Source organism: Niallia sp. FSL W8-0954 (genome assembly GCF_038005605.1).
Lineage (GTDB): Bacteria > Bacillota > Bacilli > Bacillales > Cytobacillaceae > Niallia > Niallia circulans_A.
The window spans coordinates 1,664,862-1,722,532 of the sequence record NZ_JBBOTN010000001.1; the positions used below are offsets into that span (position 1 = coordinate 1,664,862).

57 protein-coding genes and 2 riboswitches (2 of these 59 cut by a window edge) are annotated in these 57,671 nt (G+C 35.5%); of the genes, 50 read left to right on the top strand and 7 right to left on the bottom strand.

The genetic code is table 11. The features are described 5' to 3' along the window. The 5 genes from NX902_RS08145 to NX902_RS08165 all read left to right on the top strand — a co-directional run. Positions 1 to 532: the 3' portion of a GNAT family N-acetyltransferase gene (locus NX902_RS08145; RefSeq protein ID WP_095334048.1), read on the top strand. Its footprint begins 323 nt before the window's first position; only the last 532 of its 855 coding nucleotides appear in the window; the start codon falls outside the window, past its left edge; its stop codon occupies positions 530 to 532. Positions 533 to 569: 37 nt separating this feature from the next. Beyond that, on the top strand, positions 570 to 2,171 hold the full coding sequence (locus NX902_RS08150; protein ID WP_341160681.1) for a PucR family transcriptional regulator: 1,602 nt from the start codon (positions 570 to 572) through the stop codon (positions 2,169 to 2,171). A 120-nt stretch (positions 2,172 to 2,291) separates the two neighbouring features. Beyond that, positions 2,292 to 3,566, top strand: coding sequence for a cytosine permease (locus tag NX902_RS08155; protein WP_095334044.1), 1,275 nt, complete (start codon positions 2,292 to 2,294; stop codon positions 3,564 to 3,566). A gap of 20 nt (positions 3,567 to 3,586) precedes the next feature. Continuing rightward, positions 3,587 to 4,675, top strand: a complete 1,089-nt coding sequence (locus tag NX902_RS08160; protein ID WP_095334042.1) for a DUF917 domain-containing protein — start codon at positions 3,587 to 3,589, stop codon at positions 4,673 to 4,675. 3 nt (positions 4,676 to 4,678) lie between these two features. Beyond that, a complete protein-coding gene (locus NX902_RS08165) occupies positions 4,679 to 6,229 on the top strand; it encodes a hydantoinase/oxoprolinase N-terminal domain-containing protein (protein ID WP_095334040.1) in 1,551 nt (516 codons plus the stop codon). Between the two features lie 52 nt (positions 6,230 to 6,281). Here NX902_RS08165 and NX902_RS08170 read toward each other — a convergent pair whose 3' ends face one another. Then, positions 6,282 to 6,494 carry a helix-turn-helix transcriptional regulator gene (locus NX902_RS08170; protein ID WP_095334038.1) on the bottom strand — a complete coding sequence of 71 codons (213 nt, stop codon included), beginning with the start codon at positions 6,492 to 6,494 and terminating at the stop codon, positions 6,282 to 6,284. A 240-nt stretch (positions 6,495 to 6,734) separates the two neighbouring features. On the opposite strand from NX902_RS08170, the gene NX902_RS08175 reads away from it, so the two are divergent. From NX902_RS08175 to folE, 5 genes are all read left to right on the top strand, one after another. After that, the gene (locus tag NX902_RS08175; protein WP_095334037.1) at positions 6,735 to 7,619 is read left to right on the top strand and encodes a CPBP family intramembrane glutamic endopeptidase; all 885 of its coding nucleotides are present in this window, start codon (positions 6,735 to 6,737) and stop codon (positions 7,617 to 7,619) included. Between the two features lie 108 nt (positions 7,620 to 7,727). Continuing rightward, a riboswitch (PreQ1 riboswitch) is annotated at positions 7,728 to 7,770 on the top strand. A gap of 36 nt (positions 7,771 to 7,806) precedes the next feature. After that, positions 7,807 to 8,484 carry a 7-cyano-7-deazaguanine synthase QueC gene (gene queC, locus NX902_RS08180; RefSeq protein WP_123257358.1) on the top strand — a complete coding sequence of 226 codons (678 nt, stop codon included), beginning with the start codon at positions 7,807 to 7,809 and terminating at the stop codon, positions 8,482 to 8,484. A gap of 4 nt (positions 8,485 to 8,488) precedes the next feature. Further along, positions 8,489 to 8,971, top strand: a complete 483-nt coding sequence (gene queD / locus NX902_RS08185) for a 6-carboxytetrahydropterin synthase QueD (RefSeq protein WP_095334033.1) — start codon at positions 8,489 to 8,491, stop codon at positions 8,969 to 8,971. Beyond that, positions 8,964 to 9,692, top strand: coding sequence for a 7-carboxy-7-deazaguanine synthase QueE (gene queE / locus NX902_RS08190; RefSeq protein WP_095334031.1), 729 nt, complete (start codon positions 8,964 to 8,966; stop codon positions 9,690 to 9,692). The genes queD and queE overlap by 8 nt, the downstream gene beginning before the upstream one ends. A gap of 32 nt (positions 9,693 to 9,724) precedes the next feature. Then, on the top strand, positions 9,725 to 10,288 hold the full coding sequence (gene folE / locus NX902_RS08195) for a GTP cyclohydrolase I FolE (RefSeq protein ID WP_163186655.1): 564 nt from the start codon (positions 9,725 to 9,727) through the stop codon (positions 10,286 to 10,288). Positions 10,289 to 10,333: 45 nt separating this feature from the next. On the opposite strand, the gene NX902_RS08200 is transcribed toward folE, so the two are convergent. Next, positions 10,334 to 11,725, bottom strand: coding sequence for an L-cystine transporter (locus tag NX902_RS08200; protein ID WP_095334028.1), 1,392 nt, complete (start codon positions 11,723 to 11,725; stop codon positions 10,334 to 10,336). A gap of 180 nt (positions 11,726 to 11,905) precedes the next feature. Here NX902_RS08200 and NX902_RS08205 point away from each other — a divergent pair, with 180 nt between their 5' ends. The 3 genes from NX902_RS08205 to NX902_RS08215 all read left to right on the top strand — a co-directional run bounded on the left by NX902_RS08205 (position 11,906) and on the right by NX902_RS08215 (position 13,506). Continuing rightward, on the top strand, positions 11,906 to 12,385 hold the full coding sequence (locus NX902_RS08205) for a methylated-DNA--[protein]-cysteine S-methyltransferase (protein ID WP_163186653.1): 480 nt from the start codon (positions 11,906 to 11,908) through the stop codon (positions 12,383 to 12,385). Between the two features lie 368 nt (positions 12,386 to 12,753). Further along, on the top strand, positions 12,754 to 12,957 hold the full coding sequence (locus NX902_RS08210; protein WP_095334024.1) for a hypothetical protein: 204 nt from the start codon (positions 12,754 to 12,756) through the stop codon (positions 12,955 to 12,957). 303 nt (positions 12,958 to 13,260) lie between these two features. Beyond that, positions 13,261 to 13,506 carry a DUF1450 domain-containing protein gene (locus NX902_RS08215; protein ID WP_047941554.1) on the top strand — a complete coding sequence of 82 codons (246 nt, stop codon included), beginning with the start codon at positions 13,261 to 13,263 and terminating at the stop codon, positions 13,504 to 13,506. Positions 13,507 to 13,598: 92 nt separating this feature from the next. On the opposite strand, the gene NX902_RS08220 is transcribed toward NX902_RS08215, so the two are convergent. Further along, a complete protein-coding gene (locus tag NX902_RS08220) occupies positions 13,599 to 14,258 on the bottom strand; it encodes a helix-turn-helix transcriptional regulator (RefSeq protein ID WP_095334023.1) in 660 nt (219 codons plus the stop codon). A 258-nt stretch (positions 14,259 to 14,516) separates the two neighbouring features. Between NX902_RS08220 and NX902_RS08225 the strand changes: the two genes are divergently transcribed. The 12 genes from NX902_RS08225 to pdxA all read left to right on the top strand — a co-directional run bounded on the left by NX902_RS08225 (position 14,517) and on the right by pdxA (position 28,376). Next, positions 14,517 to 15,134, top strand: coding sequence for a superoxide dismutase (locus NX902_RS08225; RefSeq protein ID WP_095334021.1), 618 nt, complete (start codon positions 14,517 to 14,519; stop codon positions 15,132 to 15,134). 54 nt (positions 15,135 to 15,188) lie between these two features. Beyond that, complete coding sequence (locus tag NX902_RS08230) at positions 15,189 to 15,713, top strand: NADPH-dependent FMN reductase (RefSeq protein ID WP_095334019.1); 525 nt, start codon at positions 15,189 to 15,191, stop codon at positions 15,711 to 15,713. A 643-nt stretch (positions 15,714 to 16,356) separates the two neighbouring features. Next, complete coding sequence (locus tag NX902_RS08235; protein ID WP_095334017.1) at positions 16,357 to 17,691, top strand: ABC transporter substrate-binding protein; 1,335 nt, start codon at positions 16,357 to 16,359, stop codon at positions 17,689 to 17,691. 208 nt (positions 17,692 to 17,899) lie between these two features. Beyond that, a complete protein-coding gene (locus tag NX902_RS08240) occupies positions 17,900 to 18,742 on the top strand; it encodes a carbohydrate ABC transporter permease (RefSeq protein WP_235850359.1) in 843 nt (280 codons plus the stop codon). Positions 18,743 to 18,755: 13 nt separating this feature from the next. Further along, positions 18,756 to 19,592, top strand: a complete 837-nt coding sequence (locus NX902_RS08245; protein ID WP_095334013.1) for a carbohydrate ABC transporter permease — start codon at positions 18,756 to 18,758, stop codon at positions 19,590 to 19,592. Between the two features lie 16 nt (positions 19,593 to 19,608). Further along, on the top strand, positions 19,609 to 20,877 hold the full coding sequence (locus NX902_RS08250) for an arabinan endo-1,5-alpha-L-arabinosidase (protein ID WP_206427983.1): 1,269 nt from the start codon (positions 19,609 to 19,611) through the stop codon (positions 20,875 to 20,877). Between the two features lie 3 nt (positions 20,878 to 20,880). Beyond that, positions 20,881 to 21,504, top strand: a complete 624-nt coding sequence (locus NX902_RS08255) for a YesL family protein (RefSeq protein WP_095334011.1) — start codon at positions 20,881 to 20,883, stop codon at positions 21,502 to 21,504. A gap of 191 nt (positions 21,505 to 21,695) precedes the next feature. After that, positions 21,696 to 22,658, top strand: coding sequence for a glycoside hydrolase family 43 protein (locus NX902_RS08260; protein ID WP_095334009.1), 963 nt, complete (start codon positions 21,696 to 21,698; stop codon positions 22,656 to 22,658). A 570-nt stretch (positions 22,659 to 23,228) separates the two neighbouring features. After that, positions 23,229 to 24,926 (top strand): sigma-54-dependent transcriptional regulator, encoded by a 1,698-nt coding sequence (locus NX902_RS08265; RefSeq protein WP_123257359.1) that lies wholly within the window; start codon positions 23,229 to 23,231, stop codon positions 24,924 to 24,926. A 148-nt stretch (positions 24,927 to 25,074) separates the two neighbouring features. Then, positions 25,075 to 26,058 (top strand): 2-keto-3-deoxygluconate permease, encoded by a 984-nt coding sequence (locus NX902_RS08270; protein WP_095333199.1) that lies wholly within the window; start codon positions 25,075 to 25,077, stop codon positions 26,056 to 26,058. 18 nt (positions 26,059 to 26,076) lie between these two features. Beyond that, positions 26,077 to 27,378 (top strand): four-carbon acid sugar kinase family protein, encoded by a 1,302-nt coding sequence (locus NX902_RS08275; RefSeq protein WP_095333197.1) that lies wholly within the window; start codon positions 26,077 to 26,079, stop codon positions 27,376 to 27,378. Beyond that, on the top strand, positions 27,375 to 28,376 hold the full coding sequence (gene pdxA / locus NX902_RS08280) for a 4-hydroxythreonine-4-phosphate dehydrogenase PdxA (protein ID WP_095333195.1): 1,002 nt from the start codon (positions 27,375 to 27,377) through the stop codon (positions 28,374 to 28,376). The genes NX902_RS08275 and pdxA overlap by 4 nt, the downstream gene beginning before the upstream one ends. A 217-nt stretch (positions 28,377 to 28,593) precedes the next feature. Here pdxA and NX902_RS25820 read toward each other — a convergent pair whose 3' ends face one another. Continuing rightward, the gene (locus NX902_RS25820; RefSeq protein WP_163186740.1) at positions 28,594 to 28,776 is read right to left on the bottom strand and encodes a helix-turn-helix domain-containing protein; all 183 of its coding nucleotides are present in this window, start codon (positions 28,774 to 28,776) and stop codon (positions 28,594 to 28,596) included. Positions 28,777 to 29,006: 230 nt separating this feature from the next. Here NX902_RS25820 and NX902_RS08285 point away from each other — a divergent pair, with 230 nt between their 5' ends. Continuing rightward, positions 29,007 to 29,189, top strand: a complete 183-nt coding sequence (locus NX902_RS08285) for a hypothetical protein (RefSeq protein ID WP_176474249.1) — start codon at positions 29,007 to 29,009, stop codon at positions 29,187 to 29,189. A gap of 109 nt (positions 29,190 to 29,298) precedes the next feature. After that, a complete protein-coding gene (locus NX902_RS08290; protein WP_123257361.1) occupies positions 29,299 to 30,816 on the top strand; it encodes a glycine betaine uptake BCCT transporter in 1,518 nt (505 codons plus the stop codon). A gap of 19 nt (positions 30,817 to 30,835) precedes the next feature. Here the strand turns inward: NX902_RS08290 and NX902_RS08295 are convergent, their stop codons facing one another. Further along, positions 30,836 to 31,222: an SET domain-containing protein gene (locus NX902_RS08295; protein WP_095333189.1), complete on the bottom strand. Its 387-nt coding sequence runs from the start codon at positions 31,220 to 31,222 to the stop codon at positions 30,836 to 30,838. A gap of 303 nt (positions 31,223 to 31,525) precedes the next feature. Between NX902_RS08295 and truA the strand changes: the two genes are divergently transcribed. The 4 genes from truA (at position 31,526) to NX902_RS08315 (ending at position 36,149) form a co-directional block, all read left to right on the top strand. Beyond that, the gene (truA, locus tag NX902_RS08300) at positions 31,526 to 32,263 is read left to right on the top strand and encodes a tRNA pseudouridine(38-40) synthase TruA (RefSeq protein WP_095333187.1); all 738 of its coding nucleotides are present in this window, start codon (positions 31,526 to 31,528) and stop codon (positions 32,261 to 32,263) included. 315 nt (positions 32,264 to 32,578) lie between these two features. Beyond that, complete coding sequence (locus NX902_RS08305; RefSeq protein ID WP_123259673.1) at positions 32,579 to 34,030, top strand: nicotinate phosphoribosyltransferase; 1,452 nt, start codon at positions 32,579 to 32,581, stop codon at positions 34,028 to 34,030. Positions 34,031 to 34,048: 18 nt separating this feature from the next. Continuing rightward, positions 34,049 to 34,666 carry a nicotinate-nucleotide adenylyltransferase gene (gene nadD / locus NX902_RS08310; protein ID WP_217279794.1) on the top strand — a complete coding sequence of 206 codons (618 nt, stop codon included), beginning with the start codon at positions 34,049 to 34,051 and terminating at the stop codon, positions 34,664 to 34,666. A 93-nt stretch (positions 34,667 to 34,759) separates the two neighbouring features. After that, positions 34,760 to 34,839, top strand: a riboswitch (ZMP/ZTP riboswitch). Positions 34,840 to 34,949: 110 nt separating this feature from the next. After that, entirely contained in the window at positions 34,950 to 36,149 is a 1,200-nt protein-coding gene (locus tag NX902_RS08315; RefSeq protein ID WP_095333183.1) for a phosphoglycerate dehydrogenase, read from the top strand. 479 nt (positions 36,150 to 36,628) lie between these two features. Here the strand turns inward: NX902_RS08315 and NX902_RS08320 are convergent, their stop codons facing one another. Further along, on the bottom strand, positions 36,629 to 37,585 hold the full coding sequence (locus NX902_RS08320) for a ribose-phosphate diphosphokinase (protein WP_095333181.1): 957 nt from the start codon (positions 37,583 to 37,585) through the stop codon (positions 36,629 to 36,631). A 354-nt stretch (positions 37,586 to 37,939) separates the two neighbouring features. Here NX902_RS08320 and NX902_RS08325 point away from each other — a divergent pair, with 354 nt between their 5' ends. The 6 genes from NX902_RS08325 (at position 37,940) to NX902_RS08350 (ending at position 43,118) form a co-directional block, all read left to right on the top strand. Further along, positions 37,940 to 39,292: an amino acid permease gene (locus tag NX902_RS08325; protein WP_163186641.1), complete on the top strand. Its 1,353-nt coding sequence runs from the start codon at positions 37,940 to 37,942 to the stop codon at positions 39,290 to 39,292. A 159-nt stretch (positions 39,293 to 39,451) separates the two neighbouring features. Continuing rightward, entirely contained in the window at positions 39,452 to 40,429 is a 978-nt protein-coding gene (locus NX902_RS08330; RefSeq protein WP_171509489.1) for an ABC transporter ATP-binding protein, read from the top strand. Next, positions 40,426 to 41,238, top strand: coding sequence for an ABC transporter permease (locus NX902_RS08335; RefSeq protein WP_217279807.1), 813 nt, complete (start codon positions 40,426 to 40,428; stop codon positions 41,236 to 41,238). Before NX902_RS08330 ends, NX902_RS08335 begins: the two co-directional genes overlap by 4 nt. A gap of 5 nt (positions 41,239 to 41,243) precedes the next feature. Further along, positions 41,244 to 42,026: an ABC transporter permease gene (locus tag NX902_RS08340; RefSeq protein WP_095333177.1), complete on the top strand. Its 783-nt coding sequence runs from the start codon at positions 41,244 to 41,246 to the stop codon at positions 42,024 to 42,026. A gap of 85 nt (positions 42,027 to 42,111) precedes the next feature. Beyond that, positions 42,112 to 42,270, top strand: a complete 159-nt coding sequence (locus tag NX902_RS08345; protein ID WP_095333175.1) for a YozQ family protein — start codon at positions 42,112 to 42,114, stop codon at positions 42,268 to 42,270. A 137-nt stretch (positions 42,271 to 42,407) separates the two neighbouring features. Further along, positions 42,408 to 43,118, top strand: a complete 711-nt coding sequence (locus NX902_RS08350) for a polysaccharide deacetylase family protein (protein WP_123257363.1) — start codon at positions 42,408 to 42,410, stop codon at positions 43,116 to 43,118. Between the two features lie 69 nt (positions 43,119 to 43,187). On the opposite strand, the gene NX902_RS08355 is transcribed toward NX902_RS08350, so the two are convergent. After that, the gene (locus NX902_RS08355; RefSeq protein ID WP_163186639.1) at positions 43,188 to 44,216 is read right to left on the bottom strand and encodes a DUF3231 family protein; all 1,029 of its coding nucleotides are present in this window, start codon (positions 44,214 to 44,216) and stop codon (positions 43,188 to 43,190) included. A 182-nt stretch (positions 44,217 to 44,398) separates the two neighbouring features. Here NX902_RS08355 and NX902_RS08360 point away from each other — a divergent pair, with 182 nt between their 5' ends. The 13 genes from NX902_RS08360 to NX902_RS08420 form a co-directional block, all read left to right on the top strand. Further along, positions 44,399 to 45,082, top strand: a complete 684-nt coding sequence (locus NX902_RS08360) for a response regulator transcription factor (protein WP_171509492.1) — start codon at positions 44,399 to 44,401, stop codon at positions 45,080 to 45,082. A gap of 2 nt (positions 45,083 to 45,084) precedes the next feature. Beyond that, positions 45,085 to 46,089: a sensor histidine kinase gene (locus NX902_RS08365; RefSeq protein WP_123257364.1), complete on the top strand. Its 1,005-nt coding sequence runs from the start codon at positions 45,085 to 45,087 to the stop codon at positions 46,087 to 46,089. 189 nt (positions 46,090 to 46,278) lie between these two features. After that, positions 46,279 to 46,428, top strand: coding sequence for a hypothetical protein (locus NX902_RS08370; RefSeq protein ID WP_204259871.1), 150 nt, complete (start codon positions 46,279 to 46,281; stop codon positions 46,426 to 46,428). Between the two features lie 281 nt (positions 46,429 to 46,709). Continuing rightward, positions 46,710 to 47,393 (top strand): ABC transporter ATP-binding protein, encoded by a 684-nt coding sequence (locus NX902_RS08375; RefSeq protein ID WP_047941584.1) that lies wholly within the window; start codon positions 46,710 to 46,712, stop codon positions 47,391 to 47,393. A 5-nt stretch (positions 47,394 to 47,398) separates the two neighbouring features. Continuing rightward, positions 47,399 to 49,981, top strand: a complete 2,583-nt coding sequence (locus NX902_RS08380; protein WP_341160682.1) for an ABC transporter permease — start codon at positions 47,399 to 47,401, stop codon at positions 49,979 to 49,981. 111 nt (positions 49,982 to 50,092) lie between these two features. After that, positions 50,093 to 50,848 (top strand): methyltransferase domain-containing protein, encoded by a 756-nt coding sequence (locus NX902_RS08385; RefSeq protein ID WP_163186633.1) that lies wholly within the window; start codon positions 50,093 to 50,095, stop codon positions 50,846 to 50,848. 15 nt (positions 50,849 to 50,863) lie between these two features. Continuing rightward, on the top strand, positions 50,864 to 51,001 hold the full coding sequence (locus NX902_RS08390) for a hypothetical protein (RefSeq protein WP_163186631.1): 138 nt from the start codon (positions 50,864 to 50,866) through the stop codon (positions 50,999 to 51,001). A gap of 168 nt (positions 51,002 to 51,169) precedes the next feature. Continuing rightward, positions 51,170 to 52,663, top strand: coding sequence for an aldehyde dehydrogenase family protein (locus NX902_RS08395; protein ID WP_123259667.1), 1,494 nt, complete (start codon positions 51,170 to 51,172; stop codon positions 52,661 to 52,663). 158 nt (positions 52,664 to 52,821) lie between these two features. Continuing rightward, on the top strand, positions 52,822 to 53,340 hold the full coding sequence (locus NX902_RS08400; protein ID WP_163186629.1) for a sigma-70 family RNA polymerase sigma factor: 519 nt from the start codon (positions 52,822 to 52,824) through the stop codon (positions 53,338 to 53,340). Next, a complete protein-coding gene (locus tag NX902_RS08405; protein WP_163186627.1) occupies positions 53,333 to 54,640 on the top strand; it encodes a DUF5643 domain-containing protein in 1,308 nt (435 codons plus the stop codon). The genes NX902_RS08400 and NX902_RS08405 overlap by 8 nt, the downstream gene beginning before the upstream one ends. 89 nt (positions 54,641 to 54,729) lie before the next feature. After that, the gene (locus NX902_RS08410) at positions 54,730 to 55,002 is read left to right on the top strand and encodes a hypothetical protein (RefSeq protein ID WP_163186625.1); all 273 of its coding nucleotides are present in this window, start codon (positions 54,730 to 54,732) and stop codon (positions 55,000 to 55,002) included. A 336-nt stretch (positions 55,003 to 55,338) separates the two neighbouring features. Beyond that, a complete protein-coding gene (locus NX902_RS08415) occupies positions 55,339 to 56,346 on the top strand; it encodes a LacI family DNA-binding transcriptional regulator (protein WP_341122755.1) in 1,008 nt (335 codons plus the stop codon). Positions 56,347 to 56,410: 64 nt separating this feature from the next. Continuing rightward, a protein-coding gene (locus tag NX902_RS08420; RefSeq protein ID WP_095333151.1) for a glycoside hydrolase family 13 protein crosses the window boundary here: on the top strand, positions 56,411 to 57,671 show its 5' portion. Its footprint extends 368 nt past the window's final position; the window shows 1,261 of its 1,629 coding nt (coding positions 1–1,261); its start codon is at positions 56,411 to 56,413; its stop codon lies off the right edge, out of view.

Consider the following 57,671-nt stretch of genomic DNA (forward strand, 5'->3'; position numbering starts at 1 on the left):
GCGAGAAGGAAGACCAGTTTATAAAAAATTGGGATTTAATGATTATAGTCATGTGACGAAACTACTTGGAGAAGGGCAGCAGTGCAGACAATCGCTAAATGGTTATACGATAAGCCCATATCAGTCAAAAGATTTTAAAGAAATGCTCAAATTGGACAAAGAGGCATTTGGCTGTGAGAGAGACCTGTTTCTAAAGAATAGATTTGAGCAGGCAAAAGAAGTAATAGTGATAAAGAAAAGTAATTTGATTGTTGGCTATGCTGCTGCTGTAAAAAAGCCTGCTAATCTAGTGATAGGTCCCGTTGTTGCTCAAAATGATGAACAGGCTATGCTTCTTATACAAACAATCATCTCTAACAATAGGGGGATGATAAGAATGGACCTAGTAGAAGGGAAAAAAGAGATAATAAAAGCACTCGTAGAATTAGATTTTCAAGAAAAGGATCGTCCTCCGGTAATGGTTAAAAATAGCGAAGCGTTTCCTGAGAGAAATGGCAGTCTTTATGTAATTGCAGCCCAGGCTTATGGATAAAGGATTTAGATTTGCCAAATAAGAAAGAGGTTTTTGGATGAGTATAAAGTTAGAAGAATTATTAAAGCTCCCTTCCCTGCGTGAGGCAAAAGTAGTTGCAGGGAAAGAGGGACTAACAAAGCTAGTTTCCTCTATTTCGGTTTTAGAATATACGGATGTAGCTTCTCTGAAGGAAGATTTGTTTAATAATGATGAGTTTTATGGAAGTGAAATTGCTATTTCTGCCTTAATCATGATTAAAGATGATGTTGAGGCACAATGCAGAACAATTGAGCATTTGCATAAAGTAGGGGAAATTGGCTTAATCTTATATTATGTCGGTGTTTTTCTCCCGAAAATTGATGAGAAAGTTATCGAATTAGCAGATACACTCGGTTTTACATTAATTGTTATGCCTGAAAAGCAAATGTCTTTGCGTTATAGTGAAGTTATATATGAAGTCATTGAAGCGATTGTAAAGAATGAGATGGCTTCCCCTAGCTTTGTAAGTGAGATGGTTGAGCAAATATCTGGAGTACCACTTCCACAAAGAAATATGGACACTGTCTTAAAAATACTGGCTGACCGTACTCGTTCTTCTCTTGTATTAGCCAATAAAAATAACCAGGTGATCCATGCAGTCACATGGCCAAGAACAAGTACAATGAATATCTTTGAAACAGTTGAGCAATATAAAGAATTGTCTGTTGACCAAGTTTTGGTGAAAAGAAATGGCGACCATCCTTTATATATATCAAAAAAAGTAATTGCCCAAGAAGGAATCCCTTTTTTAAATTTATATATTTTGAAGGAAAAGGATCCTTTAGTTCTTGATACAGCTGTTCAATTAGCAGAAGTCGTGCAAGTATTTATTAATTTATGGGGAAAACACTACGATGAAATAAGTACAGCAGAGCTAATGAAGGCGATTATGAACGATGAAAGTGTAAAGATGCGACGTCTGGCCAATATATTAAATATTGATGTCACAGCTATCCATATGATGTGGATTGTGGAAACGAACAATATGGAGGAAGAGCAACTGCTGAAGAAAGTAAAAGAATACGTCAGACAGAATTATCATGTTTCATTGGTTGATTTTTATAATGGTTTTCTTATTATCCTAGTAGATGATTCTATTATTCAAGAAGATCCCTTTCAGTCAGCAAATCGATTGTTAGCTTTGTTGGATGAAAAGGAACAGAACTTTACGATAACTATTTGTCAAAATATGAACAATACAACAGAGGTTCAGCAAGCATATACGAACTGTAATGAGTATTTACGGATAGCAAAAATTATTTATCCATATAAAAAAATATTTACCCTGCAAGAAATGAATTTTTCTTTAGAGTGTTTTCAGATTATTAATAGTGGAGAATTGGCAATTGAGAAAATATTGCAGCCTATTTCGCCTATAAGAGAACATGGCAACCAAGCAGAAGAGCTTTTAAGTACACTTACGGTATATTTATTAGAAGGTAATAATCGTTTTCAGGAAACAGCTGATATTCTTTACTTACATAAAAATACGATAAAATATCGAATTCAAAGGATAATCGAAATTCTCAAATATCCTGTTACGAAATCACCAGAAGTTTTTCAGTTATACAAAGCTGTCGCTGTTTATCGAATGTTAGCACAAATAAAAGAGCAATAGAAAAAAGAGCATTTTTGTTCAATTAAACAAAGAATGCTCTTTTTATTTTTCGGTTCAGCTAAATACATATAGTTTCGTTATCGATATAATAAGTTTTAATTAAATAAAGGAGGCGTGAAAATGAGTGACAACAGAGACGGAAATCAGGAGGCACAATCATGGCAGAGTCTAGCTTTTCTATGGACGGGCTCGATGATTTGTATACCTAGTTTATTAATAGGCGGTACACTAGTTAGTGGTATGCCTTTATGGGAAGCTGTCCTAGTCGGGTTATTAGGGTATGGAATTATTGTTGTTTTAATGATCTTTCAAGGAATACAAAGCAGTGATATACACAAGCCGACCGTTAGTGTCGCTTCGCAAGTTTTTGGAGAACAAGGCTCAAAGAAAATAATTTCGATTATATTAGCTGTTGCATGTCTGGGCTGGTTCGGAATACAAGCAAATGTGTGTGGGGCAGCATTTTCCCAATTTTTAAGCGTATATGGGATTAATCTGCCAGTACCGCTTTCTTCCCTCATATGGGGCATCATTATGCTGTTATCAGCCATTTACGGGATAAAAATACTGAATATTCTAAATTACGTTGCAGTTCCTATTTTGCTTGCAGTCTGTGTCTATGCAGTTGCGGTTTCTTTAATGGGTGACGGTGTTGCACAAATAAAAAATTATCTGCCGGCTGGATCCATGTCCTTTTTATCTGGACTTTCTATTACGATTGGTTCATTTGCGTTAGGTGCAGTTATTGCAGGGGATTATTCTCAATATGCGAAATCACGTAAAGATGTTGGCAAAGCTGCATTTATTGGGATATTGCCTTCTGGAGTCTTAATGATCACTGTTGGCGCTATATTGACCCTTACTGCTGGAACTGCTGATATTACAAGTGTATTTACAGAACTAGGACTACCTGTTTTGGGAATTATTGCTCTTATCTTAGCAACCTGGACTACGAATGCAGTAAATGCCTTTTCTGGTGGAATTGCCATTATCAATGTATTTAATATTTCAAAAGAAAAAGAACGGATAGCAGTTGCGATTGCAGGTGGTGTAGGCACACTTCTTGCTGTGGTTGGAATTTTAGATTATTTTATTCCGATTATGTCCGTGCTTTCTGCCATGATTCCTCCTGTCGCAGGGGTAATGATTGCTTCTTATTGGGTTATTCAAAAAGGGGACAAATCAAAATGGGCTAGTAAAGCAGGAATAAATTTCTTAGGAGTAATCTCTTGGCTTGTTGGGGCAGCGATTGCAGGCATTCCTGTTATCTTCTCTTTTTTTCCAAGCTTACCACAGCTACCAAATCAGCCATTGATTGGAATGGTTATTTCCTTTGTATGTTATCTAGTAGCCAGAAATATTATCGTTCAAAAACAAGTATCTATTAATCAATAATCACAACTGGAGGGAATCACATGCGATATTTAGATGAAGAAGCGATTGAAAATATAGCAGTTGGAGCAGCATTTCTAGGTACAGGGGGTGGAGGGGACCCTTACATAGGAAAAATGATGGCTCTTTCAGCGATAAAAGAAAATGGTCCCGTTCAACTTTTGTCACCCGAAGAAGTAGAAAATGATGATTTTTTTATCCCAGCGGCAATGATGGGGGCTCCATCTGTGTTGATAGAGAAATTTCCAAAAGGTGATGAATTCGTACGTGTATTTAAAAAACTAGGTCAATATTTAAATAAAGAAGTAAAGGGAACATTTCCCATGGAAGCAGGGGGAGTCAATTCCATGATTCCTATTGTAGTTGCTGCACAGTTAGGATTGCCGCTCATTGATTGTGATGGAATGGGACGGGCATTTCCAGAACTACAAATGGTAACCTTCCATCTAAATGGCGTTTCTTCTACGCCGATGGCTATAACAGATGAAAAAGGAAATATCGGTATTATGGAAACAATTGATAATAAATGGACAGAACGGATTGCTAGAGTAGCTACCGTTGAAATGGGTGCAAGTTCATTAGTTAGTATTTATCCATGTACAGGGGAGCAGTTAAAAAAATATAGTGTGAAAAATATTATTACCTTATCTGAAACAATTGGACAAATTATCCGCTCCAATACAAAGGATGAATTAACCAAACTACACGAACTCTTAGATACTACTAGTGGATATCATTTGTTTGATGGAAAAATTATAGATGTTGAACGAAATACAATGGGAGGGTTTAATAGGGGCTGTGTAACATTAGATGGATTGGAGCAATTTACCGGAGAAGAAGTACAAGTATTTTTCCAAAATGAAAATTTAGTAGCCCAAAAAAATGGTAAACCATTAGCTATGACTCCTGACCTCATTTGTTTAGTAGATTTAGAAACATTAAATCCAGTTACGACAGAAGCGCTGAAATATGGAAAAAGAGTGAGGCTGCTGGCATTGCCTTCTGATCCCCAGTGGAGAACAGAGAAAGGGATTGAAACAGTAGGACCAAAGTATTTTGGTTACGATATTTCCTATACACCATTAGAGGATCTTGTGAGAAAGGAAGTGTGATAGATGTATAAAGTAGGAATTGATGTTGGGGGAACAAATACAGATGCTGTTATACTTGATGAAGGTTTAAATTTAATCCATCAAGTAAAAATGCCTACAAGTGAAGATATCGAGTCAGGGATTGTCTCTTCTTTAAAAAGAGTATTAGAAGAAGCAGGGATTGATAGAAAAAAAGTAACCCATGCGATGTTAGGAACTACTCAGTGTACAAATGCTATTGTGGAAAGAAAAAAACTAGCTAAAGTAGGTGTGATTCGACTGGGATATCCTGCAACGGCCTCTGTCCTTCCTTATACTGCTTGGCCAAAGGAAATGGTTTCTGTCTTAACGGGAGAGTATCGCTTAGCCGGAGGCGGGTATGAGTATGATGGACAAGTACTGTCTAGCTTTTCAGAGGAAGAAATCCGCTCCATTTTAAAGGAATGGAAAGGAAAAGTAGAAGCAATAGCAGTTGTTGGTGTTTTTTCTTCCTTGAAAAACGATCAAGAACTTCGAGTAGCCGATTTAGTGGCAGAAGTGATGGGAGAAGAAACCCCAGTATCTTGTTCTTCCTTAATTGGTTCTGTTGGATTAATTGAAAGGGAAAATGCAACGATATTAAATAGTGCTTTATTTAAGGTTATTGCAGCAACAAGCAATGGCTTTGAAAATGCATTAAGAGAAGAAGGAATAACAGATGCCCAAGTATTTCTCTGCCAAAATGATGGAACATTGATGTCGATAGAGTATGCTCGGAAATTTCCCATTTTAACGATTGCATGTGGACCAACTAATAGCATTCGTGGGGCATCTTATTTAGCTGGGATTAAAGATGCGATGGTATTAGATGTAGGTGGAACGACATCGGATATTGGTGTCTTAACAGCCGGATTTCCGCGTGAGTCTTCGCTTGCAGTAGATGTAGGCGGAGTCCGAACAAATTTCCGTATGCCGGATATTGTATCCATTGGATTAGGCGGAGGAAGTATTGTCCGAAACGTGAATAATGAAGTAACGATTGGACCAGACAGCGTAGGTTACCGAATTACTGAAGAAGCGCTTGTCTTCGGGGGGGAAACACTCACAACAACGGACATTGCAGTACGGTTAGGAGTTGCAGAGATAGGAAATCCAGAATTAGTGAAACATATTGATGAAGAATTCGCTCAACAAGCATACGCGAAAATAGCCGCAATGACGGAAGAAGCAATTGATAAAATGAAAACAAGTAATAATGATGCCACGGTTGTTTTAGTAGGAGGCGGGAGCATCATTATCCCAAGACAGTTAAAAGGGGTAAAAGAAATCATTCATAATGAGAATGGTGCGGTTGCCAATGCAATAGGCGCATCCATTTCGCAAATCAGCGGACAATATGAGCAAATATATATCTATTCACAAACTCCTCGTGATGAGGCGCGAAAAGATGCGGAAGAAAGAGCGAAACAGCAAGCAATATTAGCTGGTGCAAAAGTGGAAACAATTGAACTTGTAGAAATAGAAGAAATTCCGTTAGCATATCATCCAGGAAATGCGACAAGACTAAGAGTAAAGGTAGTAGGAGAACTAACGTAATGTTAGCTGATTAAAACAAATGGACTGCAAGAAGAAAGAGAAAATGAGTGCCTCATTTTCTCTTTCTCTTTATATGTGCCATGATATCAGATTTTAAATAGATTCTTTCTTTATTGCCAACATTGAGCGGTTCTAGAATCCCCTTTTTTACACAGTCATGGATATATTGCCGTGTACATCCTAATAATTCGGTAACCTGTGAGGTAGAAACTAATTCTTCTTCTAAAAACTTTCTAAATTCCATATCACTTTTAAATTGAATCATAAAAATCGTCCCAATCTTTATAGTATATTATTATGTAACTATTCAATACCCAAAATTTTAACTAACTAATCATTTCTATTAAATGAAGATATCTTAACGAACCATAAAGTCAGTCTGCTTTCTTTTTCGAGACCCACTTTCTATTTATCTAACGGATAAAAGCATATATTTTCCAAAAAAAAATAGATATAATGAGAGGGAGAAATTTCGAATTAAGTATGCCAAGAAGTGGAGGGTAATATGTTCAAAAATAAGTTGGGCAAGGTAAGATCTGGATGGATTATTGTGCTAGCCTTAGCAACAACAACAATTATTCAATCTTTATTAATGATTCCAGGGACGGTTCTCACTGTAGTGTTGCAAATGGTGACGGATCCAAATAGTTTGAATGAAAATGTGGAAGATGTGATAGAATCATCTCCTTGGTTTATTCTTTTTACTCAAGGGATTGGCTTAATTGGCGGTATAGGAATGCTGTTTTTATTGTGGAAATTTGTGAATAAGAAAAAGATCAAAGAGATGGGGTTTGGGCATTTTACTTCCGATTTCTTTATTGGGTTAATTCTTGGTGCGGTTTCTATTATTTTTATCTTTTTACTGTTACTAGTTACTAAGAATATAGAGCTGACAAATTCAATTAGTTCACCGAACTTTTCAGCCTATACCATTTCCTATCTACTGTTTTTTATTTTAGTCGGTTTTTCAGAGGAATTGACCTTCAGAGGTTATATTATGTCTACACTTACCGATAACGAAAATTCAAAATGGGTAGTATATATCGTTTCGTCATTAATTTTTGGGATAGCTCATTTATTAAATCCACATGTAGCGGCTCTTGGAATTATCAATATTTTTCTTGTAGGACTTTTATTTGCTTATATGTATGATAAGACAAAAAGCCTTTGGATGCCAATTGGCTATCATATAACATGGAATTATTTCCAAGGGAATGTGTTTGGTTTTCCAGTCAGTGGTACCACTCCCCATGGTCTATACGGAATAGATGTTTCCGTGGGAAATGATTGGCTAACAGGTGGTTCTTTTGGTCTGGAAGGCGGTTTTTTAGCGACAATCATTATTGTTCTTGGATTCGTTATTACGAATTTATTTACAAAGAAAAGGTAATTTTCAATAAGCATATTATAAAGTTAAATTAATATTGTCATAGAATAATTAATGAATCTGCGATATAATAAATCGAGCTAAACAATAGCATAGTAAAAATCCGTTTCGGCGGTGGAGGTTCTAGCTACCCTCTTTAAAAAACTAAGAAAAAACAGTACTACTTTCTTAGTAGTGCTGTTTTTTCTATATGAAGGAGATTTGCAAAATGAAAAACGAAAAAGCGGTTGTTGTATTTAGTGGGGGTCAAGATAGCACTACTTGTTTATTTTGGGCTATAAAAAATTTCAAAGAAGTAGTAGCTGTAACGTTTGACTATAATCAAAGACATATTACAGAGATTGAATGTGCACAGAAAATCACCGAAGAGCTTGGCATTAAACACCATATTCTTGATATGTCTCTGCTAAATCAGCTGGCGCCAAATGCATTAACAAGAGACGATATTGCAGTCGAAGATGGCAAGGAAGGAGAGCTGCCTTCCACATTTGTTCCAGGACGAAATTTATTGTTTATGTCGTTTGCTGGTGTATTAGCAAGTCAAATACAAGCAAAACATATTGTAACAGGTGTATGTGAGACAGATTTTAGCGGCTATCCAGACTGTCGTGATATCTTTGTTAAATCATTGAATGTAACATTAAATCTTTCTATGGATAAACAATTTGTCATTCATACTCCACTTATGTGGTTAAATAAGGAAGAAACATGGAGATTTGCGGATGAGTTAGGTGCTTTTGACTTTGTTCGTGAAAAAACACTAACATGCTACAACGGAATTGTGGCAGATGGCTGTGGAGAATGTCCTGCTTGTAAGCTGCGTAAAAAGGGATTAAATGATTATCTCGCTGTTCGAAAGGGGTTATAAGAGAATGCATGACTTTCGAATAGTAGATAGATTGCAAAAATTTGGGGAAGATATTTCTTCTAAGCAATTAAAATATCATTGCAAACGTGTTATGGTTAGTAAAGAGTTTACCTTTGATGCGGCACATCACCTGCATGCTTATGAAGGAAAATGTATGAATCTTCATGGACATACATACAAGGTCGTTTTTGGAATAAGTGGATATTTAGATAACCGAGGATTAATGATAGACTTTGGTGACATTAAAAAAATATGGAAAAACGAGATTGAAATTTACTTAGATCATCGCTACTTGAATGAAACTCTGCCACCGATGAATACAACAGCCGAAAATATGGTATATTGGATCTTTGAAAAAATGGCAGAGGCTTTGAATAAAGATGAGATAAAGCAAGCAGATAATGGGGCGAGAGTAGAATTTGTTCGTCTCTATGAAACTCCTACTAGTTATGCAGAAATGAGAAGGGAGTGGATGGAGAGTGAGTAAAGTACCTGTTATGGAGATTTTTGGACCAACGATACAAGGAGAAGGAATGGTCATTGGCCAAAAAACGATGTTTGTCAGAACAGCTGGCTGTGATTATTCCTGCGCTTGGTGTGATTCTGCCTTTACTTGGGATGGCAGCGGTAAAGAGCTGATTAAGCAAATGCAGGCAGAGGAAATATGGGGGGAACTAGTTCGACTAGGGGGATACGGATTTTCTTTTGTCACCCTTTCAGGAGGAAATCCCGCCCTCTTGAAAAATCTTTCCTTTCTGGTAAATTTATTAAAGGAAAAGGAAATAAAGATTGGCCTTGAGACACAAGGGAGCAAATGGCAAGATTGGTTTATAGATATTGATGAACTAACTATTTCTCCTAAGCCGCCAAGTTCTAAAATGAATACGGATTTTGACATGTTGGATTCCATTGTGCAAAGATTAAGAAATGCTAATCGAAGTACTCATATTAGCTTAAAAGTTGTTGTATTTTCTGATGAAGATTACAACTATGCCAAAAAAGTGCATTTGCGTTATCCTGACATTCCTTTTTTCTTGCAAGTTGGGAATGAAGATAATAAAACGACTGATGATACTAAATTAGTCGAGCATTTATTGGCGAAGTATGAGTGGTTGATTGATAAAACTATGCTTGATCATCAATTCAAAAATGTGAAGGTACTTCCACAGCTACATACGTATATTTGGGGAAATAAGCGTGGAGTGTAGATAGTCGGGAAGGATTTTAGGAGGATTTTAGAATGAGTAAAATTAATACTCCTCAAATAGAGGAGGCTATTCGCTTACTATTAGAAGCAGTTGGAGAAGATCCAAATAGAGAAGGATTATTAGATACTCCAAAACGGGTAGCGAAAATGTATGAAGAGGTTTTTTCTGGTCTTACCATCGATCCAAAAGAGTATTTTGAAACGATTTTTCATGAAGACCATGAAGAATTGGTATTAGTAAAGGATATTCCTTTTTACTCCATGTGCGAGCATCACTTAGTCCCTTTTTACGGGAAAGCACATGTTGCCTATATCCCGAAAGGCGGAAGAGTGGCTGGGTTAAGTAAGCTTGCCCGAGCAATAGAGGCAGTTTCAAAACGCCCTCAGCTTCAGGAACGAATAACGTCCACTGTGGCAGATACAATGATGGAAACACTTGAGCCTCATGGAGTAATGGTCGTGGTAGAGGCAGAGCATATGTGTATGACCATGCGTGGAGTGAAAAAGCCTGGTGCTAAAACAGTTACATCAGCTGTACGAGGTGTATTTCAGACTGACAGTGATAAGCGCACAGAAGTTTTTGCGATGATTAAATAAGATAATAAAAAAGCAAAGCACCTTAGAAGGAGCTTTGCTTTTTTATTATGCCATATTCTCACTAGTATCTATTTCATTCGACTGATACTGTTTTGTATCTAATTCACCAAGTGTTTTACTTGTTACAACACCTGACACCATTGATCCACTTACATTTAGAGCAGTACGACCCATATCAATTAATGGTTCAACAGAAATTAATACACCAGCCAAGGCTACTGGTAAGTTTAAAGTAGAAAGAACGATCAATGTTGCAAATGTTGCTCCTCCGCCCACTCCAGCAACCCCAAAAGAACTGATCATAACGACAATAATTAATGTCGCGATGAAAGATGGGGATAAAGGATTGATTCCTTGTGTTGGTGCAATCATGACTGCAAGCATTGCAGGGTAGATACCAGCACAACCATTTTGGCCAATCGAAACTCCGAAGGATGCAGAGAAGTTAGCAATAGATTCCGGTACACCTAATTTATTCCTCTGTGCTTCAATATTTAAAGGCATTGTTCCTGCACTTGTACGTGATGTGAATGCAAAAGTAAGTACAGGCCAAACTTTTTTCACATATTGTTTTGGGCTAAGTCCCATAATCGCAAGAATAATTAAATGAATAATAAACATTGCTATTAAGGCAACATAGGACGCAATAACAAATTTTCCTAGTTTCACAATTGCATCAAGGTTACTTCCTGCAACTGTCTTTGCCATAAGCGCAAGTATTCCATATGGAGTTAATCGCAGTACTAATGTTACAATTCGCATCACTATTGTATGTAATGATTCAACGATTTTTTGGAAGAAAGCTGCTTGCTCTGGATTTTTTCTTCTAATCCCTAGGAATGCAACGCCAACAAATGCCGCAAAAATTACTACCGCAATAGTAGAAGTTGGTCTTGCACCAGTTAAATCTTGAAATGGATTAGCTGGTAAAAAGCTAAGAATTTTCTGTGGTACAGTTGTGCTTTGGACTTCCCCCAAAGATTCTTCTAATTGCTGTCCGCGAAGAACTTCAGCATCTCCAGCGTTTACATCAATTGCTTTTAAGTCAAAACCTGCAGCAGATGCGATCCCGATTCCTGCAGCTATAGCTGTTGTTAGTAATAATGTTCCGATTACGAGACCACTAATTTTCCCAAGGTTAGCTGATTTTTCTAATTTCGTGAAGGCCGCCACAATGGAAATAAAGACTAGTGGCATAACGATCATTTGTAACAGTTTTACATATCCGTTTCCAACTAATCCGAACCAATCATTTGTAACCGTGATTACTTCTGAAGTCGGTTCAAAAAATAACTGTAAGATGGCCCCAAATAATACACCTAGTCCTAAAGCGGTAAACACGCGTTTAGAGAAGGATATATGTTTCTTTTGCATATAGAATAGAACACTAAGCAAAATAAGTAATATAATAATGTTTAAAATAGCATAAAGATTCAATGCTATGTCCTCCTTTTATTGTAATTCCTATAGGTTAAATAGGGATTGCATAATTTCTTTAAAAGACTAACACTAATTGCCTCATTTGTAAATATAATTTTCAAAAAATAAAGAGGTTTTTATGAAGTGAACAGTACTATTCTGTTAAAATAATAGAAAATAGTTTTTTGGGGGGATAGGATGTTTGTACTCGATTACCAATCTCCAATTGGAGTAATAGAGATAACTGGAACAGAAAAGGCAATTTATTCGATCTTATTTTCAGAGAAAGAGTCGCCAGAGAACCAGATAGATGATCAGACGCCTCAGGTTTTAATGACATGTTATAAACAGCTTGATGCTTACTTTAATGGAAATAGTCAAGATTTTTCTTTTCCTATTGCAATGGATGGGACTCCATTTCAAAGGCAAGTATGGAATGCTTTAACTAGTATTCCCTATGCAGCAACGGGATCGTATAAGGATATTGCAAATAGCATCGGTAACGAAAAGGCAGTTCGTGCGGTGGGAAGTGCAAATGGCAGGAATAAACTATGCATTGTCATTCCATGTCATCGAATAATAGGAGCGAATGGAATGCTGACTGGCTATGCGGGTGGTTTATGGAGAAAGGAATGGCTGCTTAGTCATGAGCAGAAATGGAAAACTATCACTATATAATAGGACAAAGACAAAACTCCATCGATGGTACTTTCCCTTTAGCTATGGGTTAGTTGTGCAGGTTAATGAAAAGTATCCGATTCTTATTGAATCGGATACTTTTCTGCTTCTCATTTAGAACTAATAAAGCTCTATTGAAGTACCAGCTCCACCTACGCTGTGTACAGTGATAACCACTAATGTTATCCAACCTATTTTTCATTATAAATGAAAACGATTTCAAAATCAAATATTGTGAAGTGGTGAACTATTTTCAGAATATTATTTCTTTTTTTAGTAAGATGTTTTTTTGTTCGTTAAATATAGATGTTAATGGAAGAGAATAATTTTCTGTTTTCTGTAAAACTTATAAAAAAGGAGTGATTTGGATGAACGAACAAAACGGAGCGAATATCCCTGATTTTGGCCAAATAAATGATCACATGATGAATGCTGATTCAGATAAGACAAGTGTATCGATTAAGACAAGTTTAGATCCTAAAAATGTGCTAGAAGATAATCCTTATTTTGATAAAACCAAAACATATAGTAAAGAAGAGTTGGAAAAATTCAAGAAATTTTTTGGAGGATAAGTAGCAAAATTCCACCTATAAATTCATAATGATAGTGTCATACTCCTTGGCAGCTGATGAAAAACATGTTCATACATATTAACAGCTGGAAAGGAGTAATTTTTATTCTTAGTCTATCAAGCATATTTAGAGCTTCTTTACTTGCATTTTTATATAGAAAATGATTAAATGTATATACTTGTTTTTATACTATATGGTATAAAAATTTTTTATACAGAGTGATTTGTTTTTTCTCATAACTATGGACCATAAAATTAATCGTTTATATATAGTGTTTGTAAAATTGAAGGGAGGAAGTAGCAAATGGGGATTGTGGTTGTAGAAATTTGTGATGGAAGTTTGATCACTTCAATAAATTTAGAAGAAATACTAGAATCTAAATATCCAGAAGTAGCCGTGATTGAAAGCAGCTGTCTTTCCTTTTGTGGAATGTGTGCAAAACGTCCTTATGCAATTGTAAACGGAAAAAGAATTTTTGCAAAAACTACTGAGGAATGTCTTGAATTAATAATGAAACAAATTGAAGCAGAATTAGCTGTATTTGCTTAATAGAAGAAATAATAGAAAAGGGAAGTCTTAAGAATTAATTTCTTGATGACTTCCCTTTTCTATTATTGTAAGTCTTTTCTAAGAAAAAGTCTTTATACCACTACTAACGAGGAATCATGCTGGGAAACAAACTTTACGACAAACTTACAGTGATTGTCTCCTTCTGTTCGGCAGTATGTTCTCGTAACATCCTCTGCATGGAGAACTTTTTTGAGCATTTCTGTCTCACATTTACAGGCTATTTTAAACTCCTTTGCTACCTCGAGGATAGGACAATTATATTCTGTTATTTCAAAAGTATGGTCGTCCACTTTTGTTAAATCAGCCATATATCCTTTTTCATTTTGAATAGTAATCATTTCTTGCATTTTTTCAGCAGGATCTTTGTCATCCATACGTGAAATATACTCTTTTGTTAGACGTTCTTCTCGTTTGTTGAATAATTGCTGAACCGAATCTTTTCCATACAGTTCTTTAACGTCGTGTAATAAATCGATGCTGATTCCTTCATAACTCTTTGGAAAAAACTGTTCTGCTTTTTCCGCCAAAGTAAAGCTTTGAATAGGTCGGCCCATTGGCTGTTTGATAAATTCGGATTGGATTAAACTATCTTTTTCTAATATTGTTAAGTGCTTTCGCACAGCCATATGTGTTATTTGCAGACGATCGGTAAAATCGTTTACCGTTAAGGAACCCTCTTTCTTAAGAAGATACAGAATTTTATCTTTTGTCGTTTTTTGTGTTGGAACCATTTTAAACCTCCATTCTATTTCATTGGAGAAAAAAATCAAAAAGATTTTTAAAGGTATAGAAATTAATTATACCAGAAAGTATAAAATGTTGAAAGTAGTTACCTGTACAAGAGTCAGTGCATAAGATTAGGTTAGTTAGTAAAAAAACATCCACCAATTTAGGCCAAAGTAATTGATTTTTTTTTATGGATGGTTTATTGTTTAAATATACTTTTTAAACTAATAAGTATAAAAAATAAAAAAATGGAGGAAACACAAATGACTACATATTCATTACCAGCTTTATCATACGAATTTAATGCTTTAGAACCACATATTGATCAGAAAACGATGGAAATTCATTATGGAAAACATCATCAAACATACGTTAGTAATTTAAATGCTGCACTGGAAGGACAGGATGCATTACAAGCAAAATCTTTAGAAGAGTTATTAAGCAATCTGGATGAAGTTCCAGAACAAATCAGAACTGCTGTAAGAAACAATGGTGGTGGGCACTTAAACCATTCCTTATTTTGGGAAGTAATTGCCCCAGCTTCGGGTGCTAATACTCCTTCTGGTGAATTAGCAGAAGCAATGAATAAAGCTTTTGGAAGCTTTGATGAATTCAAGCAGCAATTTACTGCTGCTGCTACTACTCGATTTGGATCTGGTTGGGCTTGGCTGGTTGTTGATAAAGAAGGCAACTTAAAAGTAACAAGCACGCCAAATCAAGATAATCCAATTATGGATGGCGAACGTGCTATTTTAGGATTGGATGTATGGGAGCATGCTTACTATTTAAATTACCAAAACAGAAGACCTGAATACATTTCCAATTTCTTCTCTATTGTTAATTGGAGTGTAGTAGCTGATAAATTTGCTAATAATAACTAATCAGATAGATGAAGATAAGATGTTTCCTGCTTATCTTTAAGCTTGGAGGAAAATATGAAGCTTGTAGGAGTTTCCGGATCGTTAGTTGGTTCTAAAACAGCTAAGGCGGTTAATGAGGTTTTAGTTGCTGCCAAGGCACTTGATCCAACTATTCAAGTGGAATTAATTGATTTAAGAGAATATGAGATCGAATTTGTGAATGGAGTGCCATTAAGTTATTATAATGATGATACGATTAAAGTGGTCAATACTATTTTGAGTGCAGATGCTCTTGTGATTGGAACACCAGTATATCAAGCTTCCATTTCAGGTGTATTAAAAAATCTCTTTGATCATCTACCGGTCGATGCATTTAAATCAAAAGTAACAGGAATGGTTATCACGGGTGGTACAGATAAACATTTTCTTGTGATGGAATATCAATTAAAACCAATTCTTACGTATTTTAAAGCACTGGTTACCGTGCAAAATGTATTTGTTCATAACGATTATTTCGATGAAGAGAATGAAATTACAGACAATGATGCCAAAGAGCGAATGATTAAATTGGCTGAGGAAATTATTTATTTGCTGCGGTAGTTATCATTTAGAAATGTTCTAAAAAGGCAGATTCTGCGAAGTTAGCAGGTCTGTCTTTTTTTGTATTTAAAGAGCGTACTGCTTCTCAAAAATTCAAGTTGAAAGGAAAAATCGTTTCTTTCTGATTTTTAAATACAGTTAGTTGTTAATAATGGTGTAATGAAAGGGAAAGGTTAATATAAACATTAACTTTGTTTAGATGATTTACTAAGTGATAAATAAGATTAACATATTCATTAACTTAATGCATCAAAAATATATTAAGATTTATATGAAAGTTATTGACAACGCTTACAGATGATTGTATAAATAACTTATGAGATATTTTATAAAAAGGTTGTTTTTAAAAATGTTGTTCTCTTTTTTGGGGGATTCAACACAACTTGAGACTATCAGTAAATAAACAACAAACTTTGTAAAAATCGCCTTTTGCTATTAAGTTGTATTATAGTGTCATGTAAAAAGGGAGGGGAGGAATGACAAAACAAATAAACTGTCGATATGTTGGTGAAAAGGAAAGTAATTTTGAATTAAATGCTACATAAAGAGAACAAAGTAAGTCTACGCTTAAAGTGATAGAAATGCAGATTAGTATTATCCTTTTTGTTTTATAAAAGAAATTAAAAATAGGGGAGAATATAAAATGAAAAAAGTAAAAATATTACTTTCAAGTTTTGTGATTTTCAGTATGTTGCTTTTAGGTGCATGTTCAAGTAGCAGTAGCAGTAATGCGGATGGGAAGAAAGAAATAACGTTTATGTTTAGAGGAGGGCCAGATGAGAAAACGGCTTATACTGAAGCGATTAAAAAGTTTGAAGAATCGCATGAGGACGTGAAGGTGAAAATCATTAATACAGATGCTGATCAATATGCTACTAAATTATCTGCTGCTGTTTCCGGTGGGAATGTACCCGATGTTTTTTATCTTGATTCTGGAAGTATCGCAAATTATGTTGATAATGGCATCATTAAAGATATTACAGAAGAAGTTGAAAATGCAGATTTTGATTTAGATAGTATTTGGAAATTTGGTGTAGACATCTATCGCTATGATGGAAAAACGCCTGGTCAGGGTGCGCTTTATGGATTACCAAAAGATATCGGTCCATTTGCGCTAGGTTATAACAAAGACATGTTTGAAGAAGCCGGAATTCCGTTGCCAGATAAAGATAAAGCCTATACTTGGGATGAATTCTTGAAAATTAGTCAAGAATTAACAAAAGATACAAATGGTGATGGCGAAGTTGATCAATGGGCAAGCGGTTTTAATGCCACATGGACTCTGCAATCATTTGCTTATAGTAATGGGGCGTCCTTTTTAAATGATGCTGGAGATACTGTAACAGTTGACACACCAGAATTTGCAAGTTCTTTGCAGTTCCTTGCCGATTTAACTAATAAATATAATACAACACCAAATGCTTCACAAGCAGAAACATTGGACACATACCAAAGATGGATGAATGGCGAATTGGCTTTCTTCCCAGTAGGTCCATGGGATATGAGTACATATGCCAAACTAGATTTTGAATATGATCTCATGCCATGGCCATCTGGTACAACAGGAAAATCAGTCGCATATGTTGGTTCTCTAGGATTAGTAGTTTCAGAGACTACAAAATATCCTGATTTAGCGACTGAATTGGCCATTTACTTGTCTGCAGATGAAAATGCACAACAAACATTATTAGATGCTAAAGTGCAAATTCCGAATTTAATTGATATGGCTGAAGAATGGGCTAACGATACAGAAACGGTTCCAAATAACAAGAAAGAATTTTTAGATATTGTTCGAGATTATGGTGTTCCGTACCCAACTTTCGCTACCTATAACTCTCAATGGTTAGATGAATTCTGGTCGAATATTACTCCTGTGATGCAAGGAAAACAGACTGCAGCTGATTTCGTAAAAGAAATACAGCCTAAAATGCAAAAACTTTTGGATGAAGCCAACGAACAAGCGAAAATGTCTAAATAACTAGGATGTCTTATTACTAAGAGTAACCTCACGAACTTCAAGTGGAACTTCTTGTGAGGTTCTCTGCTTTTAAGACATCACCAATCGTTAAAGAGGTGATAATATGTCCAGTGTGATAGCTACAAATAGTGAAAAAAATAAAAATCCGAAAATAAAACCAAAAAGAAAAACTAGTAACTTATATAAGCAAGAACATAGAGTTGCACTGATGTTTGTGGCTGCTCCAATTATTGGGTTCCTATTATTCTCTGTTTATCCATTTGCTTATTCTGTATATGCATCTTTTACAGATTGGAATGGCTTGAATAGGATGAACTTTGTCGGCTTGGATAACTTTATTAAACTATTTAAAGATGAATATTTCTATCAAACTCTCTATAATACAGTTTTTTATATGATAGGAATTCCCATTGGATTAGGATTGGCATTGCTGCTCGCAATGGCTTTGAGCAGGGGGCTGAAAGGGACTACTGTTTTTAGAACGATCTACTATATTCCTGTTATCTCTTCTCTGGCGGCGATATCCATCATGTGGGCATGGGCTTATAATGGAGATTTTGGATTGATTAATCAATTTTTAGATTTATTTGGCATTAAGGGCCCGAACTGGTTAGAAAATACTGCAACTGTTAAACCTGCAATTATCCTGATGGCAGTATGGAAAGGGTTAGGTTATTCGATGCTGCTTTATTTAGCTGCAATTCAAAGTGTTTCTAAAACCTATTATGAAGCGGCTGATCTAGATGGTGCAAATTCTTTCCAAAAATTTAAAAGTATCACATGGCCAATGGTTAAACCGGTAACGTTTTTCTTAGTTATTACAAACATAATTGGCGGATTCCAAATCTTTACTGAAATTAACATTATGACCCCGACTGGTGGTCCATCTTATAGTGCAGCGTCTATTGTTTGGTACGTATGGCAAAAAGCATTCAAATATTATCAAATGGGATATGGTTCAGCAATGTCACTTATTCTATTTATCTTTATCTTTATCGTAACTGTTATTCAATTTTATTTTAATAGAAAATCAGATTATAGTTTGGATTAAGGGGGTGCATAGCATGAAAAAGCATAAGAAAATAACGGATATATTCATTTATTTCATTCTCACAATTGGTTCCGTGTTTATGATTGGACCATTATTATGGATGATTACCACTTCATTAAAAGACAAGACTGGTGTATTTGCCTTGCCGCCACAATGGATACCAGATCCCTTTCAGTTTGATGCATATACTAAATTATTTCAGCTTGATACTTTGGGATACGGACTTAAAAATACCATAATTGTCTCTTTAACCGTAACTATTATTGGTACCATAACCTCTAGTATGGCTGCTTTTGCTTTTGCAAAACTCAGAATGCCTTTTAAAAATACATTATTCTTGATTTTATTAGCTTCAATTATGATTCCTTATCCGATTATTATGATTCCCCAATTCGTAATGTTTTCTAAAATGGGTTGGGTAGATACATTATTACCGTTAATTGTGCCAGGTTTATTTGGAAATATTACGATGATTTTCTTCCTTCGTCAATATCTAACAAATGTGCCTTATTCTTTAATTGAAGCAGCAAAGGTAGACGGAGCAGGTTACCTTCAAATTTTCTTTAAATTAATTTTCCCTGTTATTCGCCCAGCGGTAGCGGCACAATTTATTCTTTGGTTCATGGGTGTGTGGAATGACTATTTAGCACCACTAATCTATTTAAATAGTCCAGAGAAACAAACATTACAAGTAGTTATTGCAAACTTAAAAGCAACTTACGCTATTCAAACGGATTATCCATTGATTATGGCAGGTTCTGTTGTTTCCTTACTTCCAGTATTAATCGTATTCTTGATATTTCAAAAACAGATTATTGAATCAGTTGCCTTATCAGGTGTGAAAGGATAACCAGGAGGATCAAGCTATGAAAATGAAAGAAGAAACAAGAAAAGGATTAGAATTGATTGAATCATACGGCTGGGGAACATTGGGTACGCATGACCCTACGATTATCAAAGAAGATGATTTCTACTATATGTTTTCAACAGATACATATATCGATAATGCGCCAACTGAGGGGGCACAAATTAGAAAATCAAAGGATTTAATTCACTGGGATTATATTGGAACTGCATTGAAGGCTGTTCCTCAAGAGGCTAAAGAGTGGTCCAAGGCATTAGGCTTATGGGCCCCTGAAGTTATTAACTATAAAGGTCAATATTATATGTATTATTCCGCTTCCACTTTTGGAAGTACGATTTCTTGTATTGGATTGGCTACTGCTGATCATTTAAAAGGACCTTGGTGTGATCAAGGGATTGTGCTTCAAACAAATCCAGAAATTGCAACACATAATGCCATAGATGCAAATGTAGTAAGGGATAAATATGGTAAGTACTGGCTTTGTTATGGATCCTTCTTTGGAGGCATTTACCTTGTCGGACTAAATATGGAAACAGGGATGCCGGTTGCTGAGGATGGTTATGGAACATTGCTTGCGATAAGACCAAAAGAAGTAGAAGGTGCGATAGAAGGCGCTTTTATTATCTACAATTCGGCATTTGATTATTATTATTTGTTTACTTCTTATGATAGTTTACATGATAGTTACAATATTCGTGTAGCGAGATCGAAAGAAATAACCGGTCCTTATGTGGATGTAAACGGTAAAAATATGATAGATACAGAGGATGAACCACATACTATTGGTGTTAAGTTAGTGGGAAGCTATCAGTTTGAAGATGATATTGCTTGGATTGGACCAGGTCACAATTCCATTTTTACCGAAATGAATAAACAATTTATGGTTCATCATGTTCGTTTAGAGGAATTTTCTCCCTATCATTATGGATTTATACGAGAAATGTTTTGGCTAAAGAGCGGCTGGCCGGTTGTATCGCCAGAATACTACTATCATACTGAACCACCTAATTATTCCGTTCAGGATCTATTGGGTGATTGGGAATATATTTCTTTTGATGAAGACAGAAGAGTTAAGCATAGTAAAAGGTTTTCTTTAAAAGAGAATAGTCTAACTGAGATTGATTCATTAGGTAATAATCAGTTTGCCTTTGCGGATAGAAATTTTGAGTTTGTTATTTTTCCAGTTAAAGATTGGAGAAACAATGTAGAGACAATAGCCTTCTCCGGTTTAACAAAATCAGGAAATGCTATATTTGGAAAGAGGGTGTAATCTATGGTGTGGTCAAACAAAGTGATGATCGTTCTTGATAGGCTGTTAAGTGTCATCATTCTTAATCTGCTTTGGATTATGGGGAGCATAATTGGGCTTGGAATTTTCGGGATTTTTCCAGCAACCTATGCCCTTAATGTCCTAATTAGAAGAGAGGAGTTTTCTAATGATTTTCCATCATTTAGTAGGCTTGCGAAGGAATACTTTTCTGCATATAAGCAGAACTTTCTAAAAATGAATGGTGTTGGAATTATTTATTTCCTTGTATTATATGTGCTTTGGATCGATTTACAGCTGGTACGAGGAATGACAGTTGGGGCTGCTATTTTCTATTATCCAGTTCTATTCTTCATTATATATGTTTTGGCTGCTCTTCTTTATACATTTCCCATTGCCATTTATACCCATGGTACGTTCAAGGAGAAAGCGAAATTAGTATTGAGTTTACCGTTATTACTACCTTTACATACAGTATTTAGTTTACTCTTTTTTTTAGTACTTTTAGCAGTAGCTTATAAGTTTAGTATTATAATCCCGCTATTTTTAATTAGTACCTATTTTTTATGTATAGATAAGTTCATAGCAGGAGATTTAGTCAAAAAAGGAATAATAAGAGATTTTGAATAGATAAAATGCTGAAGGAATTTTTATTAGATGGAAATCATACAACGACAGATTAAAAATGATAACTTATGCAGTTTTTAAATTTCTCAATCAAATAAGTTCTAAGATAATCATAACGATGGCTATTTGGATAATTTGATGGGAGAGACAATCTTTATAATCTGAAATGTAATGGATAAAAAGGAGAGAGTAAGATGACGAATGTCAAGACAGTTCATTATAACAACCCAATAGTTTTACAAAGAGCAGATCCTTGGGTATATAAACATACAGATGGATACTATTATTTTACTGGTTCTGTTCCTGGCTATCAGAAAATAGAAGTCCGCAGAGCTAGAACATTAAATGGGCTGAAAAATGGTGAAAGTGCATTTGTTTGGCATGCTCATTCAACAGGCCCATTAAGCTCTCTAATTTGGGCACCGGAAATTCATTATATCCATGGAAAATGGTATATCTACTTTGCCGCTGCAGAGTATGATTACCCTAAAAATGGGATTTTTCAGCATCGGATGTTTGTACTTGAATGTGCTGATGAAGACCCTTTAACTGGAAGATGGATTGAAAAGGGTCAAGTGAAAACGGCTCAAGAAAGTTTTAGTTTAGATGCAACGGTGTTTGAATTACACGACAAGCTTTATTATGTGTGGGCGCAAAAGGAGCCAGCTATTCCAGGGAATTCTAATCTATATCTATCTGAAATGGAAAACCCTTGGACCTTAAAAGGGAAGCAGTTATTATTATCTGTTCCTGAATACGCTTGGGAGAAAATCGGATTTTTAGTGAATGAAGGTCCAGCAGTATTGATTAGAAATGGAAAAGTCATCATAACCTATTCAGCTAGTGCAACCGATGAAAATTATTGCATGGGAATGCTTTGGGCAGATATAAATTCCGATTTATTAGATGGATATTCTTGGACTAAATTAGATAAGCCAGTTTTTAGCAGCGCTCCAGAGAATCAACAATATGGTCCAGGACATAATAGCTTTACTATTAGTGAAGATGGAAGGGAAGATGTTCTGATCTATCATGCAAGACCATATACAGAAATAGAGGGAGATCCTTTGAATAATCCAGATCGCCACGCGAGAGCACAAGTATTTACTTGGGATGAGAATGGGCTGCCAGTGTTTGGTAAGCCAAGTAAGGATTAGGAAATATAATAAAAGTTTAAAAGGGTGGGACAAAAGAATTTTACATAAAGAAAAAGCCAAACTATAATACAATAAACATCGTAATAGTTCGGTTTTTTCTTTTCGCTGATTTATCTTTTTTATAGCTAAAAAACAAGTTCGTTCCATTGCGCTCCAGTCACTCGCTTTCCGCGGGGAGGAAGCTGAGCCTCCTCACTGCGCCTGCGGGGTCTCAGCCTTTCCTCTATTTCCCGCAGGAGTCGAGTGTCTTCCACTCCATTTCACTAATCTTATAAAATGGGGCGAGAAACAAAAATAGATTTTATTTATCATTCGTCTAATTCAACAAATGATTATTCAGCTTTAAGCATATCCTTTTTAGTTTTGTCTCAGCCCCTTTCAGTAAAAGACCAGATCATCCATCCATCAGTTTAAAGGCAAGAGCGTCTACTGCAACATGGAAACTTGTCTTTTACTCGATTTTTTTAGTTTCTGTTTGCTTGTCAGTATCTAGTAAATTATTAACGAAACTTGACATCTAGACACAATTCTTTCAATGTATAAAGTAATAAATAATAATAGGTGAAAAAAATGGGAATTAAAACATTGTTAATTGCTCCTTATCCTGCATTGGAGCATGTGATGGAAGAATGCATAAAACTAGAGCCTGACCTTAATATGAAAATAGAATTGGCCAATCTTCAAGAAGCAATTCCAATTGCAAAAGAGGCTGAAAAACATGGTGTTGAGGTTATTATAAGTCGTGGGGGAACCGCGCAATTAATAGAACAGGAAGTGAATATTCCAGTTGTTGACATACATGTTTCTGGTTATGATATGCTCCGTGTTTTGACCCTGGCAAATGATTATCCAGGCAAAAAAGCGATTGTCGGTTTTTCTAACATTACAATTGGAGCGAAGGCGATAACGGACTTGTTAGAAATACCTATTGAGGTATTTACAATCGAAGATGCTATTGAAGTTGATCCATTAGTCAATCAATTGAAAATGGATGGATATCAATTAATTATTGGAGATGTTATAACTCGTGATGCCGCCGCTAAATATAATCTAGAAGGAATACTAATACAGTCAGGCAGAGAGGCAATATTTGAAGCAATTAAAGAAGTGAAGAGCATCTACCGAATGCTGAGAAAGCAGCGTTTTCAAATGAGTATTATGCAAATGATTATAGAAAGACAGTTTTCGGATGTCATTGTAATGACTCGTGATGGAAATATTGTCTATGAAAATTGGAAACGATTTAGGGAGTCCCCGCTATCGGTCAAAAAAATGATAAATATAATTCAACAAAAAAATGATAATAAAGAAGAATTAGATATCATTGAAACGGATCAGCATAAACGAGTAAAACAGATGGTGATTCCTATAAAGGTAGAGGGGGAACTTCATTATTTATTTGCTTTTTCTTTTATGAAAGATTTAGTACCGGATAACTCCTTACATATTATAGATATACAAACTCCGCCCGTTATCCTTTCGAAAAGTGATAGTATGAAAAGGTGCATAGAAAAGATTCAAAATAATCTTAGTAGTTATGGTTGGATACTTATTGGGAAATCGGGTACAGGAAAAAAGTTAATCTCCAAATGGATTCATTTTCAAAAAAATAGAGGGAATGGTTTTTTGGCTGTTATGTCTGCCAATGCATTTATCAATATGAACCAACAGTTGGATCCTGATATAAAAACAATTTATTTGAATGAAATAGAGATGTTAAGCCATGAAGAGTTAAGGATATTTGTTGGAAAAGTTAAGCGTAATTACAATAATGGCATCACAGTTATAATAGCGATAGAGACGTCAGACGTAAATAGGTATACTGCTCTTCCTTATCTTGAATTTATACGAGTTGATTTACCAATTTTGGTTGAACGTAAAGAGGACATCAGACCATTAGCGACCCACTTTTTAACTGCATTTCATGCTGAATTTGGCACTTCAGCGATCAAGATAAAGGAAGATGCATGGAAAGTATTGGAATCCTATTCATGGCCAGGAAATGTCGAAGAATTATATATACTTATTCATGATGCTGTTAAGGAAGAAAAAGGATTTGTAATAGGAAAAGGGCTTATACAACAGCTACTTGGGGATCGGTTGAGTAAAATGGAAATGTTTGATAATGAATATTTACAAGGTACATTAGAAGAAATAGAAAAAAGAATTATTGATGCCGTCATGAAAGAAGAAAATTACAATCAAACAAAAGTTGCTGAAAGACTCGGGATTAATCGAACAACTTTGTGGAGAAAGCTGAAACAATAAAAGTTTCAGCTTTTTTATTTTTTTTGTTTCATTTTGCAACGTTTTATACTAATTATATTGTGGTAATAGGTGAAAGCAGTTACAATTTTAATTGTAAACGATTACTTGTTGTTTAAAATTGAAACATATAAAAAGGAGTGTTAAAATTATGAAGATTAAAGAAACGTTGGATCGGATTCCTGGAGGGATGATGGTAGTTCCGTTGTTAATTGCAGCATTATTAAATACATTTGCTCCAAATCTTCTGAGAATCGGGAATTTTACAGAGGCTTTATTTGTTAATGGATCATCTACTTTAATTGCATTATTTCTATTGTGTACTGGAGCTCAAATAAATGTAAAATCATTTGGGGTATCTGTTGGGAAAGGGGCAACATTATTAATCACAAAATGGGTTGTTGGTGCAGCCTTTGGATTACTAGCATATCTGTTTGCTGGAGATAATGGTCTTTGGTTAGGTTTAGCTCCTATTGCAGTAATTGCCGCGATGACAAATAGTAATGGAGGCTTATTTGTTGCTTTAGTTGGGCAATACGGAAGTAAGGAAGACAGAGCTGCTTATTCCTTATTAGCTCTTAATGATGGACCATTTTTAACAATGGTTGCTCTATCCATTTTTGGTGCAATGGGATTTGTGGACGGTTTATTTTCTTTTACTTCTTTTATCTCTGTACTTCTTCCAATCATAGTTGGTATGGTATTAGGTAATTTAGATGATAAAATGAGAGATTTTTTAGATAGTGGAAGTTCTATGTTAATTCCATTCTTTGCTTTTTCTCTCGGGATGGGCATCAATTTTTCTGCCATTCTAGAAGGTGGCTTGGCTGGTATTATTCTAGGATTATTAACCGTTTTTGTAACCGGAACTGCTGGTTACTATGTGTTTAAGCTTTTAAAATGGAATCCGATTGTTGGGGCTGCTGAGGGCTCCACAGCTGGGAATGCAGTTGCAACACCTGCAGTAATTGCCGCTGCAAATGCTAGTTTTGCATCGGTGGTTGATATTGCAACAGTACAGGTGGCCGCATCAGTGGTGACCACGGCAATACTGCTTCCAATCTATGTAGGTTTCTTAGTGAAAAGATTAGAAAAAAAGGGATATAAGTTTGAGGAACAAGGTATCAAAATGTAAGATAAGGATGTGTTCGACGTGAAAAACAAAATGGGGATTATTGCTGATGATTTAACAGGCGCAAACGATTCTGGTGTGCAGCTGGCGATAAAAAAGTTATCTACTAGTGTTGTATTTGATTATACAAATTCATCTAAAGAGATGGCTTCAGATGTTCTAATAGTAGATACGGACAGTAGAGCGAGAGCAAAAGAGGATGCATATAAGGCAGTAGTAGAGGCAGCAACCTTTCTCAAAAGGAATGGGTATAAACATATTTATAAGAAGGTAGATTCCACATTAAGAGGCAATTTAGAGGCAGAACTTGCAGCGCTAGAATCTGTTTATAATCCAGATATGGTTGTTATTGCGCCGGCCTATCCTAAAATGAGACGTCAAACCATCAATGGGCACCATTTTGTAGACGGTAAAATCATTACAGAAACCGAATTTTCCAATGATCCGAAGACACCTGTGCAGGAATCATTTTTGCCTAAGCTTTTAAATTCGAAGAATAACAGGAAAATTACGTTGTTGAATAAGGAAGTTTGGCATAAGTCTAAAGAGGAGATAAACAACCTTATACAATCAGCCTTAGTGGAAGGGAATAAATGGTTTGTTTGTGATGCTGCAGCTGAAGAAGATCTCATAAATATTGCTAAACTATTTTCTGAGCAAAATAAGTCGATTATTTGGGCAGGGTCTGCTGGCTTGATAGAATATCTGCCGGAAATGCTGCATTTGATACCTTCATCAGTAAACGAACAGGAAGATATGGAAATCCAAACTACTTTGATTGTATCTGGAAGCTTATCTCACGTAACGAAAAAACAATTATTCAAGGTTGATAGATTGCAAGATTCCTATTTTATGCAGGTTGACCCTGTAGATTTAATAAATGGTAGCTATAGGCTGGATGAGTTTATGGAAATAGTCCAGCAGAATAAAGAACATCATCATTTTGTTCTTTATGTGGAAGCGGATGATGACAACAGAAAGCGTGCCATTGAAGCAGGTAAGATGCTTGGATTAAGTAAACATGATGTTAGTGCAGCAATATCAAATGGTTTGGGTACCATTTCAACCCATATAGTAAAAAATGTTCCTTTTATTAAAGGGTTAGTTTTAACAGGAGGAGATACTGCAAAGGCAGTATGTCGTGCGCTGGGAGTAACAGAAATGGATTTATATATGGAAATTGAGCCAGGACTTCCTTTTGGAAAAATTAGAACAGAAACGAATAGCTATTGGGCTGTAACGAAAGCAGGAGGCTTTGGCCAAGAAGATTCCTTAATAAAAGCATTAGAGTTTTTAATTAACAATAGAAGGGTGATAGTATGAGTAATGTAAAACCAATTGTAGGGATAACAATGGGAGATGCAGCAGGGGTAGGTCCAGAGATTATTTTAAAAAGCCTTGGTAAAGAGGAAATGTATACGATTAGCAGACCATTGGTGATTGGCGATAGTAAGATTTTGAATAGAGCCAAACAATTCGTTAATAGTGATTTAGCTATCCAAAATATTTCCGTCGAGGAAATTAACGAAATAACCTATGATTATGGCACTGTTTATTGTTTAGATTTAAATTTATTGGATGAAACACTTCCGGTAGGGAAAGTGGCTCCAGAAGCTGGAAATGCGGCATTTCAATATCTTGCTAAAGCCATTGAGCTTGCAAAAGAAGATAAAATCCATGCAATATGTACAGCGCCACTAAATAAAGAGGCGTTGCATAAAGGGGGGCATAAATATCCAGGCCATACAGAAATTCTAGCTGACCTTACTGGTACTCAAGATTTTTCTATGATGCTGTCTGCTCCGAATTTAAAAGTTATTCATGTTACAACACATGTTGGAATTCTTGATGCGGTTAAGATGATTAATCCCGAACGTGTCTATCATGTTATTAAACTTGCTCATGATACTTTACAAAAGGCAGGTATTTCTAATCCGAAAATTGCTGTTTGCGGCATTAATCCACATGCTGGTGAAAATGGATTATTTGGTTATGGAGAAGAAGAAGAAAAAGTAATTCCTGCTGTAGAAAGAGCACAAAAAGAAGGGATAGAAGCAGTTGGTCCACTTCCGGCAGATACATTATTTTTCCGTACGGTACGTGGGGATTTTGATATTGTAGTAGCAATGTATCATGATCAAGGACACGGTCCAGTGAAAGTATTAGGATTAGATGCCGGAGTAAATATTACCGTTGGTTTGCCGATTATTCGAACAAGTGTAGATCATGGAACGGCATTTGATATCGCAGGAAAAGGAATCGCGGATGAAAAAAGCTTGATGGAAGCAATGCGACAAGCTGTAGAACTAGCTCCTAAATGACATCGAATTTATTCACCCAAGAAGATCCATTTATTAACTTGTTAGTGTATTTGATAGATAAATAAAGCGAAGCTTTATCTTAACTTCATCATTCAGTAATTCTCCGCATCTCAAGCTGCTGAATTTGAGGAAGCTGGATATGGGAGCTCGATATAAAAATGCGAAATTGCAACTAACCATCAGTGGGATAAGCAAAAATACTGATGGTTAGTTTTATTTATAAAGCGGAGGATTTTTCTTTTCGTCTATATTCAAAAGGAGTGTAATTTGTTTCTTTTTTAAAAAGTTTGGTAAAGTAGGAGTAATTTCCATATCCGACTTTATCTGAGATGATATGTACTGGTAATGTAGTTTGAATGAGTAGCTCCTTAGCGATGTCTACTCTTTTTTTTGATGTTATAGTTTACAAGAGAGAGTCCTTTTTCTTTCTTAAAAATTCTTGTTATATAATCTGGGCTTAAGTATACAATCTTTGCAATATTATCTCTTGTAATATTCTCATGATAATGTTCATCAATATAGTCACAAATTGTATTTACAACGTTTTTCTGAGAATGAATAAAATCTATGTATTGTAGCGAAATATCAACTAAGTAGGTAATATAAATTATCATATCATTGGGTGAACTTGTGGAGAAAAAAATACATGTTCCAAAATCGGTCTATTTGACAGAATGGGAAGATTTCGCCAAAATGCTATATGGGGAGGTAAGATTAGGTTTCCCTGATTTTATGATGGGAGTAATGAATCAACAAGTATTAGATGCAATTAGGGAGTCCAGTAGAGAACCAGGAAAAAGGATAGCTCCTTAAGAAGCTGAAAGGGCTAGTATTTGTTTAATTCTCCTAATAAAGGATATAATAACCTAGACAGCAATTCTACATAGATTAGTATTCGATTATTAGAAGGAGAATTTATTATATGAAGTTTAAAAATTATCTTGTCTTTAATGTTTCTGTAATTATTTTATTAGTGATTGTGTTAGTAGGAGTATTTGCACCAGAAACGCTTGAACAAACTTCAGCTAGTGCACAATCTTTTATTACAGATTCTTTTGGTTGGTATTATTTAATTGTCGTCACGTTTTTCGTGATAATATGTTTGTACTTATTATTAAGTCCGGTAGGGAGAATTAAATTAGGTAAACCCGAGGATAAGCCTGAATTTTCCCGAATAGTATGGTTAGCGATGCTTTTTAGCGCGGGAATGGGAATCGGACTTGTGTTTTACGGGACTGCGGAACCACTTAGTCATTATGCTATTAGTTCACCTACAAATGAGGTTGGCACAGAACAAGGCATGAAAGATGCAATGAGATTTACTTATTTTCATTGGGGAATTCATGCATGGGCAGTGTATGGAATTGTGGCATTAAGTCTTGCTTATACTACCTTTCGCAAGGGAGGAAAGACGTTAATTAGTTCGACCTTAAAACCATTGCTAGGTAATTCTATGGATGGACGATTAGGAAGAATCATTGATATTATCGCTGTTTTTGCGACAGTTACTGGAATAGCGACAACACTAGGATTCGGTGCTGTGCAAATAAATGGAGGGCTTTCCTTTCTTTATGGGATTCCTTCAAGTTTTTTAACTCAATTCATTATTATCGTAATAGTTACCATCTTATTTTTACTTTCAGCTGTCTCAGGATTAGGGAAAGGAATTAAGATCCTTAGTAATATGAATATGATATTAGCGTTTATCTTGCTTTTATTTGTATTTATTTTGGGAAATACAGTCTTTATCCTCAATTTATTTACAGATACATTGGGGACGTATTTACAGAATTTAGTGCGCATGAGCTTTCGCATTTCTCCTTTAAATGGTGAGAATCGTCAATGGATAAATACTTGGACCATTTTTTACTGGGCTTGGTGGATTGCATGGTCACCGTTTGTCGGAATTTTTATTGCTAGAATTTCCAAAGGAAGAACCATTCGTGAGTTTGTTACCTTTGTCTTATTTATTCCCTCAATAATTGGGTTTTTATGGTTTACAGTATTTGGCGGTAATGCGATGTTTATCGAGCATAAAGGATTAGGTACTATTTCCACTTTTGCAACGGAAGAAACATTATTTGCTCTTTTAGAACATTTTCCTCTTAGTGCGGTACTATCTATTTTAGCTATTGTATTAATTGGTGTGTTCTTTATTACCTCAGCAGATTCAGGTACATTTGTTTTAGGTATGCTTTCTGCCAATGGAATTCAGAATCCGAGCAATAGAATTAAAGTAATTTGGGGACTCTTACTTACCTCTATTTCGCTGGTCTTACTTTATTCAGGGGGATTAGATGGTTTACAAAATATGATGATTATTGCCGCTCTCCCTTTTTCCGTTATTATGATCTTAATGACGGTAAGTTTATTGAAGGAAGTGCATCGGGAGAAAGCAGAATATGAATCGAAGTGGAAAAAGAAAAAAGGCTCGATGTGATATCGAGCCTTTTTTCTTCTTAATCTTCTTTATCTTTATTAAACCATAACGGCTCATAATCATCGACTTCGCCATTATAATTGATTAATATTTCTTCGCCAGCTTTTATATCCTTATAAGCATAATAGTCAAATGTATGCTTATCAAAATTAATTTCATATGTTGCATTTGGTTCATAGGAATGGTTAAAAAGCATGCCGTATCCTAGAACAACAGCACTGTGGTTAATCCCATATTCATAAACATAATCTTCTAGTACTGTTCTTTCGATATATTTGTGCTGCTCATTTGGATATGGAACAACGGGAGCTTCATGGAATAAAGTACCTTTTTTGATATCACATGTAGCAAACACGCCTCTATTGAATTCTCCATCACTTAAGGGAGATGTTTTAATTTCAATCATAATTGATCACCTACAACTCTTTCTAAAGTATACTGCTATATCATACTCTAACATTGTTTCTATTATTTAGGAAATAAATAAAAAAATTTTTTATAAAAAAGAAATATTTCTTGTAATAAATTGACTTTTTAGCTAATAAAGGTTTGAGGATTAATAGTGTATAATGAGATAATATCCATTATGGAGTATTTTCCTTAAATGATTTCAACATAGTAAGGTGATGGCGTGTTAATAAACCTGAAACAAGGATGCTCGTAGTTTCTTATAATAAATAACATAAAAGGGTAAAGAACAGGAGAAAAAATGAAAAATTATAAAATGCTTATTCAATATGATGGCGGCCGTTACAAAGGATGGCAGCGTCTGGGAAATGGAGACCAATCCATTCAAGGAAAAATTGAAAATGTCTTAACAGAAATGGTAGGAGAAAAGATTGAAATTATAGGTTGCAGCAGAACAGATGCAGGGGTGCATGCTTTATCTCAAGTTGCCAATTTTAAAATGAAGAAAGAGATGACGGAAAAAGAAGTAATGAATTATTTAAACCACTACTTGCCGAATGATATTAGTATCTCAAAAGTACAGATCGTTCCTGATCGCTTTCATGCCAGATATAATGCAAAGGATAAAACGTATTTATATAAAATATGGAATAAATCGTATACCCATCCATTTATGCGTAAATATAGCATGCATGTAGAGAAAAGATTAAATCTAAAGAAAATGGAACAAGCAGCTGTCTATTTTGTGGGGAAACATGATTTTACAGCTTTCTCCAATGCTAAATCAAAGAAAAAGTCAATGGTGAAAGAAGTATACTATGTTGATATAAAAGAAGTAGACGGATTTATAGAAATTCGCGTGAGCGGCGATGGCTTCCTTTATAATATGGTCAGAAAAATAGTTGGTACATTGATTGAAGTTGGCCTAGGAAAAGTCGAAGCGGATACTATTCCAGCAATTTTGGAAACAAAAGATCGTAGTCTAACAGGCATGATGGCAGAAGCGAATGGATTATTTTTGGAAAAAGTAAAGTTTTAATAGAAGTGAAGACGAGCAAGTAGTTATTTCTGAACTACTTGCTTTTTTTGTATCGTTTTAATAGTTAGGGAACACTAGTGAGGGACAGAGTGATCGAATTAGTTCAGACTTTAGCGGCAAGAGATATACAAAGAAATTCACTATATGACTTTTAAAAATAAATTTTATCCTATATATGTGAAAAGGTTTGCTTAAAAAAGAATGATTTGACGAATAAAAGGATAATTATATAAGATACAGAGATTTGTCACATCCTAAGGAAATAAAATAATTTTTGCATGTTGCTATGAATTTATTTGGAGGAGGAAATTTTAGATGAATTATGCTGATGACAGTCTTATGCTTCATACCGATCTCTACCAAATTAACATGATGGAGACCTATTGGAGAGATAGGATACATGAGCGAAAAGCTGTATTTGAACTTTATTTTCGCAAGCTGCCATTTGGTAATGGCTTTGCTGTTTTTGCTGGTTTAGAACGGATTTTATCTTATATAAAAAATTGCCGATTTACAGATAGTGATATTGATTATTTAAGAAATGAAGTTGGCTATAAGGAGGATTTTTTAGATTACCTAAAAAATGTTACTTTTTCAGGAGACATTTATTGCATGCAAGAAGGAGAGCTAGTATTTGCTAATGAACCTATTCTCCGTGTAGAAGCTTCACTTGCAGAAGCGCAATTAGTGGAGACTGCATTGTTAAATATTGTTAATTATCAAACGCTTATTGCCACGAAAGCTGCGAGAATGAAGCAGGTTATTGGCAGTCAAACGGCGATGGAGTTTGGGACAAGAAGAGCGCAGGAAATGGATGCGGCGATTTGGGGAACAAGGGCTGCCTTTATCGGAGGATTTTCTGCAACTAGTAATGTAAGGGCTGGTAAGATTTTTGGCATTCCTGTATCTGGTACACATGCCCATGCATTAGTTCAAGCGTATCAAGATGAATATGAAGCTTTTAAGAAATATGCAGAGGCGCATACAGACTGCGTTTTTTTAGTGGATACATATGATACACTTCGTTCCGGTATACCAAATGCCATAAAGATTGCAAAGGAATTTGGTGATAAAATTCATTTTAAAGGAATTCGCTTAGACAGTGGAGATTTAGCCTATCTTTCTAAGAAAGCAAGAGCAATGCTCGATGAAGCCGGGTTCTACGATGCGAAAATTATCGCATCGAATGATTTAGATGAGTATACAATTATGAATTTACAGGCAGAAGGAGCAAAGATTGATATTTGGGGAATTGGAACCAAGCTGATAACAGCGTTTGATCAGGCGGCATTAGGAGCTGTGTATAAATTAGTAAGCATTGAAAATGAATCAGGTGAAATGAGGGATACGATAAAATTATCTGGAAATCCGGAAAAGATATCTACACCAGGGCAGAAAAGAGTATATCGAATTATTAACAAGGAAAATGGTCATGCGGAAGGGGATTATATTACCCTCGCATCTGAAGCCATCACACAAGAGCCTTTAAAAATGTTTCATCCTGTTCATCCTTATTTAAATAAGGTGGTAACAAATTACCAGGCAATTGAATTACATCATCCAGTTATAAAGAATGGGCATATTCAAATAACGCCGCCACTATTAACCGATATTCAAAAAAAGGTCGAGGATAACCTAGAGTTGTTATGGAATGAATATAAAAGAACGCTCAATCCGGAAGAGTATCCAGTTGATTTAAGTAAAGCTTGCTGGGAGAACAAGCGCAATTATATAGAGAAAATGAAGGAAAAGACGAACCCAATTTAAAACAGAAGGGAAGAAAATATGGTGAGAAAAATAGGGGTTTATGGATCATCCTTTGATCCCATTACAAATGTTCATCTTTGGACGGCCAGTACAGTTGCTCATCGATGCAAGTTAGATAAAGTCATTTTTCTTCCTTCTTCGAGCAAAAGAAGAGATAAAACAATGGAAACAGCTGATGAACATCGTATAGAGATGGTTAATATGGCAATAGCTGACAATGATAAATTTGCATTCGATGACTATGAAATGAAGCAAGATGGCTGGGAAATCTATACGTATCACACGATGAATTATTTTAAAAAGTTACTTCCAGAAGACGAGGTATATTTCATTATGGGAGCCGATTTACTTGTTGATATTGGTCAAGGTAAATGGACCAAAGGGGAAGAATTAGTAGCGGAAAATCGATTTATCGTTATGGCTCGAAATGGGATTGATATGCTTTCCACGATCAGCCGCTCACCACTTCTTCGCAATCATGATGATGGGAAGACCTTTCACTTGTTAGATAAGGGACTGTCCATGGAAATAAGCTCTACTTATATACGAGAAGAGTTTTCAATGGGGGGAGAACCAAGGTATCTTTTGCCAGAAAAGTGTTATCAATATATAAAGAAAAATAAGTTATATCAATAAACCATTCTAAAAAAAGCATAAAAAAGAACAAAATTAATAAGAAATTAGTAATTGATGAATACTGAATAGTCTGATAGAATGAAGGCAAATCTAAAGGCTATGTGTAACTGGCGAAATACGGATAACCGTAGGGGAGCACATAGTGTCGTATGCCGTTCGCCTGGGCAGAGGTAAGGGAATGAACTCCTTGCCTTTTTCTTTTTTTACTATTGCGGTTGAAAAAGGGATGCAGGATGTTCCAAGCTTACAAAGAATATAATTGATGAAAAAGGGAGCAATGGAGATGAGCACTACGACTGTTAAAGAAGTAAAAACAATTAAAACGTTAAATAATATTGCAGCAAGTGGACTAAACGTATTTAAAAAAGGGAATTTTACAATGGATGATACGTGTGCCAATCCTGATGCGATACTTTTACGCAGCTTTAATATGCATGGGTTGGAATTGGGAGATAATTTAAAGGCAATAGCACGTGCAGGTGCAGGAGTAAATAATATACCAGTTGAACAATGTACTGCAAAAGGAATTGTTGTATTTAATACACCTGGTGCGAATGCAAATGCCGTAAAAGAGATGGTGCTCATGTCATTAATGGCTTCTTCCCGAAATTTATTTGAAGGAGTGTCATGGGCCAAAACCCTTGTTACGGAAGGGGATCAAGTTCCAAAACTTGTGGAAGCAGGTAAAAAACAATTTGTTGGTCATGAAATTAAAGGAAAAACACTAGGTGTAATTGGCTTAGGTGCAATTGGTGCTCTCGTAGCAAACGATGCTCTTGCTCTTGATATGGATGTTATTGGGTATGATCCATTTCTTTCTGTTGATACTGCCTGGAATTTGTCACGTAATGTCAAGCGAGCAATGACATTAGATCAATTATTTGCAGAGTCTGACTACATTACGGTTCATGTTCCATTAACAGAAGACACGAAGGGCATGTTTAATAAAAAGGCATTTTCCTTAATGAAACCAGGGACACAAATTCTAAATTTTTCTCGTGGAGAGCTAGTGAATGAAATAGACATGGCTGTTGCATTGGAAGATGGAAAGATCGGACGCTATATAACAGACTTCCCAAATGAAAATGTTCTCCAAATGAAAAATACGATTGCAATTCCACATCTTGGAGCATCTACAGGAGAATCAGAAGAAAATTGTGCAGTAATGGCAGCGCGTCAAGTAAAGGATTTCTTAGAAACCGGAAATGTTAAAAATGCAGTAAACTTTCCGAATGCATCTATCCCCTATGCGGGGAAACGTCGGGTGACGGCCTTCCATTTAAATGTTCCTAATATGGTTGGTCAAATGACACAAGTCATTTCTACTTATCAGTTAAATATTGCTGATATGATAAATAGAAGTCGAGGCGAGTATGCATACACGATGATAGATATTGATAACCAAGTAGCGGATGAGATTGTTCCTCTTTTATCTAAGCAATTAAAGGAAATCGACGGAATTGTAATGCTGAGAGTTATCTAAATACGTAATATAGGAAATAGACATGATAGGCTCTAAGGTGAAATGGATTTTTTGCCGGAGTCTATTTGTATATAATTGGATCTTGCTAGATTTGAAGTAGAGTGCTAAATGGTTCTCCCTATAGGATGGAAACACGTTTATTAAATTAGAATTTTTATAGTAAAAAGGGCTGTCCTATAAGACAACCCTTCAGTTTGTCGACAAAAGATTTTGGAGAAGTGGAATTGCATTTTCATGCGTTGCTTGGAGTGGAGGGGGTGAGACTCCTGTGGGATTAGCGAGACAGCCTGAGACCCTACAGGCTGAAGGCCGAAGCGGCTCAGCGCGAGCCTCACGGAAAGCGAACCCCCCGGAGCGGAAAGCAATACCTTGATTCAAAGAATAAAGTTTCTTTACTCAAACTTCCATTTCCAAAATACCGGAGTTTGTTTACAGTCAGAAGGGCTGTCCAACAGGACAACCCTTTTGCTTAATACGGTTTATTTAAATAACACACTTACTGACTTATGTTCATAAACGCGGCTGATGGCATCACTTAGTAATTCAGCAATAGATAACTGTGTAATCTTGTCGATTCTTTTTTCTTCCGTAAGTGGAATGCTGTTTGTTACAATCAATTCCTTAATTTGTGATTCTTGAATCATATCAATAGCTGGTTCAGATAAAACAGGATGAATACAGCATGCGTATATGTCTTCAGCGCCATTATCAAGTAAGGCTTTCGCGGCAGTAGTAATTCGATAAGAGGTATCCACTATATCGTCTATAATAATTGCCGTTTTTCCTTCAATATTACCAACAACGTTTACTTCGCGTGGACCGAAATCTTTTGGGCCTCGTTTATCGATAATAGCGATAGGTGCTTTTAAGCGGTCTGCGAGCTCACGTGCACGAGTTACGCTGCCGTGGTCTGGGGCAACTACAACAACATCATGTGAAAATTCTTTCGTATTTAAATAATCGGCAAGGAGCGGGATACCTACTAATTGATCAACTGGGATATTAAAGAAGCCTTGTGTTTGTGGTGCATGTAAATCTAAAGTTATCACACGGTCTGCACCAGATTTTTGAATTAAATTGGCAACTAGCTTAGCGGTAATGGGCTCTCTTGGCTGAGCTTTTCTATCTTGACGTGCATATCCATAATACGGAATAACAACGTTAATAGTGTTAACAGAAGCTCGTTTTAACGCATCTATCATGATAAGCAATTCCATAATACTTTGATTTACTGGATCACATGTAGATTGAATAACAAATACTTCGCAGCCGCGGACACTTTCTTCAATATTGATTTGAATTTCACCATCACTGAATTTTTTGACTGTACATTTTCCTAATTCGGTACCAAGATGATCCACGATTTCTTGAGCTAGTTCTAGCGACGAATTGAGTGCGAAAACTTTTAATTTGGTTCCTTGATATGTATTGGGCATGAATGCTTCCTCCTATAATTTGAACATTCTTAGTGATGATTCATTTTCCTAAAGATACTTCTATCAAATATTGTAGGTTACTGATATTTGCATTGCAACCTAATAATAGTTTTTTTTCTTAATGAAACATCTTTCTCTTGCAAGTGGGAGCAATAGAATAGTATTAATACTTTATAGTCCAATAATCTGCTTTTCCAAACCTAAAATGAAAGATTGTTTTTTAAAAGAAACTTTTGCAATTCGATAAATACAGAGATTCGTGTATCTTGTCTTAGAATGTGCTAAACTATATTTCGTTAACTCTTGTTACATAAAAAAATTTAAATAGTATAACTGAAAAGAGAGTGATTAAACATGCAGCAAGAAACATTGTCTAGAGGATTGAAAAACAGACATGTTCAATTAATTGCAATTGGAGGAGCAATAGGAACAGGGCTTTTTCTAGGGGCTGGTAAATCAATCCACTTAGCGGGCCCATCTATTCTATTTGCCTACATCATAACTGGTATCATTTGTTTTTTGATTATGCGAGCACTAGGAGAGCTGCTTTTATCTAATCTGGAATATCATTCCTTCGTAGATTTTGTAAATGACTATTTTGGCAAAAAAGCTGCCTTTGTAACAGGATGGACGTACTGGTTTTGTTGGATTTCGATTGCAATGGCAGATTTAACTGCTATCGGCTTGTATACAAAGCTTTGGTTTCCTCATGTACCTCAATGGTTACCAGGTTTTATTGCTTTAATTGTCTTACTTATTATGAACTTAGCTACAGTAAAGCTTTTTGGAGAGATGGAATTTTGGTTCGCTTTAGTTAAAGTTATTGCCATTATTGCATTAATTATTATTGGCTTCATTATGATAGTAAAAGGCTTTTCAACAGATGCGGGTCCTTCAAGCTTTACCAATCTGTGGAATCATGGCGGCATGTTTCCTAATGGAATGAATGGGTTTATTCTTTCTTTTCAAATGGTTGTTTTTGCTTTTGTAGGAATTGAATTAGTAGGGCTTACAGCTGGGGAAACTGAGAATCCTGAAAAGGTTATTCCAAAGGCAATTAATAATATTCCGATAAGAATTTTAATTTTTTATGTGGGGGCATTGCTTATTATTATGAGTATTTACCCTTGGAATGCCATTAATCCCGCTGAAAGTCCTTTTGTTCAAGTATTCCTGGCTGTTGGGATAACAGCAGCGGCAGGAATTGTGAACTTTGTCGTGTTAACTTCCGCAGCATCAGCCTGTAACAGTGCGATTTTTAGCACAAGCAGAATGATGTTTGCGTTGGCAAAGGAAAAGAATGCACCAGAATCTCTTGCTAAATTAACAAAAAATCAAGTGCCATCAAATGCGCTATTCTTTTCTGTGATTGTCGTGTTAATTGCTGTTATTTTAAATTACATCATGCCAGAAGGCGTATTTACGTTAATCACAAGCATATCGACCGTTTGCTTTATCTTTATTTGGGCAATTACTGTTCTTTGTCATTTAAAGTATCGTAAATCACGCCCAGTACTAGCGGCAAAAAATAAATTTAAAATGCCACTCTTTCCATTTGCAAATTATCTTATTCTTCTTTTTCTAGCGTTTGTCCTTGTTGTATTAGCGCTTGCTGAAGATACAAGAGTTGCATTATTTGTTACACCAGTCTGGTTTATCTTGTTATTGGTGATTTATCAAATTAAGTGGAAACAATCTGCAAATTAATAGATTTCTTTTAAAAATAGAGCCTGAAATTGATTTACATATCGGTTTCAGGCTTTGTTTTTTTGAGTGGCAAAAGATTTGAAAAAATCAAAAAAATATATTGACAAAATCTTCAATAAAATGCTATTATATTCTTCTTTTGAAAAGGAGGGAGAAGCATTGATTAAGGTTAAGGGAATCAATAAATCCTTTAAGGTTGCGAAGAGGGCAGCAGGTCTTCGAGAAGGACTGAAAGCTCTTGTTTCAAGGGAGCATACGATTGTCCATGCATTAAAGGATGTAAGTTTTACAATAAATCCTGGAGAAATTGTGGGGTATATCGGTCCAAATGGAGCAGGAAAATCAACGACGATTAAAGTAATGAGTGGTATTCTAGTACCAGACAGCGGCGCTTGTGAAATTATGGGCTATACCCCTTGGCAGGATCGTGTAGAATATGTGAAAAATATTGGCGTAGTTTTTGGGCAGCGATCCCAGCTATGGTGGGACGTCCCAGTAATTGATTCATTTGCCCTTTTAAAAGATATTTATCATGTATCAGACAAGGACTATAAGGAAACACTCTCGTTATTAATGGAAACACTCGAGTTAAAAGATATCATACATTCACCAGTAAGACAGCTCAGTTTAGGGCAGCGGATGCGTTGTGAAATTGCTGCTTCTCTTATCCATAATCCACAAATTCTCTTCTTAGATGAACCTACCATTGGTCTTGATGCAGTAAGCAAGATAGCAGTAAGAAATTTTATAAAAAAAATCAATAAACAAAAGAACGTAACGGTTATCCTGACAACACATGATATGTTTGATATCGAAGCACTATGTGACCGTGTTCTTCTAATAGGAAAAGGGAGCCTGTTATATGATGGGAATTTGCAGGAATTAAGAAGCCGTTTTGGCTCCCATCGTACCATTACTGCAGACTATAAATCTAGCAATGCACCAATTGAAATTCCAGGAGCCGATATTCTTTCTTGGACGGAGGAAAGAGCCATTTTAAGTGTAGATACATCGGTAATTTCTGTCTCGGAAGTTATTATGCAATTGTCTCATTCTCTGGATCTTGTCGACGTTTCTGTAACATCACAGCCGATTGAAGATATTATTGTACAGCTTTATAAGGAGTACGAAATATGAGGATAATTAAACCATATGTGGCTGTGTTAAGATTACGATTATTAAATGGGATGCAATACCGGGCAGCCGCTTTAGCGGGAGTGGCTACACAGTTTTTCTGGGGATTTATTTATATTATGATTTTTCAAGCTTTTTATGCACAAACGATGGGAGAACAGCCGATTTCCTTGGAAGAATTAGTTACTTATTTATGGTTGCAGCAATCTTTTTTAGCGTTTATTATGCTATGGTTTCGTGACAATGAATTGTTTGATTTAATAACGACAGGAAATATTGCCTATGAGTTATGCAGACCAATTGGGATTTATGAATACTGGTTTAGTAAGTTATTAGCGCAGCGGTTAGCAAGTGCGCTGCTAAGGTGCTTCCCCATACTATTACTGGCATTTCTCCTTCCGTCTGCTTATCGGCTAATGTTACCGCCAGATTTAAAAACATTTATATTATTTTGTATTTCCCTCTTATTAGGATTGTTCGTATTAGTGTCTATTTCTATGTTTATTTATATTTCCGTTTTTATTACGCTTTCCCCAATGGGATCTTTGTTAGTATTTGGTGTAGTAGGGGAGTTCTTTGCTGGAATGGTAATACCTATTCCGCTTTTGCCAGAGTGGCTTCAGCAAATTGTTTACCTTCTTCCCTTCCGATTAACGGCAGATTTTCCGTTTCGAGTCTATTCTGGTAACATTCCGAACAGCGAAGCAGTTGAAGGAATCATGATTCAATTAATATGGCTGGTAGCACTTGTGTTTCTTGGGAAAATGGCATTACATAAAGCGATGAAAAAAGTCATTGTACAAGGAGGGTAAATATTATGCGCCTTTATTTTCAATACCTTCTGCTATTATTTAAATCACAAATGCAGTATCGAACGTCTTTTTGGCTATTGTCATTAGGGCAGTTTCTTGTTCCCTTTTCTGCCTTTGCTGGATTATATTTCTTGTTTGAAAGGTTTGGGCAAATTAAAGGCTGGGATTTTTATGAGGTTGGTCTTTGTTTTGCTGTCATTCATATGGCTTTTGCATTAAGTGAATGCTTCGCAAGAGGATTTGATAATTTCTCCAGTCTTGTTGCCAGCGGTGATTTTGATAGATTGCTTGTTCGACCAAGGACGACTTTTATACAAGTGTTAGGTTCGAAATTTGAATTTACAAGAGTGGGAAGGTTATTGCAGAGTGTTATGGTTCTAGGGTGGGCTTTATTTAATCTAGCAATTGATTGGAACATAATGAAGTGCATCACCCTATTGTTAATGATTTTAAGTGGTGTTTTTATTTTTACAGGAATATTTATTTTGGCAGCGACTCTTAGCTTTTGGACCATTCAAGGATTGGAGATTGCTAATATTTTTACCGATGGTGGCAGGGAAATGGCTCAGTATCCATTAAATATTTATCAAAAATGGGTGACGCGTTTTTTTACTTTTGTTATTCCTTTTGGCGCTGTCAATTATTTACCTTTGCTTTACCTCCTTGGTAAGGGAGGAGAAGCAGAATGGTTATATATGCTAACACCGCTGGCAGGTATTCTATTTATCCTTCCTTGTATTCTTGTGTGGATAGTTGGTGTGCGTCACTATCGGTCAACCGGTTCGTAATATGGAATGTTTCCTAATCTATTAATGGTGGTATAAATCTAGTAGATAAATATATACATCATGAAATAATGGGAGGCGTTTTAAAATGAATAAAGATTCAAACACAAACCCTGCAGGCAAAACTCATCAGCCTGACGAGAAGAAACAAAAGGATGAAGCTTCAAAAGGATTGAAAGAAACGCATGATCAAGCAAATGATAGTTTAACAGAAGGAACAATTGATAAGAAAAAAAACAAAGAATAACCATTTTAAACTTTAAGAAGATGGAGAAAACGAGGAATCGTTTTCTCCATCTTCTTTATGTCACTAAATAATAGATAAGGGGGCAAGAAGAGGATATAATTATAGCGGCAAAAATAAAGTAAAGAAAGGTTGTTGGAATGAAAAAAAGATGGAAGATATTAATTGGTTTTTTGGTTTTGTTGCTTATCCTATTTGGTGCCTATCAACTAATGAACGCTCGATCTTTTCAATTATTCGGTGGATTAACCGATTATGTAAAGACAAAGGAGAAAGTAGTTGCTTTAACATTTGATGATGGACCTACTAAAAATGTAGATGATATTCTGTCCTTACTAGATGCTTACGATGCAAAAGCAACTTTTTTTCTAATTGGAAATGAAATAGAAAAAAATCCTCTTTTGGCAGAGGAAATTGCGGAAAAAGGACATCAACTTGGAAATCATACATACTCACATGAGCGTATGATATTTAAGTCGCAAGCTTTTATAAGGAATGAAGTAGAAAAAACAAATCAATTAATTGAAAAAGCTGGTTATACAGGTGAAATAGACTTCAGACCGCCTAATGGAAAGAAGCTAGTTGGGCTTCCTTATTTCTTGAAACAAGCAGAAATAGATACGATTCTATGGAACATGGAGCCTGATACGTATTATCAGACAGCAGAAGACAAGATAAACTATGTGAAAGAGTCAGTAAAGCCAGGGTCCATTATTTTGATGCACCCAATGTATGATAAGACAGGGCAAGAACGAAAAGCGCTAAAAGGAATTTTAAAAACACTAACAGAAGCTGGGTATACATTTGTTACGGTTAATGAACTTCAAGAGATGGCAGATAGCAATAATTAATTGTTAAATAGCAAAGAGAAAAAGGTATGTGGATTTTAGCCAGATACCTTTTTTTATGAATGAAATACCTTAGCTTTCACGTTTCACTGCAAAGGGTGGATGCTCCATCCAGCCATTTTTAATCATAATTTTAGCAGCATCTTCTGTAAATAAACCTATCTGTGTTAATGCTCTTGTATACATAAAGGCAATATCATGCCGACCATTTACAGCTATTGAGTTTCCAAAGGATCTGATTTTCATCGAAAACATATCCATTTTATGAAATAACATTATTTTATCCGAAAAAGGAGAAACGGTTGATGTTGTAATTAAGTGATCAAGAAACGATGGTGTTGGTAAATGATCATTATGTAGTTTTTCCATATACTGTTCAACATGTTTATCGGTAAAGTTCCTTCCTCTTATAAAGAGTTCCCGAATCTCTTCCTGTTGGACAACTTGACTAAATGCCATAATCAATGCTTTACTCGCAACATTGTTCTCGATATTATCGTAAAGATGTGCTATTTCTAATGCATGTAAAGATCTTACATGTCCAAAATAGCCATTTAAAAAATCCTTCTGAACAAACATTTGACTTTCAGGAATGGGAATAATAGGCGGTTTACGGGTGAAGCCCTTTTTCATTAATATTTCCTTAATTTGCTCTATTAAACGTACGGTAGAACTCATACAATATTGGAAAAGTTCTTTTACATCCTTTCGAAAAACAAGGGGAATAGCTACGTTATAAATGCTTATTCCAGCCTTAGCGGCATACTTAAGATAATGAACATAGTATTCATCTTCAAACAAACGAGGAGCATGAAGGTTTACATCTTCTTCTAGGGAAAAACCCTTTGGCAATGGAAAATTCTCCTTTGAAAGTATTTCTGCTGATATAGATAAAAATTCTGTGCTCAACTTTAAGGCGTTTTTCAATAGCTTTTTAATATCAGAATCCTCGACATGCTGAAGGAAATAATGGAGAAAACATTTTGACATGCTGTTGCCCATATACGTTGCCCAAAGTTTACCTAATTCCGCTGATGTTAGCTTTTCACTTAGGTCAGTTTGTTTTAAATCTATATTCAATGGTTTTGGTCTCGCGTCCATCTCAAAAAACTCCTTTAGTTGGTTTTGTTTAGTATTCACAGACATATTTAATCGTATGCTAAATTTACTTATTAATATTGAATCAATTTTTTAGCTTTTTCCTTTTTATAAGGGAAGACCTTTCACTCTATGTACCAATCGTTTAGAATAATTACAGAAAAGAAAACTTATGGGAGTAGAAAATGAAAATACTAATAGTTGAAGATGATAAAACAATTGCTTCTGGTTTAGATTACAGTTTACAAAGTGAAAATTATGAAACAATTATTTGTCATGATGCCAAAGGTGCGAGAAAAACGATAGAGGCAGAGCTTAACCATATCGATCTATGTTTATTTGACTTGTCTCTGCCAGATGGTTCTGGTTATGAATTATGTGAGCTTGTGAAAAGTAAATCAGATAAGCCCGTTATCTTTTTAACGGCATTAGATGATGAAGTTAATGTAGTAATGGGACTTGATATGGGGGCAGATGACTATATTACTAAACCGTTTCGCCTGAGAGAGCTTCTTTCAAGAATAAAATCCGTATTGCGCCGCTACAATGTACAGCCCCAAAATACTACTTTCATCGAAATCGACGATATACGTATTAATACTTTGGAAGGAAAGATCTATAAAAAGGATGAAGAAGTAGTAGTCACGGCCCTGGAATACCGGTTATTTTTGATATTCGCCAATAATTTAGGCCAAGTTTTAACAAGGACACAGCTATTGGAGCGAATCTGGGATGTTGCAGGGGATTTTGTTAATGACAATACCTTAACAGTTTACATTAAAAGGCTCCGCGAGAAATTAGAAGATAATCCCCAAAAGCCAACCATTATAAAAACTGTCCGTGGTCTTGGTTATAAGGTAGGTGACTAGTAATGCTTCGTAATCGGGAATGGAAAGTACTGATACTTATTTTAGCAATCATAAGCATAGTAGCGATTATATATGCGCTTACCGTCTTTTCTTTCGCTGTGGCCGCATATTTGCTTAGCGTTATCAGCATTATTTTTATTAGCTTTTTTTTATTTACAAGATTCCGTTATAAGGAAATAGAAAACCTTTCGAGCTACTTACAGCGAATAAGTAATGGAGATGAAAGTCTGGACATCCGCGACAATGTCGAAGGTGAATTAAGTATTTTAAAAAATAATATCTATAAAGTTACCTTAATGCTTTCTGAACATAGCTCACTTCTTCGTCAGGAAAAATTGAAACTGACAGATGCAATTTCTGATATCTCTCATCAATTGAAAACACCGCTGACTTCCATGGTGGTAATGACTGACTTGTTAAGCAATCCCCATCTAGAGGAATCAAAACGGCGTGAGTTTACGAATAATATCTCGATACAGCTGGAAAGAATGGAGTGGTTAGTTTCTTCTTTGCTGAAATTATCGAAAATGGATGCTGGGACGATTCCTTTTAAAAAGGAAAAAGTAGTTGTGAAAGCACTAATTCATAAGGCGGTTGAACCAGTATTAATTCCGATCGATATAAAAGAACAGACTTTGCAGATTACTGGAGATGATAGTGTTACATACATAGGTGATTTTAACTGGACAGTAGAAGCAATAATAAATATTTTAAAAAATTGTGTAGAACACACCGGAGAAGGTGGACAAATACACATTAGTTTCGCAGAAAATGTTTTGTTTACAGAAATAGTTATTCACGATAACGGCAAAGGCATCGCTAAAAAAGATTTACCTTATATTTTTAAACGATTTTATAAAGGGGAAAATGCTAGTGAAGACAGCATCGGCATAGGCTTAGCAATGGCCTATAGTATTATAAAAAGCCAGCATGGGGATATTGAAGTAAGAAGTAAGATAGGAAAAGGAACTACTTTTCATATTAAATTCTATAAACAAGTGATTTAGTGAAATTGAATTATGGATGATAGCGGAAATTAGAATAGATGAAAAAGAGAATTCGTTTTACTGTGGGGAGGCGTTCATTAAAGGAATGAACGCCATAATTTGTTCGGATGGAAGGGGAAATGGTGTTCATAAAGAGGATGAAAGCCAAAATTGGTTCGACCGGAAGGAAAAGTGGTGTTCATAGAGGGAATGAAAGCCAAAATTGGTGCGGCAGGAAGGGAAAATGGTGTTCATAAAGAGGATGAAAGCCAAAATTGGTTGGGCAGGAAGGAAAATGGTGTTCATAGAGGGAATGAAAGCCAAAATTGGTTCGGTAGGAAGGAAAAATGGTGTTCATAGAGGGAATGAAAGCCAAAATTGGTTCGGTAGGAAGGGAAAATGGTGTTCATAAAGAGGATGAAAGCCAAAACTGGTTGGGCAGCAAGGAAAAATGGTGTTCATAGAGTTAATGAAAGCGGGAATTCGAAAAAGTAGTGTTCAACCAAAGAACCCCCAATATCAATAAATTAACACAAAAGAGCTATAAACCATTTAAAGTGACTAAATTGTCACTTTAAAGTCACTCAATAGTCACTTTAGACAGGTAGACTAAGAGCATCAAGTAATTGGAGGGCGAATAAATGGAAATTTTAAAAATAGAAAATCTGTCTAAAGTATATGGAAAAGGAGAAACAGCTGTTAAAGCATTGGATAACGTATCCTTTTCTGTTAACAAGGGTGAGTTTGTAGCGATAATTGGACCATCTGGGTCAGGGAAATCGACTTTGCTTCATATGCTAGGTGGGGTAGATAGACCAACAAGTGGAAAAGTTTTTGTAGATAATACAGATATATATCAATTAAATGAAACACAATTAGCTATTTTTAGGAGAAGACAAATTGGTCTTATCTATCAATTTTATAACTTAATCCCCATTTTGTCGGTAGAAGAAAATATTACGCTGCCTCTTCTATTAGATAATCACAAGGTAGATAAAGAACAATTTAATCGCATTGTTTCGATATTAGGTCTGCAGCAAAGATTAGATCACCTGCCTAATCAATTATCTGGGGGACAGCAGCAGCGTGTATCCATTGGACGAGCACTTATCAGTAATCCCGCAATTATGCTGGCAGATGAGCCTACAGGGAATTTAGACAGTAAAAATAGTGAAGAGATTATGGAACTATTAAAAATGTTTAATAAAACCTATAATCAAACACTTATTGTAATTACTCATGATGAACGGATTGCCTTACAGGCGGATCGTGTCATTTCGGTTGAGGATGGAAAAATCGCCAAAAATGAGGTGATTCGTCCATGAATATAATGAATAAACTTACTTTGAGAAATTTAAAGGAGAACAAGCGAAGAACACTAGTGACGATTATTGGCGTCATTATTTCTGTCAGTATGCTGACAGCTGTTGCCACCCTTGGTGTTTCTTTTATTGATTTATTAAAAAGAGATACGATAGCAAGGGGCGGAGAATGGCATGCGCAGTTTATAGGCGTGAATAGCGAGCAAGCTAAAGAGCTAAAAAAAGACAGCAAAATCGAAAAGGTTATCTTATCAAATGATTTGGGTTATGCGGAATGGAAGGATTCAAAAAACGATAATAAACCGTACTTATTTTTTAAACAATATGATGAGCAAGGATTTGAGCAATTTCCAATTCGTTTAAAAGAAGGAACATATCCAAAATCTTCGAATGAAATTATCATATCTGATGAAATGAGGAAGAAAGGGAATAGTTCTTATGCCATCGGTAAGGAAATAAAAGTTAGTATTGGGGAAAGACATGTAAAATCAGATGGAGAAGATACGATATTAACACAAACAGATCCTTTGCAAAGGAATGAAGAAGGAGAAAAAACGGAGGAAATCCAGCAAGCAAAAGCAGCTACATTCAAAATTGTGGGGATTATGGAAACCCCATCATGGGAATCTTCATGGGCACCAGGCTATACAGTTATTAGCTATTTGGACCAAAAGGAGTTAACGACTAACAGCAGCGTCAATGCAAGTGTAGTAATGAAAAAGGTAAAGCAATCTTTATTTGAGGACATGGAATCCTCAGCAAAGAAATTATCTATCGCCAAAGTGAATTTTAATGATGAGCTCCTGCGTTATGAGGGGGTATCTTCACATGATAATGTGCTTGTTACGATGTATTCTCTATTAGGAATTATCATACTTGTAATTGTAATTGGTTCTGTGGCATTGATTTATAATGCTTTTGCCATCAGTGTGTCAGAACGGGCAAGACATTTAGGCATGCTTTCCAGTGTCGGCGCAACGAAGAAACAAAAAAGAAATTCAGTGTTTTTTGAAGGCACAGTTATAGGAGGCATCAGCATCCCGATAGGAATCATTGCGGGACTAGCAGGAATTGGCGCGACATTCTATTTTATAAACAAATATTTTAAAGAAGCTTTAAACACTACAGAAGGTTTAAATGTAGTAGTAACGCCTTATTCTATCTTATTTTCCATTCTGATTTCCATTGTAACAATTTTTATTTCTACCTATCTGCCAGCAAGGAAGGCATCAAAGATTTCAGCAATAGATGCAATTAGACAAACACAAGATATTAAATTATCTGGAAAAAAAGTAAAAACTTCTAAACTTGTGCGCAAGGTATTTGGCTTAGAAGCGGAAATTGGCTTGAAAAATTTAAAACGTAATAAACGAAGATATCAAACCACTGTTTTTTCATTAGTTATAAGTATTTTGCTTTTCTTAACCGTAGCATATTTCACAGATAATATGAAAAAATCAGTTGGGTTATCACAGAAAAATATTGATTATGATATTGCAGTGTCTGGGGATTCTCATACTACAGAGGAAGAGATGCAGATTTTAGCCAATGCACCTAGTGTTACAAAAAGTAATATAATTAAAAGCACCTATGTGAACACTTACCTTCCTGAAGATGTGTTAAGTAAAAATAATAGAGAAAAAGTGAAGAAAGATAAAACTATTCTGGAGAATGGTAAACTATCATTTAATGTGAACTTCTTTGTGCTATCTGATACAGCTATGCAGAAATATGCTAAAACTGCAGGCTTTAATTCCCAAGAATATACGAATCCTAAGGTACCAAAAGGTATTGTGATAGAGAACGTTTCTTATTTTGATCCATATGAAAAGAAATTTGTGGAAGAAAAGGTGATGAATGCAAAACCTGGTGATTATATGGATCTCTATCACTACAATATGGACGAGGAAAAGGATGAAAAGTTTAATAAGATTCAAATTGGCGCATTTACCAATGAAACGATAATGGGGATTGATGCTAATAGTTATGGAACGATTACCATGATTATATCCGATGAGGTTGCAAAGGAATTATTTAAAAATGAAAATTTGGTTATGAATTACACACTCTATTTAAACAGCGAAAATCCAGAGAAGGCCCAAGAGGAATTAGAAGATCTGAAAACAAGCTCGGTCTATATTTACAATGTCGAAAAGGATCGTAAGCAATCAGAGCAGATGATTATGATGATGTCTGTCTTTATGTATGGGTTTATTACCCTCATTTCATTAATTAGTATTGCTAATATCTTTAATACCATTTCTACAAGCATTTCTTTGCGGAAAAGAGAGTTTGCTATGCTGCGTTCGGTTGGAATGACGCCAACTGGCTTTAATAAAATGATCTATTTTGAGAGCATTTTTTATGGAATAAAAGCATTGATGTATGGTCTTCCAATTAGTATTGGAGTAATAGCTATCATATACTGGTCGATAAGCAATACATTTGAATATGGTTTTGCGCTTCCATGGATGAGTATTCTCTATGTAGTTATTGCCATATTTATCATTGTCGCTTCAGCTATGCTATATTCAGTCAGCAAAATTAAGAAAGAAAATATTATCGATGGCTTAAAGCAAGAGAATATTTAATAGAAATAAATAAAAAACTCGTCCATTTTGGCGGGTTTTTTTCATAGGAAAAAGCAAGCAGGTAAGTGCAAGAAGAATGTAGAATCAGTAAGTACGATAGAGGAGGGTAATATGAAGAGAGATATTTTGCAACAAAATAAAGAAAGCTGGGATAAAGTAGCCTATCATTTTAACGGGATTGATGCACTACCAAGTTATGGACCTTTTAGTCAAACAGAAGAGGAATTAAGGCTATTTGAAGAAATAGAAAATAAAAAAGTCCTTGATATCGGCTGTGGCAGCGGACATTCTTTGCTTTATATGGCAGACAAAGGGGCTAGTGAATTATGGGGGATAGACTTATCAGAACAGCAAATTGAAACAGCAAAAGAAACACTTAAAGACTTAACTTCCCATCTATATTGTGCTGCGATGGAAGAAGAAATCGATCTCCCTAAGGTATATTACGACATCGTTTACTCCATCTATGCAATTGGATGGACAACGGATTTAGCTTCTACATTTAAACTTATTTTTTCGTATTTAAAGCCAGGAGGAGTATTTATATTTAGCTGGGACCATCCACTATATGCGTATATGCAAAGTCAAAACGGACAAATCTCTCTTACTGGTTCTTATCAGGAAGAAGGTTTAACATTATACCAAAGATTTAAAGGGGAAGAAGCACCAGTAGTGATACCCAAAAGAAAAATGAGTACATTTATAAATGAATTGATTAAAGCAGGATTTACAATTGAATCTGTTATAGAAAGTGAGGTTTCCAAAAGCTTGGAAACGGTCGAGGCTGAAATCTCTGATCGCTATTATTCCTTATACAAAGCAAGGAAATTTCCAACTACTATGATTATTAAAGCGAGAAGAACATGACATGTGGGAAGCCGCATGTCATGTTTAGTACTTCAAGTCTTTAAAAAAAGAGAGCAAAAACCATTCTTGGCAATTGGGATTGTAACAAAAAGAAGTACAACGTTATTATTAGACATTCCTAATATTGGATTTTATAATTTAACTATCTGCTAGTTTGTTAAAGTAATCACATTGGAGTCAATCTTAAAATAACTGTATTTGTAAACGCATTCTTAACAGGGTGTTTTGATAATCAGGATAAAAATAAGGTGAGAGCTTTCCATTTGATTTTCTATGTAATCAATACCTTATTTTTAAATATAAGAAAAAGGGGATTTGAAAATGGCAACTTCTTTAAATGCAGCAACTGTATTGGACTCAGAGTATGGCCTTTATATTAATGGGCAGTGGCAAAAGGGATCGGAAGGGAAGCTGATGGCAAGCTTCAATCCAAGTAACGGCGAAAAGCTTGCTGACTTTGTTGATGCAACCTATACAGATGTTGATCAAGCAGTGGATGCTGCAACAGAAGCTTTAAAAACCTGGAAAAAAGTAAGCTTATTAGATAGAAGTAATTTACTATTAAAAATTGCCGATTTAATCGATGAAAATGCGGAAAAATTAGCGTTAGTAGAAACATTGGATAATGGAAAACCGTTAAGAGAAACAAGAAATATAGATGTGCCATTAAGTTCAGACCATTTCCGCTATTTTGCAGGGGTCATTCGCTCCGAAGAAGGAACTGCCCAAGCCTTTGATGAAGATACTCTATCTATTTCGATTAAAGAGCCGATCGGAGTTGTTGGACAAATTATCCCTTGGAATTTTCCACTTTTAATGGCCGCGTGGAAAATCGCCCCAGCAATTGCTGCAGGCAATACGGTTGTCATTCATCCATCATCTTCTACTTCTTTAAGTGTGCTGGAGCTGGCCAAAATTTTAGATCAAGTTTTACCAAAAGGGGTAGTCAATGTAATTACTGGTCGCGGCTCTCATTCCGGGGATTATATGTTAAAGCATGAGGGATTTGCGAAGATTGCCTTTACAGGATCGACAGAAATTGGCCAAGAAGTTGCTGTGGCCGCAGCCAAAAGGCTTATTCCCTCTACACTTGAGCTAGGCGGTAAGTCAGCAAATATCATTTTCAATGATGCACCAATGGAGCGAGCTTTAGAAGGGGTTCAATTAGGCATCCTCTTTAACCAAGGACAAGTATGCTGTGCTGGTTCCCGAATTTTTATCCAAGAAGGAATTTATGATGAGTTTCTTGCGAAAATGAAGCTGGCTTTTGAGGATGTAAAAGTTGGCTTGCCTTGGGAAGAAGATGTCGTGATGGGTTCACAAATAAATGAACGGCAACTAAAGCAAATCTTAGAATATGTAAAAATAGGAGAAGAAGAGGGTGCTAGAGTTGTAACAGGTGGGTGCAGACTCATAAATAACGGATTAGAAAATGGGGCATTTATGGCTCCGACGATTTTAGCTGATGCCACTAATGATATGCGTATTGCCAAAGAAGAGATTTTTGGCCCAGTTGCAACAGTCATTAAATTTAAGACCGAAGAAGAGGTTATTGAGCTTGCTAACCAATCAGAGTTTGGCCTTGGAGGAGCGGTGTTCTCAAGAGATATTAATACAGCATTGCGTGTAGCAAGAAGTGTGGAAACAGGCCGAATGTGGGTGAATACGTATAATCAACTGCCAGCGGGAGCGCCATTTGGCGGTTACAAGAAATCAGGCATCGGCAGGGAAACATATAAGAGCATCTTAGATGGCTATACCCAGACAAAAAATATTTATATCGTAACGAAAGAAGAAACAGAGGGATTATATTAAAGAAAGGGAAGCTGTTAGGACATTGTCTTAGCGGCTTTTTTTATACTTTGAATTTCATGTATAATTTGCTCTTAGATAAAAAAATATAATTTTGTTCTTTCGTGAACTTTTTCCAAAGTAGAAAGTCTAATGTATAGGAGCAAAGAGGAGGTGATTAATTGGAAGAGTTAGAGACTAGCAGGAAAGCTATTAAAGGAGATGATGATGCCTTTTTGGAAGTCATGCAATTACATAAAGAATCACTGCTAAGAGCTGCTTTAGCATTTCTCAAAGACGAGGATGCGGCAATAGAAGCCTTGCAGGAAGTAACCTATCGGGCATATAAAAAGATCCATACCGTTAACGAACCAGCCTATTTAAAAACATGGCTGACAAGGATTATGATCAATTACTGTCAAGATCAAGTAAAGAGAAAGAATCGGATTATTTCTGATAAACAACTATATGACGTATCTGTCCACCAAAACCAATCATTAATCGAACTAAAGGAAGCCCTTGGAATGTTATCACATGAAGACCAGCAATTAATCTATTTAAAATACTTTCAAAATACGAAAATCAAAGAAATCGCCGCAATAGAGAATATTCCAGAAGGAACGGTAAAGTCTCGATTACATAAAGTACTAAAAACGCTTCGGCTGTATTTTAAAGAGAAAGGAGCGAGTGATCATGTATGAAGAAGAGGAACAAAGATTGTCTAGGTTAAAGGCTGACTTAGAAAAAACAACATTACCGCTCGAAAAAGCCGAAGAAGCCATATTAAGCGGAATTTTGAAAGCTAAACAGGAACAAAATCGGGCGAAGAAAAAACAAAAAAGATTAATCGGGCTTGCAATTGCTGCAATAATCATCATTTCCTTTGTAACATCTATTCGGATTTCTCCAACCTTCGCAAATGCCCTCTCATCCATCCCTGGAATGGAATGGTTGATTGGTTATATTGAACAAGATAAAGGGTATTCTGCCATTATCGAAAATGATTATTATCAAAAGCTAGATGTTTCTGAGACAAAAGGTGATTTAACGTTAACGATTGATGGAGTGATTATGGATGAATCAGGAATAAATATTTTTTATACATTACAATCTACTAAGTCTCTAACTGGTGGAAAGATAAAGGATATTAATCTTTTTAATAAAGAAGAATTTCCTGAGCATGTACAAAGCAATGATTTTCCTGAAGATATCAAAAATGAATTTCAAGATAAGGTGGAATACCAATTTGTTAAACCTTTTTCCTTTAAGGAATTAAAGTTTAATTTTGAATTCATTACAGTAATAGATAACAAAGAAATAAAGTTTCTGATTCCTTTTGAGCTAAAGGAAAATGTAAAGAAGCAGATTACTTATCCAATAAACCAAGTGGTGGAAGTAGAGAATCAAAAAATGACGATTGAAGAAATGATTGTCTATCCTTTAAGAATTGGTGTAAAGGTAGCATTCGATCCAGCGAATACAAAGGAAATTTTGGGATTTGAAGATATGCGCTTGGAAAATGAGAACGGCGAAGTATGGTCGTCTATTGCAAATGGTATTGTGAATACAACTTTGAGTAAGTATGAAAAAATGTATTATCTCCAATCAAATTATTTTGAAAAACCAAAGGACCTTTATTTGCGGATCAATAAACTAATGGCGATTGATAAAGAAGAAGCGATGGTTATCGTGAATACAGAAACAAATACATTAATAAACAGTCCGAAAGACGATAGGCTTAAACTAGGGAAAACATCAAAATCACAAGTGGAATTTTCTATGAATTCGAATAGTGAGGAAGATCCAAAAGGCCTCTTTAGTACTGCAATTGCTGCAGATGGAAAAGAATTTTCCATTCCTAAGATAGAAAGTAGAAGCTCGCACAAAGAAATAAGTTGGATTTTATCTTTTGATAACACAATGTATAAAAATCCTTTAAAGCTCGAATTGGCTGCTTATCCAAACTATATTAAAGGAGATATAAAAGTAAAATTAAAATAAAAGGATAAGCTTCATTTAGTAAGGTAAAAGGAATTCAAAAAAAATGAGAAATAATTTTTATTATATAAATTAGGTATGGAGGTAGAAAAATGAAAAATAGTTCATCCATAATTTTTGGGTTAGCCACTATAATAGGCTTTACCATATTAGGTTTGTTCATATTGTCTGCATTTGGTAAAGAGTCCACAAAAGTAGAGAATGATAATGATGATTATAGATATGAATTAGTTCCTGCAAATGAGAATAATATTATCATTTTCGATAAGAAGACTGGTGAATATTGGAGCAAATTTATCCCAAGCAATGAAGGTCCTACTAATTGGGAGAAAGGCGATTTTCCAGTAAATAATAGCAGTAAATAATAGACGAAGTGCATTGACCACCTTTCCTTTTGAGGTGGTTTTTTATAGTGCTTTTCTGTATCTTTATTGTGTTGTTGTTGATTTTATGTAGTTTTGCTCAGTTTATTTCACTTATTTTTCACGAGATATATCGGAGAATAAATTATTAGTCAAGGTTGTATATAGATAGCGTTGTCTTGCATGGAATTTACCGGGTTCTGTTCAAATGACTACATAATAGAAAAGAATAATCCATGCTATCAAACTAATTATTTCTTAATCATTGGGGTGTTGTAAGCAGTATATTTTTATGTTATAGTGAAGGCAACGTAAACGTTTACGTAAAGGGTGGCAAAAATGACGATAACGATAAAAGATATAGCAAATGCTGCAAAGGTGTCTACTGCAACTGTTTCGCGAGTTTTAAATGGTGCAGGTGGCTATAACGAAGAGACAAAGAAGAAAATCCTCCATATCGCAGAAGAACTAGGTTACCGAAGAAATGAAATGGCGAGAAGCTTAGTAAAAAAATCTAGTAATTTAATTGGTATTATTATGCCGAGTGTATCAACCATTTTTTATGCAGATATTGTTAATGGAATAGAGAAGCTGGCACAAAAACATGGTTTTAGTGTTATTTTATCTCATGCAGGAGTTAAAGGTAATCGTTTAATTCATTGCTTGAAGATGCTGGAAGAAAGAAAAGTGGATGGGCTTGTTATTGTATCCATTCCATTAATGGAAGACCAAATTCAAGCTATTGAATCATTGAGTATTCCATATGTGTTATTGTCAACAGATACACCAAATAAACAAATACCATTTATAAAAGTAGATGATTATGAAGCCTCTTATGCTGCTACAGAGTATCTAATAAAACATGGTCATCGGAAAATTGGCTTGGCAGGTGTTGATTTCTCTGATCGAGTAGCTGGGATTCCAAGAATTGAAGGATATAAAAAAGCGTTAAAAGATCATGGATTAAACTTTTCTGCTAACGACATAAAAGCAGGAGACTATAGTTTTACGGCAGGAAAAGAAGCCCTTTATGCTTTTCATACTGAAAAGGATGGGATAACAGCAGTATTTTGTGTAAGTGATGAGGTAGCGCTTGGCATTATTTCAGCTGCTTATGAATTAGGGATAAAAATACCAGAGGACCTTTCCGTCGTAGGCTACGATAATACGAGAGTTGCGGAAATGGCTGTACCACCCTTAACGACGATTGAGCAGCCATTTCGGTTAATGGGAGAAAAGGGCTGTTTCAAAATAATCGAGGCAATTCAGCAAAAGAAAGCAGTAAAAACAGAAATGCTCCCATTCGATATAGTGGAAAGAGCATCAGTAAAACATTGGGAACATTAAATTTTTTTAAATTAAACGTAAACGTTTACGCTTAGACGAATAAGAATAGAAAGTGGGTAACGAAATGGAAAAGAAATGGTGGCAAACATCGGTTGTATATCAAATATATCCAAGAAGCTTTCAAGATAGTAATGGGGATGGAATTGGCGATATTAGAGGGATCATTAATCGATTAGATTATTTGCAAAAGCTAGGCATTGATGTAATTTGGCTAAGCCCTGTATATAAATCACCAAATGATGATAATGGCTATGACATTAGTGATTATCAAGATATAATGGATGAGTTTGGTACAATGGCAGACATGGATGAATTAATTGCTGCGGCGAATGAAAAAGGAATTAAAATTGTCATGGATTTAGTAGTCAATCATACATCCGATGAACATAAGTGGTTTATAGAAGCAAAAAAAGGAAAAGACAATCCATACCGTGATTATTATATTTGGCGTGACCCAGTAAATGGCGAAGCTCCAAATGATTTAAAATCCACTTTTAGTGGTTCTGCTTGGGAATATGATGAAGAAAGCGGCCAATATTTCTTACATTTATTTAGTAAAAGACAACCAGATTTAAACTGGGAAAATAAAAAAGTCCGAGAAGAAGTTTGGAAAATGATGAACTATTGGTTAGACAAAGGAATCGGCGGCTTCCGAATGGATGTGATTGATTTAGTAGGAAAACAACCTGATCTTGGTATTACTGGAAATGGTCCAAAGCTTCATGAGTATATCCGAGAAATGAATGAAAAATCGTTTGGCAATTATGATGTTTTAACAGTAGGAGAAACATGGGGAGCAACACCGGAAATTGCTAAATTATATTCCGATCCAGCTAGAAAAGAGCTTTCGATGGTCTTTCAGTTTGAGCATATTGGTTTAGATAAGCAAGAAGGCAAACAAAAATGGGATCTGAAGCCATTAGAAATCAATCAATTAAAAACCATTCTTGCTAAATGGCAGACATCACTTGGAAATGAAGGCTGGAACAGCTTATTCTGGAATAATCATGATTTACCAAGAATCGTTTCACGTTGGGGAAATGATAAAGAATATCGGGTAGAAAGTGCAAAAATGTTTGCCATTCTCTTGCATTTAATGAAAGGAACACCTTACATCTATCAAGGTGAAGAAATCGGTATGACCAATTGCCCGATCACAGATATTAGTCAAGTAAATGATATTGAAAGCATTAATATGTATCATGAGCGATTAGCAAAAGGATATACGAAAGAGGAGATTCTTCATTCTATTAATGTAAAAGGCAGAGACAATGCAAGAACACCTCTTCAATGGGATGATACGGAAAATGGCGGTTTTACCACAG

Bases quoted from the DNA above. Each gene is read 5' to 3' on its own strand.
- NX902_RS08150 (WP_341160681.1), top strand. From the start codon at position 570: ATGAGTATAAAGTTAGAAGAATTATTAAAGCTCCCTTCCCTGCGTGAG.
- NX902_RS08155 (WP_095334044.1), top strand. From the start codon at position 2,292: ATGAGTGACAACAGAGACGGAAATCAGGAGGCACAATCATGGCAGAGT.
- NX902_RS08160 (WP_095334042.1), top strand. From the start codon at position 3,587: ATGCGATATTTAGATGAAGAAGCGATTGAAAATATAGCAGTTGGAGCA.
- NX902_RS08165 (WP_095334040.1), top strand. From the start codon at position 4,679: ATGTATAAAGTAGGAATTGATGTTGGGGGAACAAATACAGATGCTGTT.
- NX902_RS08170 (WP_095334038.1), bottom strand. From the start codon at position 6,494: ATGATTCAATTTAAAAGTGATATGGAATTTAGAAAGTTTTTAGAAGAA.
- NX902_RS08175 (WP_095334037.1), top strand. From the start codon at position 6,735: ATGTTCAAAAATAAGTTGGGCAAGGTAAGATCTGGATGGATTATTGTG.
- queC (WP_123257358.1), top strand. From the start codon at position 7,807: ATGAAGGAGATTTGCAAAATGAAAAACGAAAAAGCGGTTGTTGTATTT.
- queD (WP_095334033.1), top strand. From the start codon at position 8,489: ATGCATGACTTTCGAATAGTAGATAGATTGCAAAAATTTGGGGAAGAT.
- folE (WP_163186655.1), top strand. From the start codon at position 9,725: ATGAGTAAAATTAATACTCCTCAAATAGAGGAGGCTATTCGCTTACTA.
- NX902_RS08205 (WP_163186653.1), top strand. From the start codon at position 11,906: ATGTTTGTACTCGATTACCAATCTCCAATTGGAGTAATAGAGATAACT.
- NX902_RS08210 (WP_095334024.1), top strand. From the start codon at position 12,754: ATGAACGAACAAAACGGAGCGAATATCCCTGATTTTGGCCAAATAAAT.
- NX902_RS08215 (WP_047941554.1), top strand. From the start codon at position 13,261: ATGGGGATTGTGGTTGTAGAAATTTGTGATGGAAGTTTGATCACTTCA.
- NX902_RS08220 (WP_095334023.1), bottom strand. From the start codon at position 14,258: ATGGTTCCAACACAAAAAACGACAAAAGATAAAATTCTGTATCTTCTT.
- NX902_RS08225 (WP_095334021.1), top strand. From the start codon at position 14,517: ATGACTACATATTCATTACCAGCTTTATCATACGAATTTAATGCTTTA.
- NX902_RS08230 (WP_095334019.1), top strand. From the start codon at position 15,189: ATGAAGCTTGTAGGAGTTTCCGGATCGTTAGTTGGTTCTAAAACAGCT.
- NX902_RS08235 (WP_095334017.1), top strand. From the start codon at position 16,357: ATGAAAAAAGTAAAAATATTACTTTCAAGTTTTGTGATTTTCAGTATG.
- NX902_RS08240 (WP_235850359.1), top strand. From the start codon at position 17,900: ATGTTTGTGGCTGCTCCAATTATTGGGTTCCTATTATTCTCTGTTTAT.
- NX902_RS08245 (WP_095334013.1), top strand. From the start codon at position 18,756: ATGAAAAAGCATAAGAAAATAACGGATATATTCATTTATTTCATTCTC.
- NX902_RS08250 (WP_206427983.1), top strand. From the start codon at position 19,609: ATGAAAATGAAAGAAGAAACAAGAAAAGGATTAGAATTGATTGAATCA.
- NX902_RS08255 (WP_095334011.1), top strand. From the start codon at position 20,881: ATGGTGTGGTCAAACAAAGTGATGATCGTTCTTGATAGGCTGTTAAGT.
- NX902_RS08260 (WP_095334009.1), top strand. From the start codon at position 21,696: ATGACGAATGTCAAGACAGTTCATTATAACAACCCAATAGTTTTACAA.
- NX902_RS08265 (WP_123257359.1), top strand. From the start codon at position 23,229: ATGGGAATTAAAACATTGTTAATTGCTCCTTATCCTGCATTGGAGCAT.
- NX902_RS08270 (WP_095333199.1), top strand. From the start codon at position 25,075: ATGAAGATTAAAGAAACGTTGGATCGGATTCCTGGAGGGATGATGGTA.
- pdxA (WP_095333195.1), top strand. From the start codon at position 27,375: ATGAGTAATGTAAAACCAATTGTAGGGATAACAATGGGAGATGCAGCA.
- NX902_RS08290 (WP_123257361.1), top strand. From the start codon at position 29,299: ATGAAGTTTAAAAATTATCTTGTCTTTAATGTTTCTGTAATTATTTTA.
- NX902_RS08295 (WP_095333189.1), bottom strand. From the start codon at position 31,222: ATGATTGAAATTAAAACATCTCCCTTAAGTGATGGAGAATTCAATAGA.
- truA (WP_095333187.1), top strand. From the start codon at position 31,526: ATGAAAAATTATAAAATGCTTATTCAATATGATGGCGGCCGTTACAAA.
- NX902_RS08305 (WP_123259673.1), top strand. From the start codon at position 32,579: ATGAATTATGCTGATGACAGTCTTATGCTTCATACCGATCTCTACCAA.
- nadD (WP_217279794.1), top strand. From the start codon at position 34,049: ATGGTGAGAAAAATAGGGGTTTATGGATCATCCTTTGATCCCATTACA.
- NX902_RS08315 (WP_095333183.1), top strand. From the start codon at position 34,950: ATGAGCACTACGACTGTTAAAGAAGTAAAAACAATTAAAACGTTAAAT.
- NX902_RS08320 (WP_095333181.1), bottom strand. From the start codon at position 37,585: ATGCCCAATACATATCAAGGAACCAAATTAAAAGTTTTCGCACTCAAT.
- NX902_RS08325 (WP_163186641.1), top strand. From the start codon at position 37,940: ATGCAGCAAGAAACATTGTCTAGAGGATTGAAAAACAGACATGTTCAA.
- NX902_RS08335 (WP_217279807.1), top strand. From the start codon at position 40,426: ATGAGGATAATTAAACCATATGTGGCTGTGTTAAGATTACGATTATTA.
- NX902_RS08340 (WP_095333177.1), top strand. From the start codon at position 41,244: ATGCGCCTTTATTTTCAATACCTTCTGCTATTATTTAAATCACAAATG.
- NX902_RS08345 (WP_095333175.1), top strand. From the start codon at position 42,112: ATGAATAAAGATTCAAACACAAACCCTGCAGGCAAAACTCATCAGCCT.
- NX902_RS08350 (WP_123257363.1), top strand. From the start codon at position 42,408: ATGAAAAAAAGATGGAAGATATTAATTGGTTTTTTGGTTTTGTTGCTT.
- NX902_RS08355 (WP_163186639.1), bottom strand. From the start codon at position 44,216: ATGGACGCGAGACCAAAACCATTGAATATAGATTTAAAACAAACTGAC.
- NX902_RS08360 (WP_171509492.1), top strand. From the start codon at position 44,399: ATGAAAATACTAATAGTTGAAGATGATAAAACAATTGCTTCTGGTTTA.
- NX902_RS08365 (WP_123257364.1), top strand. From the start codon at position 45,085: ATGCTTCGTAATCGGGAATGGAAAGTACTGATACTTATTTTAGCAATC.
- NX902_RS08370 (WP_204259871.1), top strand. From the start codon at position 46,279: ATGAAAGCCAAAATTGGTGCGGCAGGAAGGGAAAATGGTGTTCATAAA.
- NX902_RS08375 (WP_047941584.1), top strand. From the start codon at position 46,710: ATGGAAATTTTAAAAATAGAAAATCTGTCTAAAGTATATGGAAAAGGA.
- NX902_RS08380 (WP_341160682.1), top strand. From the start codon at position 47,399: ATGAATAAACTTACTTTGAGAAATTTAAAGGAGAACAAGCGAAGAACA.
- NX902_RS08385 (WP_163186633.1), top strand. From the start codon at position 50,093: ATGAAGAGAGATATTTTGCAACAAAATAAAGAAAGCTGGGATAAAGTA.
- NX902_RS08390 (WP_163186631.1), top strand. From the start codon at position 50,864: ATGTCATGTTTAGTACTTCAAGTCTTTAAAAAAAGAGAGCAAAAACCA.
- NX902_RS08395 (WP_123259667.1), top strand. From the start codon at position 51,170: ATGGCAACTTCTTTAAATGCAGCAACTGTATTGGACTCAGAGTATGGC.
- NX902_RS08405 (WP_163186627.1), top strand. From the start codon at position 53,333: ATGTATGAAGAAGAGGAACAAAGATTGTCTAGGTTAAAGGCTGACTTA.
- NX902_RS08410 (WP_163186625.1), top strand. From the start codon at position 54,730: ATGAAAAATAGTTCATCCATAATTTTTGGGTTAGCCACTATAATAGGC.
- NX902_RS08415 (WP_341122755.1), top strand. From the start codon at position 55,339: ATGACGATAACGATAAAAGATATAGCAAATGCTGCAAAGGTGTCTACT.